Annotated in this window: 55 protein-coding genes; 22 read left to right on the forward strand and 33 right to left on the reverse strand. The window is 64.3% G+C overall.

Translation table 11 applies throughout. From position 1 onward, the window contains the following. Window positions 1-119: 119 nt before the first annotated feature. Entirely contained in the window at window positions 120-773 is a 654-nt protein-coding gene (locus ACXR2W_RS11050) for a TetR/AcrR family transcriptional regulator (RefSeq protein ID WP_458816900.1), read from the reverse strand. A 91-nt stretch (window positions 774-864) separates the two neighbouring features. Here ACXR2W_RS11050 and ACXR2W_RS11055 point away from each other — a divergent pair, with 91 nt between their 5' ends. Genes ACXR2W_RS11055 through ACXR2W_RS11070 form a run of 4 tightly spaced genes read left to right on the forward strand, consistent with a single transcriptional unit; the run spans window position 865 to window position 3,379 of the window. Further along, a complete protein-coding gene (locus ACXR2W_RS11055; protein ID WP_458816902.1) occupies window positions 865-1,506 on the forward strand; it encodes a biotin transporter BioY in 642 nt (213 codons plus the stop codon). A gap of 11 nt (window positions 1,507-1,517) precedes the next feature. Then, a complete protein-coding gene (locus ACXR2W_RS11060; protein ID WP_458816905.1) occupies window positions 1,518-2,261 on the forward strand; it encodes an energy-coupling factor ABC transporter ATP-binding protein in 744 nt (247 codons plus the stop codon). Further along, complete coding sequence (locus tag ACXR2W_RS11065) at window positions 2,258-2,893, forward strand: energy-coupling factor transporter transmembrane component T family protein (protein ID WP_458816907.1); 636 nt, start codon at window positions 2,258-2,260, stop codon at window positions 2,891-2,893. Before ACXR2W_RS11060 ends, ACXR2W_RS11065 begins: the two co-directional genes overlap by 4 nt. A 9-nt stretch (window positions 2,894-2,902) precedes the next feature. Beyond that, complete coding sequence (locus ACXR2W_RS11070) at window positions 2,903-3,379, forward strand: SseB family protein (protein ID WP_458816909.1); 477 nt, start codon at window positions 2,903-2,905, stop codon at window positions 3,377-3,379. A gap of 81 nt (window positions 3,380-3,460) precedes the next feature. Here the strand turns inward: ACXR2W_RS11070 and ACXR2W_RS11075 are convergent, their stop codons facing one another. Further along, on the reverse strand, window positions 3,461-4,030 hold the full coding sequence (locus tag ACXR2W_RS11075) for an HdeD family acid-resistance protein (RefSeq protein ID WP_458816911.1): 570 nt from the start codon (window positions 4,028-4,030) through the stop codon (window positions 3,461-3,463). 184 nt (window positions 4,031-4,214) lie between these two features. Here ACXR2W_RS11075 and ACXR2W_RS11080 point away from each other — a divergent pair, with 184 nt between their 5' ends. Next, a complete protein-coding gene (locus ACXR2W_RS11080; protein WP_458816913.1) occupies window positions 4,215-4,505 on the forward strand; it encodes a cupin domain-containing protein in 291 nt (96 codons plus the stop codon). A 10-nt stretch (window positions 4,506-4,515) separates the two neighbouring features. On the opposite strand, the gene ACXR2W_RS11085 is transcribed toward ACXR2W_RS11080, so the two are convergent. Continuing rightward, window positions 4,516-4,917 (reverse strand): acyl-CoA thioesterase, encoded by a 402-nt coding sequence (locus ACXR2W_RS11085; protein ID WP_458816915.1) that lies wholly within the window; start codon window positions 4,915-4,917, stop codon window positions 4,516-4,518. Between the two features lie 38 nt (window positions 4,918-4,955). Between ACXR2W_RS11085 and ACXR2W_RS11090 the strand changes: the two genes are divergently transcribed. Next, window positions 4,956-6,215: an MFS transporter gene (locus ACXR2W_RS11090; protein ID WP_458816917.1), complete on the forward strand. Its 1,260-nt coding sequence runs from the start codon at window positions 4,956-4,958 to the stop codon at window positions 6,213-6,215. A gap of 26 nt (window positions 6,216-6,241) precedes the next feature. On the opposite strand, the gene ACXR2W_RS11095 is transcribed toward ACXR2W_RS11090, so the two are convergent. After that, window positions 6,242-6,487 carry a hypothetical protein gene (locus ACXR2W_RS11095; RefSeq protein ID WP_458816919.1) on the reverse strand — a complete coding sequence of 82 codons (246 nt, stop codon included), beginning with the start codon at window positions 6,485-6,487 and terminating at the stop codon, window positions 6,242-6,244. Between the two features lie 148 nt (window positions 6,488-6,635). Here ACXR2W_RS11095 and tagD point away from each other — a divergent pair, with 148 nt between their 5' ends. Next, the gene (tagD, locus tag ACXR2W_RS11100; RefSeq protein ID WP_458816921.1) at window positions 6,636-7,034 is read left to right on the forward strand and encodes a glycerol-3-phosphate cytidylyltransferase; all 399 of its coding nucleotides are present in this window, start codon (window positions 6,636-6,638) and stop codon (window positions 7,032-7,034) included. A gap of 70 nt (window positions 7,035-7,104) precedes the next feature. Here tagD and ACXR2W_RS11105 read toward each other — a convergent pair whose 3' ends face one another. Next, the gene (locus ACXR2W_RS11105) at window positions 7,105-8,124 is read right to left on the reverse strand and encodes a magnesium and cobalt transport protein CorA (protein WP_458816923.1); all 1,020 of its coding nucleotides are present in this window, start codon (window positions 8,122-8,124) and stop codon (window positions 7,105-7,107) included. Between the two features lie 268 nt (window positions 8,125-8,392). Here ACXR2W_RS11105 and ACXR2W_RS11110 point away from each other — a divergent pair, with 268 nt between their 5' ends. Further along, on the forward strand, window positions 8,393-9,532 hold the full coding sequence (locus tag ACXR2W_RS11110; protein WP_458816927.1) for a Fic family protein: 1,140 nt from the start codon (window positions 8,393-8,395) through the stop codon (window positions 9,530-9,532). Between the two features lie 75 nt (window positions 9,533-9,607). Here the strand turns inward: ACXR2W_RS11110 and ACXR2W_RS11115 are convergent, their stop codons facing one another. The 3 genes from ACXR2W_RS11115 to ACXR2W_RS11125 are packed head-to-tail and all read right to left on the reverse strand — an operon-like array spanning window position 9,608 to window position 12,342. Beyond that, on the reverse strand, window positions 9,608-10,387 hold the full coding sequence (locus ACXR2W_RS11115) for an amino acid ABC transporter ATP-binding protein (RefSeq protein ID WP_458816929.1): 780 nt from the start codon (window positions 10,385-10,387) through the stop codon (window positions 9,608-9,610). Beyond that, window positions 10,384-11,430, reverse strand: a complete 1,047-nt coding sequence (locus ACXR2W_RS11120; protein ID WP_458816931.1) for an amino acid ABC transporter permease — start codon at window positions 11,428-11,430, stop codon at window positions 10,384-10,386. The genes ACXR2W_RS11115 and ACXR2W_RS11120 overlap by 4 nt, the downstream gene beginning before the upstream one ends. Before the next feature lie 12 nt (window positions 11,431-11,442). Next, window positions 11,443-12,342 (reverse strand): ABC transporter substrate-binding protein, encoded by a 900-nt coding sequence (locus ACXR2W_RS11125; RefSeq protein ID WP_458816933.1) that lies wholly within the window; start codon window positions 12,340-12,342, stop codon window positions 11,443-11,445. Between the two features lie 223 nt (window positions 12,343-12,565). On the opposite strand from ACXR2W_RS11125, the gene ACXR2W_RS11130 reads away from it, so the two are divergent. From ACXR2W_RS11130 to ACXR2W_RS11155, 6 genes are all read left to right on the forward strand, one after another. Then, the gene (locus ACXR2W_RS11130; RefSeq protein ID WP_458816935.1) at window positions 12,566-13,501 is read left to right on the forward strand and encodes a methyltransferase family protein; all 936 of its coding nucleotides are present in this window, start codon (window positions 12,566-12,568) and stop codon (window positions 13,499-13,501) included. Between the two features lie 149 nt (window positions 13,502-13,650). Further along, complete coding sequence (hisC, locus tag ACXR2W_RS11135; RefSeq protein WP_458816936.1) at window positions 13,651-14,730, forward strand: histidinol-phosphate transaminase; 1,080 nt, start codon at window positions 13,651-13,653, stop codon at window positions 14,728-14,730. 200 nt (window positions 14,731-14,930) lie between these two features. After that, a complete protein-coding gene (locus ACXR2W_RS11140; protein ID WP_458816938.1) occupies window positions 14,931-15,941 on the forward strand; it encodes an ABC transporter substrate-binding protein in 1,011 nt (336 codons plus the stop codon). 5 nt (window positions 15,942-15,946) lie between these two features. After that, window positions 15,947-16,909 (forward strand): ABC transporter permease, encoded by a 963-nt coding sequence (locus tag ACXR2W_RS11145; protein ID WP_458816941.1) that lies wholly within the window; start codon window positions 15,947-15,949, stop codon window positions 16,907-16,909. Between the two features lie 17 nt (window positions 16,910-16,926). Next, entirely contained in the window at window positions 16,927-17,718 is a 792-nt protein-coding gene (locus ACXR2W_RS11150) for an ABC transporter ATP-binding protein (protein WP_458816943.1), read from the forward strand. A 54-nt stretch (window positions 17,719-17,772) separates the two neighbouring features. Next, window positions 17,773-18,270, forward strand: coding sequence for an Lrp/AsnC family transcriptional regulator (locus tag ACXR2W_RS11155; protein WP_458816945.1), 498 nt, complete (start codon window positions 17,773-17,775; stop codon window positions 18,268-18,270). Window positions 18,271-18,671: 401 nt separating this feature from the next. Here ACXR2W_RS11155 and ACXR2W_RS11160 read toward each other — a convergent pair whose 3' ends face one another. After that, window positions 18,672-18,857, reverse strand: a complete 186-nt coding sequence (locus tag ACXR2W_RS11160; RefSeq protein WP_489948850.1) for a hypothetical protein — start codon at window positions 18,855-18,857, stop codon at window positions 18,672-18,674. A gap of 120 nt (window positions 18,858-18,977) precedes the next feature. Here ACXR2W_RS11160 and ACXR2W_RS11165 point away from each other — a divergent pair, with 120 nt between their 5' ends. Beyond that, window positions 18,978-19,106, forward strand: coding sequence for a hypothetical protein (locus tag ACXR2W_RS11165; protein WP_458816947.1), 129 nt, complete (start codon window positions 18,978-18,980; stop codon window positions 19,104-19,106). A gap of 165 nt (window positions 19,107-19,271) precedes the next feature. On the opposite strand, the gene ACXR2W_RS11170 is transcribed toward ACXR2W_RS11165, so the two are convergent. The 13 genes from ACXR2W_RS11170 to ACXR2W_RS11230 form a co-directional block, all read right to left on the reverse strand. Then, window positions 19,272-20,933, reverse strand: coding sequence for a DHA2 family efflux MFS transporter permease subunit (locus tag ACXR2W_RS11170; RefSeq protein WP_458816949.1), 1,662 nt, complete (start codon window positions 20,931-20,933; stop codon window positions 19,272-19,274). Window positions 20,934-21,036: 103 nt separating this feature from the next. Continuing rightward, on the reverse strand, window positions 21,037-21,540 hold the full coding sequence (locus tag ACXR2W_RS11175; protein ID WP_458816951.1) for an FBP domain-containing protein: 504 nt from the start codon (window positions 21,538-21,540) through the stop codon (window positions 21,037-21,039). 246 nt (window positions 21,541-21,786) lie between these two features. Then, entirely contained in the window at window positions 21,787-22,098 is a 312-nt protein-coding gene (locus ACXR2W_RS11180) for a plasmid mobilization protein (protein WP_458816953.1), read from the reverse strand. Between the two features lie 294 nt (window positions 22,099-22,392). Continuing rightward, window positions 22,393-23,055, reverse strand: a complete 663-nt coding sequence (locus ACXR2W_RS11185) for a response regulator (RefSeq protein ID WP_458816955.1) — start codon at window positions 23,053-23,055, stop codon at window positions 22,393-22,395. After that, entirely contained in the window at window positions 23,052-24,395 is a 1,344-nt protein-coding gene (locus ACXR2W_RS11190; protein ID WP_458816957.1) for a sensor histidine kinase, read from the reverse strand. Before ACXR2W_RS11190 ends, ACXR2W_RS11185 begins: the two co-directional genes overlap by 4 nt. Before the next feature lie 15 nt (window positions 24,396-24,410). Then, window positions 24,411-26,552, reverse strand: coding sequence for an MMPL family transporter (locus ACXR2W_RS11195; protein WP_458816959.1), 2,142 nt, complete (start codon window positions 26,550-26,552; stop codon window positions 24,411-24,413). Window positions 26,553-26,805: 253 nt separating this feature from the next. Beyond that, window positions 26,806-27,726, reverse strand: a complete 921-nt coding sequence (locus ACXR2W_RS11200; RefSeq protein WP_458816961.1) for a carbohydrate ABC transporter permease — start codon at window positions 27,724-27,726, stop codon at window positions 26,806-26,808. Then, window positions 27,723-28,613 carry a carbohydrate ABC transporter permease gene (locus tag ACXR2W_RS11205; protein ID WP_458816963.1) on the reverse strand — a complete coding sequence of 297 codons (891 nt, stop codon included), beginning with the start codon at window positions 28,611-28,613 and terminating at the stop codon, window positions 27,723-27,725. The genes ACXR2W_RS11200 and ACXR2W_RS11205 overlap by 4 nt, the downstream gene beginning before the upstream one ends. Before the next feature lie 72 nt (window positions 28,614-28,685). Beyond that, window positions 28,686-29,987: an ABC transporter substrate-binding protein gene (locus ACXR2W_RS11210; protein WP_458816965.1), complete on the reverse strand. Its 1,302-nt coding sequence runs from the start codon at window positions 29,985-29,987 to the stop codon at window positions 28,686-28,688. 156 nt (window positions 29,988-30,143) lie between these two features. Next, window positions 30,144-30,938, reverse strand: coding sequence for a DeoR/GlpR family DNA-binding transcription regulator (locus tag ACXR2W_RS11215; RefSeq protein ID WP_458816967.1), 795 nt, complete (start codon window positions 30,936-30,938; stop codon window positions 30,144-30,146). Window positions 30,939-31,020: 82 nt separating this feature from the next. Continuing rightward, window positions 31,021-31,434, reverse strand: a complete 414-nt coding sequence (locus ACXR2W_RS11220; protein ID WP_458816969.1) for an AAA family ATPase — start codon at window positions 31,432-31,434, stop codon at window positions 31,021-31,023. Window positions 31,435-31,443: 9 nt separating this feature from the next. Beyond that, on the reverse strand, window positions 31,444-31,815 hold the full coding sequence (locus tag ACXR2W_RS11225) for a TA system antitoxin ParD family protein (protein ID WP_458816971.1): 372 nt from the start codon (window positions 31,813-31,815) through the stop codon (window positions 31,444-31,446). Between the two features lie 43 nt (window positions 31,816-31,858). After that, on the reverse strand, window positions 31,859-33,667 hold the full coding sequence (locus ACXR2W_RS11230) for a glycoside hydrolase family 15 protein (RefSeq protein WP_458816973.1): 1,809 nt from the start codon (window positions 33,665-33,667) through the stop codon (window positions 31,859-31,861). A gap of 115 nt (window positions 33,668-33,782) precedes the next feature. Between ACXR2W_RS11230 and ACXR2W_RS11235 the strand changes: the two genes are divergently transcribed. Both ACXR2W_RS11235 and ACXR2W_RS11240 read left to right on the forward strand, forming a co-directional pair. Continuing rightward, complete coding sequence (locus ACXR2W_RS11235) at window positions 33,783-34,061, forward strand: type II toxin-antitoxin system RelE/ParE family toxin (protein WP_458816975.1); 279 nt, start codon at window positions 33,783-33,785, stop codon at window positions 34,059-34,061. Window positions 34,062-34,078: 17 nt separating this feature from the next. Continuing rightward, window positions 34,079-34,357: a HigA family addiction module antitoxin gene (locus ACXR2W_RS11240; protein WP_489948852.1), complete on the forward strand. Its 279-nt coding sequence runs from the start codon at window positions 34,079-34,081 to the stop codon at window positions 34,355-34,357. 95 nt (window positions 34,358-34,452) lie between these two features. On the opposite strand, the gene ACXR2W_RS11245 is transcribed toward ACXR2W_RS11240, so the two are convergent. Together ACXR2W_RS11245 and ACXR2W_RS11250 are read right to left on the reverse strand one after the other, a co-directional pair. Continuing rightward, window positions 34,453-37,194, reverse strand: coding sequence for an S-layer homology domain-containing protein (locus ACXR2W_RS11245; RefSeq protein WP_489948851.1), 2,742 nt, complete (start codon window positions 37,192-37,194; stop codon window positions 34,453-34,455). Between the two features lie 354 nt (window positions 37,195-37,548). Next, a complete protein-coding gene (locus ACXR2W_RS11250; RefSeq protein WP_458816132.1) occupies window positions 37,549-40,899 on the reverse strand; it encodes a choice-of-anchor G family protein in 3,351 nt (1,116 codons plus the stop codon). 369 nt (window positions 40,900-41,268) lie between these two features. Between ACXR2W_RS11250 and ACXR2W_RS11255 the strand changes: the two genes are divergently transcribed. Beyond that, the gene (locus tag ACXR2W_RS11255; RefSeq protein WP_458816134.1) at window positions 41,269-43,725 is read left to right on the forward strand and encodes a helix-turn-helix transcriptional regulator; all 2,457 of its coding nucleotides are present in this window, start codon (window positions 41,269-41,271) and stop codon (window positions 43,723-43,725) included. On the opposite strand, the gene ACXR2W_RS11260 is transcribed toward ACXR2W_RS11255, so the two are convergent. The 3 genes from ACXR2W_RS11260 to ACXR2W_RS11270 form a co-directional block, all read right to left on the reverse strand. Beyond that, a complete protein-coding gene (locus ACXR2W_RS11260) occupies window positions 43,715-45,082 on the reverse strand; it encodes a trimethylamine monooxygenase (protein WP_458816136.1) in 1,368 nt (455 codons plus the stop codon). The two genes, ACXR2W_RS11255 and ACXR2W_RS11260, sit on opposite strands and share 11 nt — an antisense overlap. Before the next feature lie 223 nt (window positions 45,083-45,305). Continuing rightward, window positions 45,306-45,776: an HD domain-containing protein gene (locus ACXR2W_RS11265; protein ID WP_458816138.1), complete on the reverse strand. Its 471-nt coding sequence runs from the start codon at window positions 45,774-45,776 to the stop codon at window positions 45,306-45,308. Between the two features lie 89 nt (window positions 45,777-45,865). After that, the gene (locus ACXR2W_RS11270; protein WP_458816140.1) at window positions 45,866-46,939 is read right to left on the reverse strand and encodes a 2,3-butanediol dehydrogenase; all 1,074 of its coding nucleotides are present in this window, start codon (window positions 46,937-46,939) and stop codon (window positions 45,866-45,868) included. Window positions 46,940-47,149: 210 nt separating this feature from the next. Here ACXR2W_RS11270 and ACXR2W_RS11275 point away from each other — a divergent pair, with 210 nt between their 5' ends. Then, window positions 47,150-47,530 carry an ankyrin repeat domain-containing protein gene (locus ACXR2W_RS11275; RefSeq protein ID WP_458816142.1) on the forward strand — a complete coding sequence of 127 codons (381 nt, stop codon included), beginning with the start codon at window positions 47,150-47,152 and terminating at the stop codon, window positions 47,528-47,530. An 8-nt stretch (window positions 47,531-47,538) separates the two neighbouring features. Here the strand turns inward: ACXR2W_RS11275 and ACXR2W_RS11280 are convergent, their stop codons facing one another. The 3 genes from ACXR2W_RS11280 to ACXR2W_RS11290 are packed head-to-tail and all read right to left on the reverse strand — an operon-like array spanning window position 47,539 to window position 50,284. Then, window positions 47,539-48,183: an SDR family oxidoreductase gene (locus ACXR2W_RS11280; RefSeq protein WP_458816144.1), complete on the reverse strand. Its 645-nt coding sequence runs from the start codon at window positions 48,181-48,183 to the stop codon at window positions 47,539-47,541. A gap of 31 nt (window positions 48,184-48,214) precedes the next feature. Then, the gene (gene mmsB, locus ACXR2W_RS11285; RefSeq protein ID WP_458816146.1) at window positions 48,215-49,120 is read right to left on the reverse strand and encodes a 3-hydroxyisobutyrate dehydrogenase; all 906 of its coding nucleotides are present in this window, start codon (window positions 49,118-49,120) and stop codon (window positions 48,215-48,217) included. 18 nt (window positions 49,121-49,138) lie between these two features. Further along, window positions 49,139-50,284 carry an acyl-CoA dehydrogenase family protein gene (locus tag ACXR2W_RS11290; RefSeq protein ID WP_458816148.1) on the reverse strand — a complete coding sequence of 382 codons (1,146 nt, stop codon included), beginning with the start codon at window positions 50,282-50,284 and terminating at the stop codon, window positions 49,139-49,141. A gap of 138 nt (window positions 50,285-50,422) precedes the next feature. Here ACXR2W_RS11290 and ACXR2W_RS11295 point away from each other — a divergent pair, with 138 nt between their 5' ends. Next, complete coding sequence (locus ACXR2W_RS11295; protein ID WP_458816150.1) at window positions 50,423-51,292, forward strand: GNAT family N-acetyltransferase; 870 nt, start codon at window positions 50,423-50,425, stop codon at window positions 51,290-51,292. A gap of 24 nt (window positions 51,293-51,316) precedes the next feature. Here ACXR2W_RS11295 and ACXR2W_RS11300 read toward each other — a convergent pair whose 3' ends face one another. Together ACXR2W_RS11300 and ACXR2W_RS11305 are read right to left on the reverse strand one after the other, a co-directional pair. Next, the gene (locus ACXR2W_RS11300; protein ID WP_458816152.1) at window positions 51,317-52,120 is read right to left on the reverse strand and encodes a hypothetical protein; all 804 of its coding nucleotides are present in this window, start codon (window positions 52,118-52,120) and stop codon (window positions 51,317-51,319) included. 12 nt (window positions 52,121-52,132) lie between these two features. Next, the gene (locus tag ACXR2W_RS11305; protein ID WP_458816154.1) at window positions 52,133-52,690 is read right to left on the reverse strand and encodes a HEAT repeat domain-containing protein; all 558 of its coding nucleotides are present in this window, start codon (window positions 52,688-52,690) and stop codon (window positions 52,133-52,135) included. Between the two features lie 56 nt (window positions 52,691-52,746). Here ACXR2W_RS11305 and ACXR2W_RS11310 point away from each other — a divergent pair, with 56 nt between their 5' ends. Then, window positions 52,747-53,403, forward strand: a complete 657-nt coding sequence (locus ACXR2W_RS11310) for a hypothetical protein (protein ID WP_458816156.1) — start codon at window positions 52,747-52,749, stop codon at window positions 53,401-53,403. A 38-nt stretch (window positions 53,404-53,441) separates the two neighbouring features. Then, on the forward strand, window positions 53,442-54,410 hold the full coding sequence (locus ACXR2W_RS11315; protein ID WP_458816158.1) for a DMT family protein: 969 nt from the start codon (window positions 53,442-53,444) through the stop codon (window positions 54,408-54,410). A 342-nt stretch (window positions 54,411-54,752) separates the two neighbouring features. Here the strand turns inward: ACXR2W_RS11315 and ACXR2W_RS11320 are convergent, their stop codons facing one another. Next, window positions 54,753-55,850: a linear amide C-N hydrolase gene (locus tag ACXR2W_RS11320; protein WP_458816160.1), complete on the reverse strand. Its 1,098-nt coding sequence runs from the start codon at window positions 55,848-55,850 to the stop codon at window positions 54,753-54,755. Window positions 55,851-55,863 lie beyond the last annotated feature (13 nt).

Here is a 55,863-nt window from a genome sequence, read left to right on the forward strand (position 1 = left end):
GTGTTTACCGCAAGCTAATTCAGCCGGCCCGCTCAGCGGCCCGGCTTCGTTGCGGCGACAAGAGATAACATTACGCACTCCCGCCCCGCAGGGCAACCCGAGCCCCAGCGCCGGGCGTGTCACACCCCTTCGCCAGCGCTGGCCCCGGTGGCCGCAAGTCCCGCCAGAATAATGTCCAGCCCTCGGGCAAACGAAGCCTCATGATCCTCTCGAGCATCGCCGGCAGCATCGCCAGCACCGCCAACTCCGAGGCAACCTCCCTGCATGTTGGACACGAGTGCCCCGTGTTCGGCTGCGTACTGGTGCATCTGGGTAGCCTGCGCCTGCCCAAACGTGTAGAGCAGGAGCGTGCGCGCCCCGTCACGGCCCACCAGGCCCGTGAGGTCCTCTTCGACTCGCGATGCACCCAGCCGAAAGGCCGCAGCCGTCGACACGACGTCGGCCCCGTCACGCACGACGAGCATCGCGCGCCGCATCTCGGCGCATATTTGCTCAGCTGCGGCAGACGCATGAGGCAATGCGGGCGCTGCAGGCTCGGCGGCATCAGCGGCATCAGCGGCACCGAAGCCAAGGCCGAGACCGTGTCCCACCCCCGCCACAATTTCGTCCGCCATGAGTGCGAGTAGCGTCTGCTTGTCTGGCACATGGTGATAGAGCGCGCTTGGCTGAACCCCGAGCTCCGCCGCCACGCGCCGCATCGAGCACCCCTCAAGACCCTGCGCCTCAAGCACCCGCAGTGCGGCGGCCACGACGTCGAGGAGAGAGTTGCGCATTTCTCAACCTTAGCGCTAACCTGAACACCGTTCTCCAGAACACTGTTCAGGTTGACCGCGAGGCGGTTCACCCACGTTGAGAGGAACCCCCATGACCAGCAGCACCGCCGCCGCACACACACCGCCGTCCGGCGAAGTAAGCCAAACCACCCGCCGCAGCACGGCCACCGACCTCGCTCTGGTCGCGACCTTTGCCGCGCTCATCGCCGTGTGCTCTGTGGTGCCGGGCTTCAGCCTCGGGCCAGCCGCCATCACCCTACAGACCTTCGCAATCTTGCTGTGCGGCGCGGTGCTCGGCTCGAACCGCGGGTTTCTCGCGGTACTGCTGTACCTCGCGGTGGGTGCCATCGGGCTGCCGGTGTTCTCGGGCGGCGCGGCAGGTCTTGCTCCCTTTGCAGGCCCAACCGTGGGCTACCTCTTCAGCTTTCCGCTCGCGGCATGGCTTACCGGGTTTATCGTCGAGCGACTACCGCGTAAAAAGCTCGCGACAAGCATTCCGCTCATCTTCACGGCGGGCCTCGCTGCAAATCTCGTGTTCATTCATACGTTCGGCCCCCTCGGGCTCGCCTGGCGCGCAGACATGCCTATTGGGGCGGCGTTCGTGTTCGACCTGGCCTTCTGGCCCGGCGATCTGATCAAAACGCTGCTCATGGCCCTCGTAGCAACTGCCGTACATCGGGCCTTCCCAGCACTGCTGCCGCGACGCCAGCGCAAGAACAACACCGCAAAGTAGGCTGTCTCAGCGTGATCGAATTGCACAACGCCGCGGTGACGGCGCCCACACCCGACGGTGACCTTGCAATCTTGCACCCCACCACGATCACGCTTTCAGAGCGCAAGATCTCGGTGATCGGCGCCAACGGTTCAGGCAAGTCGACACTCGCCCGGCTCTTCAACGGGCTCGTGCTCCCCACAGCGGGTAGCGTCACGATCACACCAGAAGTCAGCAACAACGCCAGCAACAACACCAGCACCACCGCAGCTACACCCCCCAGCTCGCTCAACACCGCGCGCAATGGCTCGGCGGTGCGCCGTAGCGTCGGGTTCGTGTTCACAGACCCCACCGCGCAGATGATCATGCCCACCGTGATCGAAGATATTGAGCTGTCACTGCGCAGACTGCACCGCAAGAAAGGCGAACGCAGGCAGGCCGCACAAGCAGCACTCGCCCGATTTGGGCTCGAGACGCTGCAGGACCGCAGCGTGCACGCCCTCTCGGGTGGCCAGCGCCAGCTGCTCGCGATCGCGTCGGTGCTCGCGACCGAGCCCGTGATCCTCGTCGCCGACGAGCCCACCACGCTGCTCGACCTCAAGAATGCCAGGCTCATCGGTGACCTGCTCATGAATATTGCGCAGCAAACCATCGTCGTCACCCACGACCTCGAGCTCGCCTCGCGCGCGCACCGCACGCTCGTCATAGCGCAGGGCCGCGTCGCGTTCGACGGCGCCCCGCGCGAGGCGATCGCCTGGTATCGAGCGAACGCGTGAGCATCGCCTCGCCGCTCGGCTCGTACATACCCGGCCGGGGCCCGCTACACCGGCTACGACCGGGCGCAAAGCTCGCCGGCCTATTCGCGCTAGCAATCGCGGTCATGACCACCTCGGGCGCCTGGTGGACGGCGAGCTGGATCGCCATCGGTCTCGCCCTCGCCGTGGCTTCGGGGGTGCGCGGCGCGGGCCTTGGGCGAGTCGCTCGCGGCTTCGCGCTCATCGGCGTACCGCTCTTCGCGTTTCAGGCCTGGCAGCACGGCTGGCAGCACGGCTTCACCGTCGTCGGCAACCTGCTCGCACTGATTCTCGCGGCGAGCGCGGTCACCGCCTCAACCGCCACCAATGACATGCTCGACACGGTCGCGTGGGCACTGCGGCCGCTCGCCCGCACGGGCATTGATCCGGATCGCATCGCCCTCGCGTTTGCACTCACCATTACCGCGATTCCAAGCATCCTTGCGATCGCGGCCGAGACGCGGCAAGCGGCACGCGCTCGCGGACTCGAGCGCAGCCCGCGAGCGCGCATCGTGCCACTCGTGCTGCGCACTGTCGCGCACGCGCAGGCGACCGGCGAGGCGCTCGCGGCCCGCGGGGCGTTCGAGCATGATCCGGATCACAAAGCGATCTAGGCTGGAAGCATGACCGACTCAGAAAGCGCCGAGAACGTACCCGACGACGTTCATGCTGATTATGTGAACGAGGGGGCGCGAGACGCGCTGGCCGCGTTTCAGGCGACGCCAGATTATGATCACCTGGCGAAGTTTTTGAACGCGCTGCGCGAGGGGTACCTCGTGGTTGACGTGACGGGTGAGCCGTCGAAGAAGAACAAAAAGGGCCCGCGCATTCGCACGATCCGGTCGACGCGGGGGCAGCTGGTGTTGCCACTGTTCACGTCGATGGACGAGCTGCGCAGTGTCGTGCCGGCCGAGCGCAGGCACCTGATGCGCGGTGCCGTGATGCCGGCGCGTGACGCGCTCGCGCTCATAGGCGCCGACCGGTTTGTGGCGGCCGAGTTCAATAAGGGGGCAGCTTCGCTCGTACTGCTGCGCAAGTTCATCACGCTCGCGGGTGGCGAGGAGCCGATCACCGCCGAGTCACTCGAGGCGATGAAGTAGGCGTAGGCGCGGCCCGCGCAGACAAAACGCGAGCGGCGCGTGACGTGGAAGAACCCGTCACGCGCCGCTCGCGTTGACAACCTACTTGCGGCCGAGCTGAAACACCCGCACCACCTGCACGAGGCCCATCACCACCATCGAGATGCCCAGCAGCAGCCAGAGCGTCACCGCTCCCATGAGTGGCGACAGCACGAGCACGAGACCAGCGATCACGCTAATCGCGCCGTAAATGATGGTCCAGCTCTTACTGTCACTGCCCTTCACGAGCGTGAACGACATGATGCCCTCGAGGATCCACAGCACGCCGATCGTCACCGATAGGAACACCGCGAGCACCGCGGCCGTCGCGCCGAGGTTCGTCATCATGATCACGCCGCCTGCGATGTAGAGCAGGCCTAGCAGAATGTGTCCTGTGCGGGCCCAGCCACCGAGGCTCTTGCTAAACAGCGACGTGCCGATGTAAACGACTCCCGCCACGAGCGCGTAGGCCGCCATGATCGCGGCGACGATCTGCATCGCGACCTCCCCAGACTTCACCGGGAAGAATAGGATCAGCAGGCCCAGCACGATGGCGATGAGACCGCCGATTCCGAGCGCTGTGCGCACCCCGTCGCTCACGCGGCCCAGCATTTTGGCTTCGGGTGTAGACATCGTTGACTCCCTTATATAGGTTCTGTGCTTGCGCTTTGAGGCGTTCGCTCTAGTTCCCATCATGGCGTATGCGAGGCGTCGTGCACTATCCCCAATTGTGCGAGAGCCGGGGCCACCCCCCTGAGCCCTAGAATGTTGCTATATCTTGTGCTGCGCAAGATCGCGCAGCCGATCAAGGAGGATCATGAGCACCGGAGCCAACGGCGTAGTACAGCTTGAGAACGAACTCTTTCGCGTCACCGAGTGGACGATTCAGCCCGGCGGCGTGATTCCCATGCACCGCCACGACTACGACTATGTCGTAGTGCCCATGGTGAGCGACAAGATGCACGTCGTGCAGGCCGATGGCGGCGAGATCGTCGCTGAGCTCGTCGCGGGCCAAAGCTACACCCGCCCGGCGGGCTCAGAGCACCAGGTCGAGAACCGCACCTCTGGCTCCCCCATCGTGTTCGTCGAGATCGAGCGGCTCGCATGAGCGAGCCCGCTTAGCGCCCGCGCAGCCGCTCGGTGCCGGGGGTAGCTGCGGTGAATCCGTGCGCCATCGGGTTACCCTCGTCGTCGACCGCGACGAACACGATCTCTTCGAGCGTGAGTACCTCGGCGCCCGTCACGGCGTTGTCCACGCGGCATGACAACGTGATCGACGTGCGCCCAAACTTCACAACGCGGTAGGTCAGTTCAAGCAGGTCACCGCGGTCAGCGCGCGAAACAAAGTCGATGGCCGACATGTGCCGGGTCACCACGTCGATGCGGCCGAGCTGGGCGACGGCGAGAATCGCGGCCTCTTCGTCGACCCACTGCAGCAGCCGGCCGCCAAACAGTGCCCCGTGCTGATTGAGGTCTTCGGGCTTAACCCACTTGCGCACGATCTGGCGGTATTCACTCATGCTGCCAGCCTACGCCCGCGGGTGAGACGATAGAGGCAATGGCAAACCCACTCGCATCTGACTCAACCCCTTCACCCGACCGCCGCGACGCAGACCGTCTCGCGGGCCGCAGTACTAGCCGCCGCCAGGGCGTCGCCGCGGGGGCGCTCATTCTCGCGCTCGGGCTGAGCGTGCGCTTTCCCATCACGTCAGTGTCGCCGCTTCTACGAGACATCGGCGCGCACTACGGGCTCACCCAGTCGGGGCTCGCGGCGCTCAGCGCGATTCCGGTCTTGCTGTTTGGTCTCGCGTCGCCCCTCGCGCCGTGGCTCGTTGCTCGCCTCGGGCTCGAGCGCGCGCTCACGGTCTTGCTGGCGGCGCTCACGGTTGCGACGGCGGTGCGCCCGATAAACGCCCCGCTGCTGTTTGGTGGCACCGTCGTCGTTGGTGCCGCGATCGCATTGATCGGCATTCTCGCGCCGCAGGTGATTCGCCGTTCCCTGCCTAGGCGCGGCGGGTTTTGGACGGGCGTTTATACGACCGCGTTTGGTGCGAGCGCGGCCGCGGGGGCCGCGTTTGCCGTGCCCGTGTTTGCGCTGGTGGGAGAGCACACCGCGGTCGCACTCGCGAGCTGGGCCGTGCCTCTCCTCATCGCGCTCGGCGTGGTTCTAGGGTTTGCGCCGACACTCAAGGGCGGAGGGCCCGAACGCCCCGACTCAGCCCCCACCGGGGCACCGTCTGTGTTCAAAGCGCCAGGGCTGTGGCCGGTCACCGGGTTCTTCGCCTGCCAGGCCCTCATCTATTTCTCGCTCACCGCATGGCTGCCCACGATCGCGGCCGATCGCGGCATGGATCCGGTGCAGGCTGGCCTGCTGCTCGCGTGGATGAGCGTCGCAGGGCTACCCGCATCGCTACTCGCGCCCACCCTCGCGGGTCGGGCTAACCTACGCACGGCGCTCATTGTCACGGTCGCGTTGCTCTCGGCGACAGGTCTCACCGGGCTTGCTGTCGGGCCCATCGCGCTCGCCCCCGTGATGGTCGCCGTGTTGGGTGTCGCGCAGAGCGCCGCGTTTGGCCTGAGTATCGCGCTGATCGTCTTCACGGCGCCGAGCGCCGCGCAGACCGCAGCGTTCTCTGCGATCAGTCAGGGCGCGGGTTACCTCGTGGCAGCGGCCGGCCCACTGCTGTTGGGCCTCCTCTCCCAGCTCGGGTGGAGCTGGGAGACGATTTTGCTGATGCTCACCGCAGCGTCGCTTGGCAAGCTCGTGTTTGGGGTCGCGGCTTCACGTGCATCACGCGCCTCGGCCCGCGGGCATTGATCTAGATCTGCCCGCGGCCCACTGATTTAACTGCGACCCAGATCGCGTTCTGGGTCATCGATGTCTTTGCCATCGTCGTCGTCAGCCATGCGCTCGGCAACCTTTTCGGCCACTTTCTCGGCGACCTCTTCAACGGACTCTTCGCTGAGGGTGTAAAAATGCGTAGCCGGGCCGAGGTGCGAGGCGCCGCCCTCGTCGACCCAACCGTCACCGGGGGTGTGCGCCGGGTCAGAGGTGTGATCATGAGTGCGAGGTTCGTCGGTGAATTGCATGGTTGCCTCCCTAATTACCGTAGGGTCGCGTCGTCGCTGACCCGCAACTTCAGCCTACGCCCGCGAATGTAAACCCGAAAGGGGCGGCGGTGGCCCGCTTCACAGCAAGTGCACTGCGTCTTTGGCGGGTGGACTCTACTATGGAGGGATGAAGCGTATCTTGACCTACGGCACCTTCGACCTCTTGCACTGGGGGCACATTCGGCTGCTCAAGCGAGCCCGCGATCTGGGCGACTATCTCGTCGTGGCGGCTTCGACCGAAGAGTTCAATGCGGGTAAGGGTAAGAAGACTTACCACGACTTTGAAACCCGCAAGAACATGCTCGAAGCCGTACGCTACGTCGACCTCGTGATCCCCGAACAAGAGTGGGACCAGAAGATTCGAGACGTGCAGAAGTATGAGATCGACGCCGTCGTGATGGGCGGTGACTGGGAGGGCGACCCGCGTTTTGAGGTGCTGCGCGACTACTGCGAGGTTATCTACCTCGACCGCACCGAGGGCGTCTCAACCAGCAAGATCAAAAAAGATCTGGGCGTCAACGCGTAGATCTACATCTCAGGCTGACGACACCTCAGGCCGGCGGTCTCTCAGACTGAGAGACCGCCGGCCTGAGGTGTCACAGCCAGTCTTTACGCTTGAAGATCACGTAGAGCCCGCCCGCAAACAGGAGCATCGCTGCGATCGAGAGCGGGTAGCCGCCCTTCCAGTCAAGCTCTGACATGTGCTGAAAGTTCATGCCGTAGATGCCACTGATGAGCGTCGGTGCGAAGATGATCGCCGCCCAGCTCGAGATCTTTTTCATCTGGTCAGACTGCACGATGCTCGTCTCGGTCATGCGCTCCATCTGCTCTTCGCGCGCCTGCGCGGCGAGGCTCAGGTGCACGCTGAGCGCGCTCTGCAGCAGCTGACGGTAATTGTCGGCACGGTCGCAGATCGGGATCAGGTGATCGGCGACGTCACGGATCGCGCGCTGCACCTCAATGTCGAGGTTGTTGGCCTCAGCAAAATGCTGCTCGTCGTGGAGCACCTCACGCAGCGGCCCGGTCGCGCGTTGAAACCCGATCACTTCGCGCGATAGTAGGTAGATGCGGCGGGCCACTTCGCCGTCGCTGCCCGCCCCGTTAAATAGGTCGTCCTCAATCGAGGCGATGACGCCCTCGATACTCGAGGCGACGGGGGCATAGTCGTCGACCACCCGGTCGACGATCGCGTGCAGCACGGCCATTGGGCCGCGCGCAAGCCGCTCGGGGCTCGCCTCAAGAGCCGCGCTCACCTCGGGCATGAAGAGTTTGTCGGCAAACTGCACCGAGACAATAAAGCGCGGGCCAACCAGTGCATGGAGCTCGCCAAACTCCACGAGGTCGGTGTCGTGGTCATAGCTCGCGGGGCGCATCACCACGAACGAAACGTCGTCGTAGCGTTCAATCTTGGGCCGCTGGTTGCCCTCGGTCACGTCTTCCACCGCGAGCGGGTGTAAATGAAACACCTCGGCGAGCTCTGTCACTTCGGTGGCGCTCGGTTGATCGAGGCGCACCCACACGAAACCGCCCTCGCGCTCAGCTTGCAGGGCCGCCTCGCGCATGGAGCCGGCGCCCGTGAGCCGCGCCCCGTCACGGTACACCGCAATGTCAACCACAGTCACAACTGTTTCCCCCTCTAACTCGGCTACGTTGCCACTTCTTCGACCATATCGAAGAACGCAGCGCAAGTGGGGCGTGATTGGATCCTGCGATTCGCAAGCTCACGCAGGATGACCACAGGAACAAGCTCACGCAGGATGACCACAGGAACAAGCTCACGCAGGATGACCACAGGAACAAGCTCACGCATAAGAGTCAATGATGTTTAATAAACATCATTGCGTGTGTAAAATAGAAGAGACAGCCCCACGGAGAGGGATCCCCATGTTCAGCGCACCAGAGTTAGACCCCGATGAACGCGCCGTTCGCGCATCAATCGAAGAACTGAACAACGAGCTACGCTTGCACGTTCGACAAGCAAACCGTTGGACCGGTGCCCTGCGTCGCACGACCCTCGCGCGCAACGTGCAAGGTTCCAACAGCATCGAAGGAATACATGCCAGCGTCGATGACGTGGGCGCAATTGCTGCGGGCGAGCATGCGTCTGCCGTCGACGAACCTACCGAACGGGCCCTTGCTGGCTACCAGCTCGCAATGACATATGTGCTGCAGCTCGCAAAGGGTGATTTCGAGATTGATGCTTCGCTCATACGTAGCCTGCACTTCATGGTCACTTCTCACGAGCTCACCAAGTGGCCGGGTCGGTTTCGCGAGGGGCCGGTGTACGTCTTACAGGAAGCGTCGGGTGACATAGTGCACGAGGGCGCACCAGCCAATGAACTCACGCGGCTTATCGCCGAGTTCGCCGCAAGTGCATCAAGCGAGAGCGACCCACTCATCGCTGCCGCCATGGCTCATCTCAACTTTGTGCTTATTCACCCGTTTAAAGACGGCAATGGTCGCATGGCTCGGGTGCTTCAGAGCCTTGTGCTTGCAAAAGATAGTGACTACTCCCCCGTCTTCATGACAATCGAAGAATACTTGGGTCGACACACACAGGGGTACTACGACGTGCTCGCCCAGGCGGGCCAGGGATCTTGGACAACAGCAGACCACAGCGCAGAGCTCGTTAAACCGTGGATCCGATTTATGCTTACCGCCCATTTCAACCAAGCGTTAGAGCGCAAGCAACGCATCGCAGCGGCTGGAGAAGCAGCCGCTGCGATGGACGAGATGGTGAGCTCAGCAGGCCTGCCATCTCGCACAACCGAAGCGCTCTACAGCCTAATGTTTGGCGGCACCATCACTCGCGCACGATACATTTCAGCGCTTGAAGAGTCGGGCGACCCCGTGTCAGAACAAACTGCGTCACGCGACCTACTCGCCCTGGTTCGAGCGCACTTGCTCGTGCCACACGGCGACAAGCGGGGTCGTCGTTACGGCCCCTCCCAATCTGTTGTCGAGGCCGCACGGGCCGCTGGACTCGGCTGGGCCTGGCGGGCCGTCGACCCCTTCGCGACTTAGGTTGCACCCACGAAAGTGCCGCCCGCAGAGAATCTGCGGGCGGCACTGATCCGGATCAAAAGGCACCGGGCGGGGCTACAGCACCTTCGAGAGGAAGGCCTTGGTGCGCTCGCGCTGTGGGTTCGTGAGCACCTCGTTGGGGTCGCCCTCTTCGACGACGACGCCGCCGTCCATGAAGACGAGTTTGTCGGCGACCTCGCGCGCGAAGCCCATCTCGTGCGTCACGACGATCATCGTCATGCCGCTCTCGGCGAGACCCTTCATGACGTCGAGCACCTCGCCCACAAGCTCGGGATCGAGCGCGCTCGTGGGCTCGTCGAACAGCATGAGCTTCGGGTCCATCGCGAGGGCGCGCGCGATCGCGACGCGCTGCTGCTGCCCACCCGACAGGTGCGCCGGGTAGTAGTCGTGCCGGTCGGCGAGCCCCACGCGCGCGAGCAGCTCCAACGCGCGCGTCTGCAGCGCAGCCTTCGACCCCTTCTTCAGCAGCGATGGCGCGAGCATCACGTTCTCGAGCGCGGTTTTGTGCGGAAACAGATTGAAGCGCTGAAATACCATGCCGATGTCGCGGCGCTGCTTGGCTGCCTCTTTGGGATGCATCTCGTAGATCTTCTCACCGTGCTGGCGGTACCCCACCAGCTCGCCGTCGACCCACAACCTGCCCGCGTTGATCGTCTCGAGGTGATTGATGCAGCGCAAAAATGTGCTTTTGCCCGAGCCCGACGGGCCCACCAGGCACAGCACCTCGCCGCGCGTCACTTCGAGTGAGATCGACTTGAGTACCTCGTTCGACCCGTACGCCTTCGAGATCGCCTCGGCCTTCACCATGGGCCTATTGCTGTTCTGTTCACTCATGGTCTGGCTCCACCTCCTCCAGGGGCGCCGTGCGGCGGCACGATGTGGCGGCCCCCGTTTTTGTCTCGATACGTCGGATACGTGCCAGCGTCCTCACCCATCACTGAGATCGATGACGTCTCTACGGTCGGCTTCATCACGTCAGGGCGCTGCAACACACCCTTCGCGAAGTGCCGCTCGAGGTAGAACTGGCCGACCATCAGAATCGAAGTGACCAGCAGGTACCAGACCGACGCCACAATGAGCATGGGCACCGGCTCGTAGGTAACCGCCGCAATGTCGCGCTGGCGGCCGTAGAGGTCGAGCGTAAACGGCACTGCTGCTACCAGCGACGTCGTCTTGAGCATCGAGATGACCTCGTTGCCCGTGGGCGGAATAATCACGCGCATCGCCTGCGGCAGCACAACACGGGTCATGGTGTGCCACCAACCCAGCCCGAGCGCGATCGCGGCCTCGTCTTGTCCCTTATCGACGGCCAAGAGGCCTGCTCGCACGATCTCGGCCATGTAGGCGGCCTCGTTAAGGGCGAGACCGATCACGGCGAGCGTGAAGTACGACAGCAGGTCTTTCATGTCGATCGACACGAGCGCGTCAGTAAACGGAATACCCAGGTCGATGGTCTTGTAGATCGTGGGCACGAGGCCCCAGAACACGAGCTGCACGTACACCGGGGTGCCACGAAACAGCCACAGGTACGCCCACGCCACCGACTTCACGACGGGGTTGGGCGACAGTCGCATCACGGCCACCGTTATGCCCAGCACGATCGCAATGATCATGGAGTAGACGGTGAGCTGCAGCGTGTACCAGGCACCCGTCAAAATGCGGGTGTCAAAGAGATACTTGCCGGCCTCGGGCCAGTTAAAGACGGGCCTGTTGAACGCGGCGTCGTAGATGAAGAGCGCAGCGATCAGCACGAGCACCACGGCGAACGTGTTTCGCCACGGGTGCCGAAGCTTAATCGCTTGAATCGCTTCGGGCACCACCTGGGCGGTGGGGGGCGAGGCGGCAGGCCCCGCCCCCGTAGAACGAGTCTCAGACACTATGCCTGCTGCTTAGTTCTCAGCCGCGTTGATGGTTGCTTCCTTCAGCGCACCCGACTCGATGCCTGCCTTGGTGAGGATCTCAAGGTAGGTTCCGTCATCCATGAGCGACTGCAGTGCGGCCTGCACAGCCTTCGTCATTTCGCTGTCCTTCTGGGTCGCGAAGCCATAGGGTGCCGCGTCGAACAGGTCGCCCACGAGCTCGAGCTTGTCGCCGAGCTTCGCGACCGCGTCGCCCGTCACGGGCGAGTCTGCCGAGAATGCGTCGGCGCGACCCTGAACGACTGACTGGGTGACCTCGGGCTGGCCGTCAAAGCGCAGCACCTCGATAGCCTTCTTGCCTTCGTCGGTGCACTTCTTCGAGCGCGCCGGCATCTCGTCGGTGTCTTGCACGGTACCCGTCTGCACCGCGACCGTGAGGCCGCACGCGTCATCGGGGTTCACGTCTGAGCCGACGGGCGCAGCCCACTGGCTACCGGCGTTCAAGAAGTTGACGAAGTCGACCGACTTCTGCCGCTCCTTCGTGTCGGTGAACGACGACGAGCCCATGTCGAGGCCGTCCTCTTGGATGCGGGGAATAATGCTGTCGAAGCCCAGAATCTCCCACTTGGGTGTGAGCCCCAGCTTCTCTGAGACCGCCGTAGCAAGGTCGACGCCCCAGCCCACGGGGTTACCGTTGCTGTCCTTGTACTCGTTGGGCGGGTACTCGGCGTCGGTGCCCACGCGCAGCTCACCCGACTTCTTCACGGCCTCGGGCAGCAACGCCACCGCAGCCTCATCGACCGCGACGGTCGACGTGCTGCCGCCCTCGGCGGGCTTCTCAGTGTCGGTGGCACCCTCGGTGTTGGTGCAGCCGGTCAGGGCGAGCAGTGCGGCGGCGGCGAACGCCGGCAGTGCGTAGCGAATCTTCATTGATCCCTCCAGATGGGAAGACCAGGTGGCCCTGGTGTTGGTGTCGTTTTTGAGTGTACTGCTCTGCGCATGTCACCCGCTTATAGAGTATCTACCCCGCTCAATACGGTGACTGTAGCGCGAGACGTTTCTGGCGGAATCACGCGGAATCTCACGGTGTGGCGCTGCCCCACCGCCCACCCTCGCTGCATAACGTTATGGTGACGGCCCATAAACTGGCGTGGTGTCACGTTGCCCGCAGCTGCTTGCCCGCAGCTATTTCGCCGTTCAAGCCGCGAGCGCGGCCCTCTGGTGGGCGCTCGTGTTCACGCTGCCCACGGTGCGCGAGGCGACACTGGGCAGGCTGGATCCGGCGCTCGTGGGGGCTTTCGACGTGCCCCTTTTTGCGGTCGCGTCGCTGCTCGCTGCGTGCGGGGCGCGCTGGGCGACCTGGGTCGCGTGGCCCTGGACCCTGTTCGTGACCGTGGCGCTCACCGCCTACGCTGCGACCACCGGGTCTGCAGGCTGGGGCGTGCTCGCGATGCTCGCGGCTTCTTGTGGCACGACGGTCGCGGCAATGCTGCTGCTGTGGGGGCGCGTGCCAACCGAGCTGCTGCTGACCGGGCCGCTGCGCATTCGCGTGGCTAGCGAGGCGAGCGCGGCCCGGCACAGCCTCGCGACCGGCGCACAAATCGTCGTGTTCTGGGGCTTGTTTCTCGCGGTCATTCCCCTCGCCATCACCGCGCTCGAGACGCGCGTGGGGCTGCAGCTCACGATGCCTCTGGGGCTCCGGATCGCGGGTGTATCGCTGCTCGCGGCGGCGAGCGCGCTGGGCTTGTGGGCAGCAGCGGCGATGTCGACGCGTGGCGCGGGTACGCCGCTCCCCTCAGCGACCGCGCGCAAGCTCGTGGTGGCGGGCCCGTACCTATTGGTGCGCAATCCGATGGCGGTTGCTGGGATCACGCAGGGCGTCGCGGTGGGGCTGCTGCTGGGGTCGTGGCTGGTCGTCGTGTATGCGCTCGCCGGCTCGCTCGTATGGAATTGGGGGGTGCGCCCGCACGAGGAGGCCGACCTCGAGGCGCGGTTTGGCGATGAGTATCGCGCGTACCGGTCGGCGGTGCGGTGTTGGGTGCCGGGGTGGCCTGTGGCCCGACGCTCTCGCATCGCCCGCACGGACTGAACAAGCTGTATAGGGCGTCTGCGATTTGACGGTGCCGAGCGTACACGCTGCTAGTTGATCTCGTCACCGATTGCACCGTCTCGCCCGTTCTTCATACAGTGCTGCACATCGCGCATCTCGCGCGTCATGCGCACATTCATTGGAGAATCATGCAGGTACACCTTCGCCAGAGCCTCACGCACGTTCCGCCCTATCGTCAGGGTAAGCAGCCCCTCCCCGACGCCAGCAAGCTTTCGTCAAACGAGTCCCCGCACCCGCCGCTCCCCGCCGTGGTGCAGGCGGTGGCCGCTCAGCTCGACGGGTTTCACCGCTACCCCGACATCGCGGCGCTGCCCGTGCGCACGCTGCTGGCCGACCGTCTCGGGGTAGATGTCGAGCGCGTCACGCTCGGGGCGGGTTCAGTTGAGGTGGCCGCGCAACTGATTCACGCTGTCACCGACCCCGGCGACGAGGTGATGTTTGCGTGGCGCTCGTTCGAGGCGTACCCATCGCTCGTGCGCATCGCGGGCGCCGTACCTGTAGAGGTGCCGCTCGACGAACAAGCGACGCACAACCTTGACGCGATGCTCGCAGCGATCACCCCGCGCACCCGCCTCATCTTTGTCTGTAACCCCAATAACCCGACGGGCACGGTGGTGAGCGCTGCCGAACTCGAAGCGTTCGTCGCGGCGGTGCCGCACGACGTGCTCGTCGTCATCGATGAAGCGTATGTGCATTTTGATCGCACGCCGAATCGCGCAGACGGCATCGACCTGTTCAAGCGTCACCCACACGTCGCGGTGCTGCACACCTTCTCGAAGGCCTACGGCCTTGCCGGGCTGCGCATCGGGTACGCCGTTGCGCAGCCGCACGTTGCTGAGGCGCTGCGCAAGGTGGCCGTCCCGTTTGGGGTGACGAGCCTCGCACAGGCTGCGGCTATCGCCTCGCTCGAGGCCGAAACCGAGCTCGCGGCACGCATCGACGAGGTGGTCGCGCAGCGCGGTCGCATGTTCGATGCGCTGCAGGCGGCACGGCTTGATCCGGTGCCTTCGCAGGCAAATTTTGTGTGGGTGCCCGATCAAAACGCGGCGGGCGTGAGCGCGGTAGCGCTCGGGGCGCTACTTGAAACGCATGGCGCCGTGGCGCGCGTGTTTGCGGGCGAGGGCGTCAGAATCTCAAGCGGCGGTGCGTCAGACATCGAACGCGTGGTGCGCGCGCTCGAGACAGTCACACCCGCACTTGCCCGCTGAGCTATACAGCTTGTCTAGCTGACTACGCGTTCCACTTGCCCAACTGCACCATCTGTCTACACCGCTCGCGAGATGTGGCGGGCGGCGCGATTCTCTGAGTACGATCGGGGCCGAACAGAGCTGTTCGCCCACAGTGCTCTCGCATCCCCGGCCAATTCTGGCTCGCAGACCGCACGCATTATTTGAATGAGGACATGACAATGACCGTCACCCGCCTTCCCCGTAAATTTCTCACGCTCGCGGCCATCGCCGCGACCGCTGCCCTCGGTCTGAGCGCTTGCTCGTCGGGCGCGGGCGATGCCGCCGCCGGCGACTCGAAGATGATCACCGTCGGTATCGGCCAGTTCGTGCAGGCACCACCGCTCGACGCTGCCACCAATGGCTTCAAGCAGGCGTTCATCGACGCGGGCTACGTCGAGGGTGAGACCGTCAAGTTCGACGTGAAAAACGCGAACGCCGAGGTCGCCACCAGCACCACGATCGCACAGACCTTCGCAACTCAGGGCGTCGACCTGGTGCTGGGCGTCGCCACCCCTGTCGCGCAGGCGGCGATGCAGAACATTACCGACATTCCCGTGCTGTTCACGGCCGTCACCGACCCGGTCGCCGCCGACCTCGTCGAGTCGAACGATGCGCCCGGTTCAAACGTCACCGGCACGAGTGACCTCACCCCGGTCGCCGATCAGATCGATCTCATCACCGAGATCAAGCCCGAGACGAAGAAGATCGGCGTCGTCTACTCGTCGGGCGAAGTGAACTCGCAGGTGCTCGTTGAGCTGGCGCGCGAGGCCGCGAAATCACACGGCATCGAGATCGTCGAAGCAACCGTCACCAACGCGGGCGAGCTGAAGCAGGCGACCGAGTCGCTCGGCGACGTCGACGCGATCTACACCCCCAGCGACAACCTCGTGATCTCGGGCATCGGCGCGGTCGTGGGCGTGGCCGAGGAGCGCGGCATTCTCGTAGTGGGCGCCGACGCGGCTCACGTCGAGGGCGGCGCGGTCGCCACGATTGGCATCGACTACGAGAAGCTCGGCTACCAGACCGGCGAGATGGCTGTGCGCATTCTGAAGGACGGCGCAGACCCGGCCACGATGGCCGTCGAAACCTCGAACAGCCTACAGCTCGTGATCAACCCCGAGTCGGCGAAGCGCGTGGGCATTGAGCTGCCCGCCTCGGTCGTCGACCGCGCCGACAGCACGGTCGAGTAAGCGCCATGATCGGAGCTCTCGAACTCGGCCTCATCTATGGCGTGATGGCCCTGGGCGTCTACCTGACGTTTCGCATTCTCAACTTCCCAGACCTCACCGTCGATGGCAGTTTCACTACGGGCGCCGCGGTCTCGGCCGCGATGATCGTGAACGGCCAGAACCCGCTTCTCGCCACCCTCGCTGGCGCGGCCGCTGGCCTCGTCGCGGGCGCCATCACCGGCGTGCTGCACACCAAGGGCCGGATCGACGGGTTGCTCGCCGGGATTCTCACGATGATCGCGCTGTGGTCCGTGAACCTGCGCATCATGGGGATGGCAAACGTGCCGCTCTTACGTGAAGACACACTCTTCACCCCGCTGCGCGAGGCCGGCTGGATCGGCAAGACGTGGTTCGCGGTGCTCGTCATCACGGCACTACTGTTTGCGCTGAAACTCATTGTCGACTGGTTCTTGTCGACCGACCTGGGACTCGCGATCCAGGCGACGGGCAACAACGAACAGATGATTCGTAGCTTCGGTGTGAACACCGACGGCATGAAGATTCTCACGCTGGCGCTCTCGAACGGGCTCGTCGCGCTCGCCGGTGCGCTGGTCGCGCAGTACCAGGGCTTCGCCGATATCAGTATGGGTGTCGGCCTGATTCTGGTGGGCCTCGCATCGGTGATCCTTGGCCAGGCCGTGTTCGGTCAGCGCAACATTTTCATGGCCAGCCTCGCCGTGCTCGTGGGCTCGGTGCTCTACCGACTCATCATCTTCTTCGCGCTCATCGCAGGCCTCAATCCCAACGATATGCGCGCGGTCACCGCGCTGCTCGTCGTTGCCGCGCTGCTGTTGCCGCGCTGGGGGTTCTTGAAGAAGATCCCATCACTTGCGGGTCGCGGCAATCGCAGGCCTTCACCCCAGGATCCACCGCCAGAGCCAGACGTCTCGGCCACCACCGGCGTCAAGATTCCCGTCTCAGCGAAGTAGACCTTAAGGAGGCACTCATGCTCAACATTGATCACATTTCGAAGACCTTCTTTGCAGGCACCATCAACGAGCGGCGTGCGCTCGTCGACGTGAATCTCGAGCTCGCCGAGGGTGACTTCGTCACCGTCATTGGTTCAAACGGCGCGGGCAAGTCGACGCTGCTCAACGCGGTCGCGGGCCGCTACATTGTCGACACGGGCAGCATCTCGATCGACAATAAGCCTGTCACCAAACTGCAGGAGTACCAGCGCGCCAAGTATGTGGGGCGCGTCTTTCAGGACCCAATGGCGGGCACAGCACCCGACCTGACGATCGAGAAGAATCTGTCGCTCGCGCTGCTGCGCGGTAAGAACCGCGGGCTGAACCGTGGCACGACCCGCTCGAGGCGCGAACGCTTCATCGAAGAGCTGAAATCGCTCGAGTTGGGTCTCGAGAACCGCCTCACCGCAAAGGTGGGGCTGCTCTCGGGCGGCCAGCGCCAAGCGCTGTCGCTGCTCATGTCGGGGTTCACACAGCCGCGCATTCTGCTGCTCGACGAGCACACCGCCGCGCTCGACCCGCAACGCGCCGCGCTCGTCACCGACCTCACCGAGCGCATCGTTTCCCAGGGCGGGCTCACCACGCTCATGGTGACCCACAACATGGAGCAAGCGCTCAGGCTCGGCAATCGCCTCATCATGATGCACGAGGGGCGCATCGTGTTTCAGGCGAACGCTGCCGAGAAGCGGGAACTCACCGTGCCGCTGCTGCTCGAGGAGTTCGCCAAGATCAAGGGAGCCCAGCTCGACGACCGGGCGCTGCTCGCGTAGCCTCGCACAACCCGACCGGACTGAATACTATTGAGGTTGCATACGAGGACGGCTGTGGCAAACAACGAGGTGGAATTGCAGATCGATTCATTGGACGCTCGGCTGATTCAGCTTCTGAGCGCCGAGGCCGGGATCTCGATTGTGGAGTGTGCCAGGCGCTTAGGCGTCGCCCGCGCGACCGCACAAAGCAGGCTCGACAAGTTGCGTAGTCGCGGCGTCATCACGTCTGAAGCGCCAACGATTGATCCGGCGGCGCTCGGCTACCCGCTGCGCACCTACTGCATCATTCAGGTACGGCAGACTGTCAACCACGATGTAATCGCCGAGCGTCTGTCGCACATTCCCGAAATGCTCGAGCTCGACACGATCACGGGCGACTTCGACATGATGGCCACCGTCGTGTCGAGGTCGACCGTTGACCTGCAGCGCGTGCTCGATCTGATCTCAAACACCGACGGCATTTTGCGGGTGTCGACGAGGCTCACACTGGCGAGCCACTTCAGAAACCGCATCTTGCCACTCGTGGCACAGGCCTCAGAGCAGATTCCCTAGCCGCACGCGGCCACGACACCCGTCATTCTGCGGGAGCGACCACAAGCCGTCATTCTGCGGGAGCGAAGCGACTCGCAGAATCCACAAACCCCTGGGTCCTGCGACTCCTACGTCGCGCAGGACGACCGGAAGGGCGCATAAGGTCCCGACGCAACACCAGGGGCGCTACCTTGACGCGCGGCGCAGCCGCACCGCCCCCACGAACACATCAGCAAAAATCTGCCCATGTAAGCGTTGCATGTACGCTCGATCGTAGTTACCTTCAACCGGACGTAAGTACAGCGCCTCAGCCATCCTCAGTCGTGTCGCTTGCTCTTCAAATGTGCGAAGCCGGAGGGTGTCACGAATTCCTGGCAAGTTCTTCAGTACGTCTGTTCCCGGATAAACGTATGAATCCCAGGTCAACTCAGGGCACGAACCTTTGCCCGTTCGACGGCCTCATCGAACGTTATCGCTCCCGATAAAGCATCCAGTAGGTCCCGATCCGCCTGCTCACTGGATATGACATGTCCCGCAGCAGCGAGAGCACCATTGCCGAAGCGAAACGACTCGGCAATCTCAACTGCGGTGAGTACCTTTTTCGTCATCAGCAGACCTCCAATATAAGGATACTGCCCATAGGAGAAATCCGCACTACGAACGCACCCACCATGCCCGCAATGCGAGCGGGGCTACCTTGACGCGCGGCGCAGCCGCACATTCCCGAGATGCGCGTGCTCGATCTGATCTCAAACACCGACGGCATTTTGCGGGTGTCGACGAGGCTCACACTGGCGAGCCACTTCAGAAACCGCATCTTGCCACTCGTGGCACAGGCCTCAGAGCAGATCCCCTAGCTGCACGCGGCCACGACACCCGTCATTCTGCGGGAACGACCACAAGCCGTCATTCTGCGGGAGCGAAGCGACTCGCAGAATCCACAAACCCCTGGGTCCTGCGACTCCTACGTCGCGCAGGACGACCGGAAGGGCGCATAAGGTCCGGACGCAACACCAGGGGCGCTACCTTGACGCGCGGCGCAGCCGCACCGCCCCCACAAAGCCGAGCGCCAAGAACACCAGACCGATGAGCAGTGAGGCACGCGTCGCATCGGTGAAACCCGAGGTGAGCGCGTGCACGACCGCGTCGGTATGCTCGCCGAGCTTGCTCGCACTGCCCTCGGAGCGCAGCTGCGAAATCGTGGTGCCCGCCGACTGCCGCGTGGCCGACGCCAGCTGGTCGGCCTGAGAGGCGGGCAAACCCGCCCCCGAGAGCGCAGCCGGCAACGTAATCGCGAGTGACACCGACAGCGCGGCTCCCGCGACGGCGGTGCCGAGCGCCGAACCGATCTGCCGCACGGTGCTCTGGGTCGCAGACCCCTGCCCCGACACCTCGACGGGCACGTCGCGCAGCACCGTGCCCGTCAACTGCGCCGACGCGAGCCCCAGGCCGAGCCCGTACAGCACGAGCGGCAGCGCGACGGCCCATCCCTCGCTGTCGGGGCGCAAAAGAAACGCGAGCACGGCGACGCCCAACACCTCGAGGGCGAGCCCAATGAGCACCGTGCCCGGCGCACCAAACTTGGCGGCGACGTGGCGGGCGGCAGCCCCCGACATGAACGCGCCCACCGCCATGCCGGCCAGCACAAGCCCGGCCCCCATCACGTCGAGACCCAGCGCGTTCACGAGATACAGCGGCAACACGAACACGATCGTGAACTCGCCAATGGCGACCATCGCGGCCGTCAGGTTGCCCCACGAAAAGGTGCCAAAGCGAAACAGGCCCAGGTCGAGCAGCGCCGAACGTTGCACCCGCTCGCGATGTCGCTCCCACAACACGAACAGGGTGAGCGCGACCGCAGCGATCGCGAACGTAAACGGCACGATCGACACGAGCGCGCCCTTAGGCCACTGCCACCCCATCATGCTGAACTCTGCGGCGGGTTTCCACCAGCCCAGATCCGGCCCCTCAATGACCGCGAACACGAGCGCGCCGAAGCCGATCGCGCTCAGGAGCGCGCCGTCGACGTCCATACCGGGCCGGTCGGTGCCGCTCTTCGTCTCGCGCACGGTGAAGAGCGCGGCGAGAAACACGAGCGCGCCGATGGGAATGTTGACGAGAAAGATCCAGTGCCACGAACCCCACTGCGTGAGCGCGCCGCCCGCGAGCGGCCCGACGGCGGCGGCCCCGGAGATGACTGCGCCCCACACACCGAACGCTGCGGCGCGGTACTTGCCGCGAAAGGTCGCGTTGACGGTCGACAGCGTCGACGGCATGATGAGCGCCGCGCCCACCGCCTGCACCGCGCGCGCCCCGATCAGCGGGGCGGCCGCGACTGCCATAGCCGCGAGTACGCTGCCACCCACGAACACGACAATGCCGATGAGAAACAGCAGCTTGCGCCCCAGCCGGTCAGACAGTTTGCCGGTCGACAGCAGGAGCGCCGCGAGCAGCACCGCGTACAGGCTGTTCACCCACTGCGCGTCGGTGAGGTCGAGGTGAATGTCTGCGATGATCGCGGGCAGCGCGACCCCCACGATCGTGCCGTCGAGCACGATCATGCCCAGCCCCGTGGCGAGCACCGCGAGCGCGAGCCAGTCACGCCGGCTGGGCGCGGGCACAGGCGGAGACGTAGGACTAGACGCCTGGGGCGCCCCGTGCCTGGGCTGATCTTGCGGTGTCATCGTGACCTCGTCTCGTCAGTGAGTGGCCGCGCTCGCATGAGCGACGCAAGACGGGAACCGCGTGAACGGTGAGTCGACGCGGTCCCCGGCTACAGCACGAAGTTTAACGCCCCGTGATGAGCATGTCAGCGAATCCCGCCACCTTCACCTGCAACGTGTCAATGCGGCGCAGGCGAGCAGCTGCGGTGTCGTAGCCCTCGTATGCTGGCGGTGGATCATTGCGCACATTTCGTGAGCATTGAAAATCACGGCAGGCGAGCGTGCCGACGGTGTTACCCCGCCGGCCGGCATCGCCAACGCGCCGCGCGCTCCAGAACACCACCTCATTGGGCAGCCGCACGTCTTGACACCAATTGCACATCGCGCGCAAACGCGGAGCCCCCTCGGTCTGCGTAAGACAAACGCCAACCTCGACGCCGTCGAGCTGCGGCAACAGCACGTAGGCCCTGCGCGTGAACTTGGGGTCGCGCCAGCCGAAGAAGTCGAGCTCAGCCCACGCTTGTGCGGTGAGCTTCGTGAACCCGCTTGGGAGCGTGAGTTCTTTCACCTCACGGCGCGAAGCATTGATGAACGATGAACGGATGAACTGCTCTGTCAAAGGTTGCATGAGTGTACCTTTCAGAAGCACGAGCCCGCGCGTGACCAGGCTTCGTGCTCCCTAAAAATTTGAGAATGAGTATGCCAAATCAGCCGCACCCGGGTCTCCCCGAAGCGCGGCCGGTGCAGGTGCGTCAATCGCTGTCGGCCAGTGCTTCGCCGACAACCTCCTGACGCTGCGCATACAGCTCTCGATAGTTCACGAGGTCGAGTGTACTCCGCCCTATTCGACTGCCACTCAGCTCGGCCGGTACTCTCAGGAAGCGCGTGCGAGCATCTCGGGGGCGAGAGTGTGACGCAGTACCGCTTCGAGCTTTGCCGCGAGCGCGTCGTTCTCGCCTGCTCCGAGCGCGTTGAGCAAAATACTGCGAGCGTAGGCCGATGTCGGCTGCCCTGCGGCCTCGGCGCGCGCAGTCAGTTCTGCGAGCTGCTCAGCGGTGAGCCGCACCGAGAGCACGGCGGGGGTCGCAGCTCCCGCTCGTCGCTGGCCACGAATCTTGCCCGGGCCGCCTTGATGCCTCTCGGCGTCTGACGCGGCTCGGTCGATCATTTCGGTGATGTCACTCATGATTCCTCCTCGTAGCTGGTCGGACAGCCCCTCCATGTTTACAAGTTTACTACGAGAGAGGACGGCGTGCTCACTCGCGGGGCACACGAACCCCCACCGTCGCTGGCGACCGGCAATCACACGGCTCGTGCGCGGTCGAGCTTTGGTACAAAAGTTGCGGGCAACCAGGCCAAAACACCGCAACATTTGCACCAAAGCTTTCACGAAACACTTTTCACCGAAACACAGGCCCTGGATTCTGCGACTCCTTCGTCGCGCAGAATGACAAGTTAGTTAATCCTTCGGCGCGCAGCGCTAAATGAGCCCGGTGTCTGTGGCGACGCGTATGGCGCGCGACCTGCTGTCGACCTCGAGCTTGCTAAAAATGTGTGACATGTGGCTTTTGACGGTCGCCTCAGACACGAACAGGGCGCGCGCAATCTCGCGGTTTGTCGCGCCCGTCGCGGCCTTGCGCAGCACCTCGAGCTCGCGCTCGGTCAGCTTGGGGCGGGCCTGCCGCATACCCTTGAGCACGCGCGCCGCGAGATCACCCGGCAGAAACAGCTCGCCGTCGGCTGCGCGCTCAATACCCTCGATGATCAGCTCGGGCGGCGAATCTTTGAGCAGGTACCCCGCCGCCCCCGCCTCAATCGCTCCGAGCAGCTCGGCGTCGCGGTCGAACGTGGTCAGAATCAGCACGGCGGGCGGCGTGCCTAGCGCGTGCAACCGACTCGTGGTCTCGATACCGTCGATGCCGTCTCCCAGCCGCATGTCGCACAGCACCACGTCTGGCCAGCGTCGCTCGGCCATCTCGATGCCCATCTCGCCGGTGGGTGCCTCGGCGATCACCACGATGCGGCCGGTGGCCTCGAGTACGGCCCGCAGCCCGCTGCGCACCACCGGGTGATCGTCGATGATGATCACCGTGATCGTGCCCTCATCGACGTTGCCGCAGAGGTCGTCATCACTGTAACTCACTGAGTGTTCTCCTTTGTCGCCTCTCGTGTTGCGCCCAGCGGCAGGTAGGCACTGATCGCGCACCCCTCACCCGGCGCGCTCTCGATGTCGAGCCCGCCGCCCAGGTCGCGCAGCCGCTCACGCATTAACCGCAGCCCAAAGCTCGAGGCTGCCCCGGCGCGCGGGGCTGGCTCAAGCTCCGGATCAAAACCCACCCCGTCGTCGCGCACGTCGAGGCGTACCTCACCGCCTGCGGCCGACAGGGTGACGTCAACGCGGGCCGCCCGGGCGTGCTGGCGCACGTTCGCCAGCGCCGATTGCGCGACGCGCAAGAGCGCCACCTCGATGTCGACGGGCAGCTGCGGCAGCGCCTCGTCGACGTGTAGCCGGGCCTGAGGTTCGGCCGCCGCCGGGCTCCCGGCGCCACCTACAGTGCCGGCCGCAGCACCACCCGTGTCGTCTGCTTCCGTACCGTGCTCGTGTGCAAACCGGTCGATCATGCGCTCGAGCGCGCCCGCGAGCGCACCCGTTTCGAGCTCGGCCGGGGTGAGCGCCGCAATGATCCGGCGCACGTCACGAAGGCTCTCGCCCGCGAGCTGTTCGATCTGCTCGAGCGGGCCGGGTGGCGTCTCCCCGCGCGGCACCGACACAGAACTGGCGGCGTGCGCAATGAGCCGAATGGATGAGAGGCCCTGAGCGACGGTATCGTGCACGTCACGGGCGATGCGGGCGCGCTCACCCATCGCACCCGACTGGCGCTGGGCAAGCGCGAGCTCGTCTTGCAGCAGCTCGGTTTCGTGCCGGGCCTGGGTGAGTGATTCGACGAGCGCCTCGCGTTCGGCGGCGTCGCGCAAGAGCTGCAGGTATCCGCGCGAGATGCCGAGCGCAAAGACGCCGCCGATGAGCGGGCCGAAGATGTTGGCGTAGCTGGTGTGACCGTGATGCAGCACCGGGGCGACGGCGACGATCGTGTACACGAGCGCCGAGAAGGCGAGTGCCCACCAGCCGGGCAGCAGGTGCCCCGCGAGCAGCCACAGCAAGAACGCGAGCCACACGAACTCGGCCGACACCGCGACCGCCGCACCCCACACGGCAGCGAAACCGACCAACCACCAGATCGTGACCGCGCGCGGGGCACGAGCGGGCAGCAGCGCGCCCGCCGTGTGCCAGGCGAGCACCGCGATGCCGGCGGCGAGCGCTGCAGCGATGTCGGTGCCGTCGCCGATGGCGCGCACCACACCTATCGCGGTGAGCCCCACGGCGATGGCGTGCTGCCCCACGCGCATCGCTCGGGCTGTCGCGGCGGCGGGGCCCAGGCGGCTGGCGCCAGGGGCTCCGGGCAGCTGCGTCACCATGGTCATGGCTCCTATTCTGCGCTACTTGCGCGCTGTGCGCTGAGGTTTCTCGGTGTGGTGCGCGGCCGGCTTGCTCGGCCACCAGATCTTGTCACCGAGCAGCCCAAAGATGGCGGGCACGATGACGGTGCGCACGACGAGCGTGTCAACGATCACGCCGACGCCCACGATGAGGCCGAGCTGACCGAGTGTGACGAGCGGCAGCACGCCGAGCGCCGCGAAGACCGCTGCCAGCACGATACCGGCGCTCGTGATGACTGCGCCCGTGTGGGTGACGGCCCGCACCATCCCTTCGCGGGTTCCGTGTTCGCTCGCCTCGGCGCGGGCCCGATGCACGAGAAAGATCGTGTAGTCGATGCCGAGCGCCACGAGAAACAGGAACGCGAGAAGCGGCACCTGTAGGTCGAGCGCGTGCTGGTCGAACAGGACCCGGCTGAGCCAGGCCCCCGCGCCGATCGCGGCGGCGGCGCTCGCCACGTTCGTAATGAGCAGCAGCACGGGCGCCACGAGCGAGCGCAAGAGCGCTAGCAGCACGATGAAACTCACACCCAGCACGAGCGGTGCGATGACGATCAGGTCGCGAGCGTTGCCCGCACGGGCATCAACATCGGTGGCTACACCGCCGCCTACAAGGGCGTCTGCCCCCGGTACGGCGTGCACCGCCTCGCGCAACTGTTCGACCTGCGCGAGCGACTCGGGGGTGCCCGGTGCGTACTCGCCCGTGACCATCACCTTGGTGAGACTGGCTGTGCCCGCACCAGCTTCGGCAGCAACCACGGTTTCGCCCGCGGGGTGCGCCCGCACCACCCCATCGACGGTGTTCACGGCGTCAATCACGGCGCCCGCCTGCGCCGAGTTCGTCACGATCAGTGTGGGTTGTGCTTCGCCGGCCGGAAAGTGCTCCGCGAGCGTTTCAAGCCCGGTCGCCGACTCGGCCTGCACACGAAACTTGTCGACCTGGTTCAGCCCCACGCTCGTACCAAAGAGCCCCGTCGCCATGACCGCGAGCAGCAGCCCGCCTGCAACGAGCGAACGCACGGGGCGGCGCACGACGGCGTCAGCGATCCGGCGCCAGATGCTCCCCCGCCCCGCAGCTTCACCGGGACGCGGCACGAACGGCCAGAACACGCGGCGGCCACACACCGCGAGCAGCGGGGGCAGGGCGAAGAGCACCGCGACGAGCGCGATCACGAGGCCGAGGGCAGCCGAGAGGCCGAGGCCGCGCGTGCCTGGAATCACCGCGAACACGAGCGTCGCGAGCGACAGCACGACGGTCACGTTCGACGCGAGAATGGCGGGGGCGGTGCCGCGCCACGCGGCCGCGAGCGCCACGCGGTGATCATCACTGCGGGTGAGCTCTTCGCGGTAGCGCGAGATGAGCAGCAGGGCGTAGTTCGTGCCCGCACCGAACACGAGCACGCTGATGATGCCGGCGTCGAACTGCAGCTCGAGCGCGTTACCCGCGGCGGCGGTCGCGAGGCTCGCGAGCCGATCTGCGAGCGCGACGACAACGAGCGGAATCAGCCACAGCACGGGCGAGCGGTAGGTCGCGATGAGCAAGATCGCGACGATCAAGATCGTCACCGCGAGCAGCGTGAAGTCGGCGCCCTCGAATGACGCGGCCACGTCGGCCCCAAACGCGGGGCCGCCCGTCACCTCGAGGTCGAGCCCCGCAGGTCCGCTCTCGGCGAGCGCGTCGCGCAGCTCGCCGATCGTGGCCGCCGTCTCGGTGTTACTCTCGCCTGTCTCGAGCGGCACGACGAGAATGCCTGCGGCCCCGTCTTCGCTCATGATCGGCCCGGTCGCTTTGAGCGCGTCTTTTCGTGCCGGATCGGTGCCGTGCCGCGCCACGGTTTCTTCGAGGCGCGGTGTGAGCGCTTCGAGCGCCGACTGATCGTGAGCGGTGAGCTCGCCACCGTCGGTGCGCGTCGCGACGACGAGCACCGGTTGCACGTCTGCGTTAGGAAACGTGTCGAGCAGCTGGGCGGCGCGCGCCGATTCAGAGTCTGCGGGGGCTTGCGCGTTGCCGCCTGGGGCTTCGACTCCCGAGAGCAGCCCGAAGAGTGCGATGATCACGGCGAGCACCGCCACGAGTGAAACGCGTGCGCCGCGCTTCGAGGTGAGCGCGTGTGCGACCGCGCCAAATTGTTGAGTTTGAGCCATGCTTCTAGCTCACCAGCGCGGGCCGCGCACGGCATCGGGCACTCGGGTGGTCTTCTCGTCATCCTTTTGGGTGAGGTGCGGGGTAGATTTGGCGACGACTTCTCACCAGGCCGCCCCCAACCTGGTCGACCCCGCCGACCCCGTATCCGAAAATATGCGCGACTACTTCCGCTTATGACTCGCGGTTAGACGGAAATAGTCGCGCATATTTTTTTGGATGCCCGGGGTACAACAGATGCCGGGCACCGTTATGTCAGCCCTTGACCGAGCCCGACATGAGGCCCGCGATGAAGTACTTCGACAGGATCACGTAGACGATCACGGTGGGCAGCGATGCGAGCAGAGCACCGGCCATCGAGATGCCGTAGTTCGTGAGAATCGCGCCGTTCGCCAGGTTGTTCAACGCGAGAGTCACGGGGCCGTTGACCGGTGCCGAGAAGAACACGGCGAACAGAAAATCGTTCCACGCGGCCGTGAACTGCCAGATGATCACCACGACAAAGCCGGGGGTCGCGATCGGCAGTGCCACCGACCAGAACGTGCGCAGCATGCCCGCGCCGTCGACCTTGGCGGCTTCCATGAGCTCGTGCGGCACGCTCTCGAAGTAGTTTCTGAAGATGAGCGTCGTGATCGGAATGCCGTAGACGATGTGCAACACGATCAGGGCGGGAATGCCACTGGGCACGCTCAGCCCGATCATCATGTTGACGAGCGGAATAATAACCGCCTGGTACGGCAAAAACATGCCGAACAAGATGAGCGTGAACACGAGGTCGGCGCCGGGAAACCGCCAGCGTGAGAGCACGAAGCCGTTGAGACAGCCGAGCACCGCAGAGATGAGCGTCGACGGGATCACCATCGAGAGCGTGCGGCCCATCGAGGGGCCGAGCTCGTTGAACGCCTGCTGCCAGTTTTCGAGGGTCCAGTTTGTGGGCAAGAACCAGGCGTTGTCTGCCGTCGCGTCACCGATGCCCTTAAAGCTCGTGATGACGAGCACGTAGACGGGAATGAAGACGAAGATCATGCCCACGAGAAGCAGCCCGTAACGCACGGTGCGGGCGGTACCCGACTCATCACGCTTACTCGGTTTGCCCGGGTTGCCTGTCGCGCCGTTCGCGTTCTTGGCGCGCTTCGCGCCGGCCCCGCCTGTGGCGATCGCTTCGGTGGCGGTCATGACTTGCGCTCCCTGTGCTGGTGAATGAGGTAGGGCACGATGAGAATCGCGACGATAACGAGCAGAATCATGCCGACCGCTGCCGCGTTGGCGTAGTCGAAGCTCGACTTGAAGACGAACATGTCGACCGCAGGAATCTTGGTCTGGTAGTTCGACGGGTTCGAGATCGACATGATCAGGTCGAACGACTTGAGTGACATGTGGCCGATGATCACGAGCGCGCTCATCACGACGGGAGTGAGCTCGGGGAAGATAACGTGGCGGTAGACCTGCCACTCGCTCGCGCCGTCGACACGCGCAGCTTCGCGCAGTTCGACGGGCACCCCGCGAAAGCCCGCAAGAAAGAGGGCCATGACATAGCCCGATAGCTGCCACACCGCGGGCAACGCGATCGCCATGATGCCGAACGTAACGTTGTTCCACCACGGGTTCTGCAGAAAGTCGAGTCCGACCATCTGAAACAGTCGGTTGAGGCCGCTCGCGTCTTCTCCCTCATTGGAGTTCAGCAGCCACCGCCACACCACACCCGATGCGACAAACGACACGGCCATGGGAAAGAGGTACACGGTCTGAAAGAACCCGCCGCCCTTGATGGGGCGCTCGAGGATCCATGCCCACACGAATCCCACGATCATCGCGCCCGCAAGAAACACGACAGTGAAGAGCGCAAGGTTGATCAGCGAGTGCTGAAACGCCTTATCGGTGAGGAGGTTGGTGTAGTTTTCAAACCCGACAAAGTTCGAGGGTTGCACACCGTTGGCCTGCGCGGCCGTGTGATTGTCGGTCAGTGACGTCCAAAAGTTCTGGCCGATGAGAATGTAGACAAACACACCCACCAGAATCAGCGACGGCGCGACCATCAGCAGCGGGGCTGCATATTTTCGCATGAGAGTTCCTTCTGGGGCCGGTGATGAAACGGTTCGGCCCCACCCGAGTAGGTGGGGCCGAACCTGTCACGGTTACTTCGTGTACTTCGCCGCTGCCTCGGCGAGCGCCGTCTGGTAGCCGGCGATGTCAGTAGCACCCGAGGTGTACTGGCTCGTTGCGTCAGAGATCGCGTTCAACCAGGCGACCGGCACGGCAGCGCCGTGCGCGATCGAGGGGGCAATCTTGTCGTCAGCGAACGACTTCAGCGCCGTCTGCTGGTAGGCGGGGAACTTCGAGTTATCGGCGTCGGTGCGAGCCGGGATCGAACCCTTTGCGAGGTTAAACGCTTCCTGGCCCTCGACCGAGCTGATCGTCTCGAGCCACGCCTTCGCGCCGTCGGGGTTCTTCGCGCCCACGGGCAGCGTGAACGAGTCGGCCAAGAAGCCGAAGATCTTGTCGCTGTTGCCCTTGTCTGCGGGGATCTCGAAGTAGGTGAAGTCTTCGCCGTCCTTCTTATCTGCCTGCTGGAACGCTGCAACCGCCCAGTCGCCCATGACGTTGTAGGCGGCCTTGCCGTCAATGACCAGCTGGGTCGCCTCGGGCCAGTCGAGCCCGTCACGGTCGGTGTTGGTGAAGTCCATGAGCGTCTCGAAGTGCTCGAGCGCGCCCTTCACCTCGGCACCCGACCAGTCGGTCGAGCCGTCGAAGAGACCGTTGTACGTGTCTGCGCCCAGGCTCGACATGAGCACGGCCTCGAGCAGGTTCACCTGGGTCCAGGTCTGCGCGACCGAGAGCGGGGTCTGGCCTGCAGCCTTAATCTTCTCGAGGTCCTCCACCCACGCGTCGAAGTCTGCGGGCGGGGTGCTTGCGTCGACGCCTGCGGCTTCGAGCACCTCGGTGTTTGCCCATACGACGTTCGAACGGTGAATGTTTGACGGCACCGAGTAAATCTTGCCGTCTACGGTGAGCAGGTCGACGAGGTCGGCGGGGAACGCGTCCTTCAGCCCATACTCGTCGTACAGGTCTGACACGTCTTCGAGCTGACCGGCCGAGATGTAGTCAGTGAGCTCGGCGCCAGCGTGTGCCTGGAACGAGTCCGGCGGGTTCTTCGTCTGCAGGCGGCTCTGCAGCAGATCCTTTGCGGCTGAGCCAGCGCCGCCAGCGACCGAGCCGTTGACGAACGTGTAGTCGGGGTGCTGCTCAGCAAAAACGCCCTCGAGTGCTTCGAGGCCGGCCTTCTCTGAGCCCTGCGCCCACCAGGTGAACACCTCAACGTCCTTGGTCGACGCTGCGTCGCCGCCTGCATCGCCTGAGCCGCCGCCCGAGCAGCCGACGAGGGCCGTGACCGCGAGCATCGCGAGGCCTACGCCCCAACGCTTCTTTCGATTAAGCATCTCTTCTCCTTTGAATAGCCAAGCTGTGCAAAACGAGAACCCGTGGGCTCATGCATCGCATTGTGTCACAAAACTGTTGTTTGCATGTTGCTTTTGTTCGCAATTGTTACATTAGCGCGATCTATCAATCATTGCTTTGCGCACGACCGTCATTTTTCAAGCGCCGGATCCGGCCGCCTCAGCAATGAGCAGCTCAACACCGGCCTCCACGAGCGCTTCGCGCGCCTGCCGCGGCAGGCCGTCATCGGTGACGAGCACATCGAGGTCAGCGAGCCGCACAAAAGTCGTCAGCCCCACGACGCCCCATTTTTCGGCGTCGGCGAGCACGACGCTGCGCCTGGCGCGCGACAGCAGTTCCTCGTTCATCTGCGCTTCAAGCAGGTTCGGGGTGGTGCAGCCCGCTTCGAGGTCGATGCCGTGCGTACCGAGCACAACGGTGTCGAGGTGCAGCGGCTGCAGTGATTGCAGCGCGATGGGTCCCACAAGCGCCTGCGACGGCGTCGCTTCACCGCCGGTGAGAATAACGCGGGTGCTGCCGTGGGCCCACAGTATTTGCGCGACCGGCACGGAGTTCGTGGCGACGGTGAGGTCTGGAATGCGCGCGGCATACTCAGCGAACGCCAGCGATGTTGTGCCAGCTCCGATGCCGATCACTTCACCGGGCTGAATCTGCCTCGCAGCAAGCGCGGCGATCGCCTGCTTCGCGGCCGGGCTCATGAGCCCCTTCACGCTCGGTAGCGGCTCCTCGGCAACATGGCCGCCGCGCAGCCTGGCACCGCCATGAATGCGCTCAAGCCGCCCCTCGTCTGCGAGGATCGTGATGTCTCGCCGTACGGTCATGAGCGACACGTCGAGCTCGGAGGCCAGGGAACTCACGCGCACGGTGCCGCGATCGGTCACTCGTTGCAGGATGCGTTCGCGCCGCTCGGGGCCAAGATCTGGGGCTGCCATGTGCCACATCGTATGAGGCCCACGCCGTTCGCACAAGATCGAACATTACCGCGCAGGGGTTGCGTGGCGCTCGAGCGCGTCTTTAGCCGGGCCAGCGTGAGGCAATGTCGACGTGTGTCCAAACGGGCCACGCGGGTTCGTAGAGCAAATGGCCCTGGCTCAGTTCAGCGACCGCTCTAAACGGATGCGCCGCTGAACTGTTGTCGAGAAAGGTGGTGGAGTGGGCGACAGCCTCAGCCACTAAATCACGCTTGCTGACATGGCTAAACACCGTCTCTGTGATGAATGACCGGCGCTCTTGAAAGTAGTGGTGACGAACCGCGGCTGCGATCTGCGCAGCCTCATACGAGAATGCCTCTGGAGATTCTGGTCGCTGCTCTCGCGCGATGTTGTCTGCGTTAACAAATGGGAGACCCATTGTCGGGCCCAGCACACGCTCCACGTATGTACTTTTGCCAGCCCCATTGGGGCCAGCGAGTATGTGCATGTCTGACATGTTGTGGCGCTACTTTGGCTGCTCCGAGTGATGCGTAACCACGTTGCCTTGCTCGTCTGCTTCGCTGAATGAGAGTCCCCGCTGGGAAAACTCTTCTGCGAAGTTAAGTTTGCCGCGTGCCCCCTCTGCACGCGTCTCCCACTCGGCCCTCACGACGGCCTGGTCAAGTGGGTTCAGGGCGTCGTAGCTGAGCCCGCCATCTCCAGCAAGGACTCGTCGAATGTCTGCGGCACGGGTAGTAGGAGCATTCTCAAGTTCGCGACCAATACGAATCCAGTGCATTACCTGCTGGGCGGCGCTGCGACTGTTAGTCAAGCCCGCAGATTTCGCAGCTTCATACAGTGCAGAATCAATTCTGACGGGATGAGAGATTGCAGCCATGCCCCGAGCGTAGCAAAACGATACATGGGTGTCACCAGGAATTTTACCGCGCAGGGGTTGCGTGGCGCTCGAGCGCGTCTGCCGCGCGCACGAGTGACAGGTGCGAGAACGCCTGCGGCATGTTTCCCACGGCGCGCGCATTCACGGGGTCGTACTCTTCTGACAGCAAGCCCACGTCGTTGGCAAACGAACACAACCGATCCATCAACGCACGCGCTTCAACTTCGCGGCCGCTGCCCGCGTATTGCTCCACAAGCCAGAACGAACACGCCAAAAACGGGTGTTCGTCGCCGCTCAGTCCGTCGACCCCTGCGGCGGTGCGGTAGCGCAGCACGAGACCGTCACGCATGAGGGTCTGCTCAATGCGCTCCACCGTTGCCAGCATGCGCGGGTCATCGGCCGTACAATAGCCCACTTGCGGCAGCAGCAACAGTGAAGCGTCGACTTCATCGTTCCCGTAGTACTGCGTAAAGTATCCGCCTGCAGCGACCCCGTGCGCATCGATCTCGGCGCAAACGCGGTTACGCAGACGGCGCCAGTGGTCGACTTCGCCGTGCGGATCCGGCATTCCATGCTCTTCGACCGCCCGCACCGCGCGATCGAACGTAGCCCACATCATGACCCGCGAGTGCGTAAAGTGCTGCGGGGCGCCGCGAATCTCCCAGATACCGTTGTCGGGCCGGTCGATCTGAGCGGCCGCGTACTGCACAAGGTGCCGCTCAAGCGCCCACGAGAACTCAGATTCCTTGAGCCCAGCCTGCCGAGCGGCTGACAGGGCGACAAGCACTTCTCCCACTACATCGGCCTGGTACTGCAGCGCAGCTCCGTTGCCGATGCGCACGGGCCGCGACCCCGCGTAGCCCGCAAGGTGGTGCAGCTCGTGCTCGAACACGTTGCGCTCCCCCGCGATGCCGTACATAATCTGCAGGTCGGCGGGGTCACCCGCGACCGCGCGCAGCAACCAGGTGCGCCAGTGCTCAGCAACATCAACGAAACCGTGGGCGAGCAGCGCCTCGAGCGTGAGGGCCGCATCGCGCAGCCACACAAACCGGTAGTCCCAGTTGCGCTCGCCCCCAAAATCCTCGGGCAGCGACGTGGTCGCAGCCGCGGCGATGCCACCCGTGTTGTGATTTGTGAGCGCACGCAGCACGAGCAGTGAGCGGGTCACCTCGCGCTCGTACCCGCTGAAGCACTCGATGCGATCTGCCCAGTCCTGCCACCAGCGCGCGGTGTGCGCGAGCGTCTGGGCAACATCGAGCGGCTCGGGCAGCTCGCGAAATGACGGAAACCAGGTGAGCGTGAGGTCGCGCACCTCGCCCGCCTCAATCGTGAAGCTGCCCGCGTGCCGATGGTCTGCCGCTTCGAGCGGCATGCCGCGCAAGAGCACCGCGTCGGGGCCCGCCATCGCGAGTACCGCGGGCGCATCACGGCTGCCAACCTGCCGCACCCACGGCATCGCCCGCGCGTAGTCAAACCGCAGCCGCACATCGACGTCGAACGCGACACTGCCAGTCACGCCCACGACCCGGCGCACCACATCGACGCGGTCTTGCCCGGTGTGCGCGTGCTGCGCCACGGGCATCACGTCGTGCACCTCGGCCACCCCGCCCGCAGTCTCCCACCGAGTCACGAGGGCGAAGGTGCCGCCCGCGTACGCGCGTGTTGCATTCGCTTCCGGATCCCTCGGTGCGACGCACCATCGTCCGTCATCGGGCCCGCCCACGAGGCTGCCCAGAACCGACGGCGAATCGAGTCGGGGTAGACACAACCAGTCAATACTGCCGGTTTTCGAAACGAGCGCAGCCGTGCGGCAGTTACTCAGTAGCGCGTAGTCCTCGATTGGAGTGCTCACGCCCTCATCATGGCACTGCAGTGGAACCTGCACCAGAGCTGCGTCAGGAGGACACCAAAGAATGTTATTCACACCGCCCCCTAGACCCGTGTATCGTTACGCGATACAATGAGGCATGATCGTCAGCTTTCGACACAAAGGGCTAGAACAGCTTTACCTCACTGGCTCAAAGAAGGGGGTACAGGGCGATCATGTACCAAAACTTACGCGCATTCTGTCAGTGCTCGATGTCGCACACGCCCCTGCCGATGTCGACATTCCAGGCTTTCGATTACATGAGCTCAAAGGGGACCAAACTGGGCACTGGTCCACGCGGGTCAATGGGAACTGGCGCGTAACATTCAGATTTATTGGCCAAGACGTAGAACTCGTCGACTATCGCGACTACCACTGAGGTGAAAAGACATGGTGATGCAAAATCCGGTGCACCCCGGCGCAGTCCTTCGAGAGGACGTACTATCGGAGCTCAATCTCACAGTCAGTGAAGCATCCGCCCGGCTGGGAGTCTCGCGCGTGACCCTCAGCCGTGTGCTCCACGAGCATGCTCGAGTCTCTTCAAATCTCGCGGTGCGGCTTGAAGCGGCTGGCGCAGGTAGCGCTCGAGTCTGGCTGGCCATGCAGACCGCGCACGATCTTGCAATGGAACGTACCGCGGGTCTGCCCCATGTGCGCCGCCTCGATGCAGCCTGAGAAACTTTGTCGACAATAAATTCGGCACATTACTAACTGCGGCCGGTCACACCCCAAAGGGTGTAACCGGCCGCAGTGGTTTTACTTGCTAGTGGTTACTTTTTGACGCCCGGGATCACGCCCACCCAGTACTCGTCAACCAGACGCTGGAGGAACGCCGCCATCGCCTCACGGCTCAGACCATTCTTCGGACGGTACTCAGGACCAGCAGCAGTCCAGTACCCCTTCGACAGACCCTCAGTACCCATCCACTCGATCTCCTTGTAGAACTTCGTGTTCTTATCGACGTCAGAGAAGCTCTGCGTCTTCGGAGCGTAGTTACGCGGCGCATTGATACGGAAAATGAACGCCGCCATCGCATCACGATCAAGCTTCGAACCGGGGCGGTACGTGCCGTCAGCGTAACCCGTCGAGATACCCGACTCCTTCATCCACATGATCTCGCGGTAGAACTTGTGGTTCGTCTTCACGTCCTTGAACAGCGACTTCTTCGGAGCCTTGTAGTTCTTCGGCGCCTGCATACGGAAGATGAACGCCGCCATCGCCTCACGCGTCATATCCGCGCTCGCGCGGTACTCATGACCACCCGAAACCTTCCAACCCGTCGACAGCTTGGTGCAGTGCATCCAATCAATCTCGGGGTAGAACTTGTAACCCGTCGCCACATCCAGGAACGGTGACTTCGCACGCGGCTTCGTCACATCACACTTCGCGGCCGTCGGCGGAACCGGCGTACCCGAAGCATCACTCGACGCGCTCGCATTCGCGGCAACAGCTGCCGCAGCCTGAGCAGTCGCCGACTGCTGAGCCGTACCCGACGCAGCCGAATCAGAATCAGCCTTCGAGTGCGCTGCCGCCTGCGCCGCCGCCTGAGCCGAAGCCTGAGCCTTGGTCGAAGCGTTCGTCGAAGCCTGCGCCTTCGCCGCAGCCTTCGCCGCCGCCTGAGCCGCCGCCTGCGCAGTCGCCGTCGCCTTCGCCGTCGCCTTCGCCGAAGCGTCCGACGAGTTATCAGCCATCGCTGCAGCCTTCGCCGCCGCGTTCGCCTTCGAGTCAGCCGCCGCCGAAGCCGACGCGTTCGCGTTCGCATCAGCCTTCGAGCTCGCCGAGGCATTCGAGTTCGCCGAAGCCTTCGACGAAGCATTCGTCGACGCGTTCTGGTTCGCCGCCGCCTTCGCTGCCGCGCCCGCATTCGAATTCGCCGCAGCCGTACCCTCAGCAGCCGAATCCGAATCGTTCTTCGAGTTCGCCGCCGCCTGAGCCGACGCCTTCGCCGCAGCCTCAGCCTTCGACGAAGCATTCGTCGACGCGTTCTGGTTCGCCGCCGCCTTCGCCGCAGCCTGAGCGTTCGCCGACGCCTTCGCAGACGCCTTCGACGACGCATCAGCCTGAGCCGCCGCCTGAGCCGCCGCCGTCGCCTGCCCATCAGCAGCAGCCGAAGCCGACGCCGACGCATTCGCGTTACTGTTCGCCCCCGCGTTCGCATCAGCGCCCGTGTTGCCGCCATCAACGCGAGCCGCGAATGAATCCGCGCTCACCGGAATGTCTCCGGCCCACAGCGTCGCGGTGTACATTTCGTCCTTTTCAAGATCCTTCGGCACCGTGAGCGTGCACGCCGCTACGTCCTGCGCCGACGTGATGGGCGCACAGGTCTCAAGGGTGCTGCCCGCAGCATCACGCCAGGTCACGACGGTCTCGAGGGGCGTGAGGTTGCCCGACAGTGCAAGCGTGGCCGTGTCGCCCGGGCTCGCAGGTGAAGCAACCGCATCAAAGTTTGTGACGTCGATGTTAGCGTTCTCGAATGGCACAACAGCGTGGTTACGGTTGTATACGTTAAGCAGCGCCGGGTTGAGCGCCGGCACCGTCTGCGGCGTCCACAGCGGGGTCGAGTTGTACTTGCCAAAAGCGGGGAAAGTCGATGAGCTGTAGCTCGAGACAATGTTCCCCGCGGGGTCAGCCACCCACGTGTACATGTTGTCGTAGTCCCAGAAGCCTTCGCCGACGCGTGCTGTGTAGTTACCCTCGGCATCGGTCACAGCGGCCACTGTCTTCGCCACGTAACCGGGATTCGCGACAAGCATCTCCTTGGTCGCCGCGGCACGTGCGTTGCGATCAAGATCCTTGATCGCCTTGTTCGCCGCAGCTCCCTCACGGTTCAGCATTGACACATACACCGTGTAGCCAGCGGCCGGCACGTCACCGAGCGACAGGTTCTGGTTAGGGCCGGTAGCCACATTGCTGCGATCACCAGCACCGGTCTCGAGCCAGACCGTACCCGAAACGGTATATTTTTCATCAGTCTGCACTGAGGGATGCGCTACGGGGCCAGCGTCATCAACCACCGTGTTCGCACTCTGCATGTGAGCCTGAGGCTTCTCGTAGAGGAACACACCAGTGTTGCGCACATTCGTGCCAGCGATCGTAACCGCGCCAAGTGCGCCGTCACCACTTGAGACCTTCACGAACCGGTATGGCGTCATGCCATCAGCCACGCGCATAGCGGTGAGTTCTCCACCCGTTGCAGGGTTTGTGATCGGTTCAACCCACAAGCGGTACTGCTGCTTGGCATCTGCAGTGAAGTAGTGGTTCTTACCAAACGCGTCGGTCCAGCTCGGCAGCTTGAATGCGAAAGCGCCCGGGCCTCCCATTGCACCAGACAACTGGTCAGATGTCTTTGCCGTGTAGATGGGCGAAACTGACCCGTCTTTATCCTGCCACTGAACGAAGACGCTCGTGCCTTCTGGCACTGCGGTCTTGTCGTTCGTAACGGTCGAAGGCGTCGAGACTCCCGCGTTCCAAACGTGACCGGCAATAACGTACTTGCCCTTAGATACGCTCACGATGTCATTACTCGAAGCGATCTGCCCCGATGCGATACCGTCCGCCACAATCGGCGAGGCTGCGTCCGGTGCTACAGCCGAAACCGGCATGCCCGGCGAAACCACGGCTTGTGCTCCAGCTACGCCCATGCCGAGCGTCAGCGCGACCACCGCGCAGGCAGAAAGTGCTTGGGTCGCTCCCCGGCGAAATGCCGTACCTCGTGCGTGTGCTGATCCATCTGGCCTATTTAGGCGCATACCTTGATCTTCCTAACTTTCACCTGTTGAAAAACTATGTCGGTTCTTAACCGTGGAAAAGCGGACCCTGAGGAACACCCTCAGAGTCCGCTTTCATTGCGCTTGCGCGCTTAGTGGTTACTTCTTGACGCCCGGGATCACGCCCACCCAGTACTCGTCAACCAGACGCTGGAGGAACGCCGCCATCGCCTCACGGCTCAGACCATTCTTCGGACGGTACTCAGGACCAGCAGCAGTCCAGTACCCCTTCGACAGACCCTCAGTACCCATCCACTCGATCTCCTTGTAGAACTTCGTGTTCTTATCGACGTCAGAGAAGCTCTGCGTCTTCGGAGCGTAGTTACGCGGCGCATTGATACGGAAAATGAACGCCGCCATCGCATCACGATCAAGCTTCGAACCGGGGCGGTACGTGCCGTCAGCGTAACCCGTCGAGATACCCGACTCCTTCATCCACATGATCTCGCGGTAGAACTTGTGGTTCGTCTTCACGTCCTTGAACAGCGACTTCTTCGGAGCCTTGTAGTTCTTCGGCGCCTGCATACGGAAGATGAACGCCGCCATCGCCTCACGCGTCATATCCGCGCTCGCGCGGTACTCATGACCACCCGAAACCTTCCAACCCGTCGACAGCTTGGTGCAGTGCATCCAATCAATCTCGGGGTAGAACTTGTAACCCGTCGCCACATCCAGGAACGGTGACTTCGCACGCGGCTTCGTCACATCACACTTCGCGGCCGTCGGCGGAACCGGCGTACCCGAAGCATCACTCGACGCGCTCGCATTCGCGGCAACAGCTGCCGCAGCCTGAGCAGTCGCCGACTGCTGAGCCGTACCCGACGCAGCCGAATCAGAATCAGCCTTCGAGTGCGCTGCCGCCTGCGCCGCCGCCTGAGCCGAAGCCTGAGCCTTGGTCGAAGCGTTCGTCGAAGCCTGCGCCTTCGCCGCAGCCTTCGCCGCCGCCTGAGCCGCCGCCTGCGCAGTCGCCGTCGCCTTCGCCGTCGCCTTCGCCGAAGCGTCCGACGAGTTATCAGCCATCGCTGCAGCCTTCGCCGCCGCGTTCGCCTTCGAGTCAGCCGCCGCCGAAGCCGACGCGTTCGCGTTCGCATCAGCCTTCGAGCTCGCCGAGGCATTCGAGTTCGCCGAAGCCTTCGACGAAGCATTCGTCGACGCGTTCTGGTTCGCCGCCGCCTTCGCTGCCGCGCCCGCATTCGAATTCGCCGCAGCCGTACCCTCAGCAGCCGAATCCGAATCGTTCTTCGAGTTCGCCGCCGCCTGAGCCGACGCCTTCGCCGCAGCCTCAGCCTTCGACGAAGCATTCGTCGACGCGTTCTGGTTCGCCGCCGCCTTCGCCGCAGCCTGAGCGTTCGCCGACGCCTTCGCAGACGCCTTCGACGACGCATCAGCCTGAGCCGCCGCCTGAGCCGCCGCCGTCGCCTGCCCATCAGCAGCAGCCGAAGCCGACGCCGACGCATTCGCGTTCGCATCAGCCTTCGCACTCGCCCCCGCGTTGCTGTTCGCACCGGCGTTTGCGCCGGTGCCCGCTGCCTCAACCTTGACGGTTGCAGTAGCGGTGCGCTTGCTGGTCACGCCGGTAGCCGTGAACTTCACGGAGCCAACAGCCTGCTTCGCGGGCACAGCCCACTCAGCGGTGAATGCGCCGCTCGCGTTGGTCTTAATGGTCTTGTCTGCGCCAAGCGCCGACTTGAGTGTTACGTTTTCAGTCGCACCGTAGCCGTCACCCTTAACAGTGACCTTGCCACCCTGCTTTACAGGGTTGGGGCTCACCGTCAGCGAGGTCACAATGTCGGCTGCCTTCACGCTCGCGTTGCCGAGCTCGAGGGTGACCGCGTTCTTACCGAGAGCGGGAAGAACCTTCACAGCGAGTGCGTTCGTCGTGTGACTGCCAGCACCCAGATCGCCCTGTGCGGGCTGATCGTTAATCGTCACCGTGGCCACCTGGGTGAGCACGGGTTCGAGGGTCTGCAGCAGCGGCGTAGTGAGGCCTGACACGAGGCCTGACACGAGGGGCTGTACCTGACCGATGACGTCCTTGGTCACGGTGGTGAGCAGCGGGCCTGCAAGGTTGTTCACGAGAGCTTCGAGCAGCCCACCTACGATCGGATCGACAAGCGCGCCGAGCTTAATGCCGAGCAGATCAGCACCAATCTCAATGTTCTCGTCCTTCAACTTCTGGCCATCGTAGCCAGCGAACTCAGCCAGCGAACCGTTGATTCCAACGTCAGCCTTCACGACATTCAGCAAGCCAAACAGCAGCGATGCCTGAACATTGATGTTGATGTTGAGCGTCACCGAGTTCCACAGGTGATCAGTGAGGATCGCGGTGAGCTTGTTCACGAGCGAGTTTGCATTGCCGTCGCCCAGGAGCGCCTCGGTAACACCGTTGGTGATCGCCGTGACGGTCTTATCGTTGAGCAGGCTCGTGTTCGCGGGCAGGTCATTGAGGTTTTCGTAACCGTTGCCCGACATGGCAAGAGCCGCGAGGTCGAGCGAGACCGTGCCGGCCTGCAGGTCGACGTTTACCGACCCATCCTTGTTGCTCAGCGGTGTGCGAATCAGCTCGTCGAGCACGTTGTCCACCAGCGTGTCGAGACCATGGACCTGTGCCTCAATACCAGTCGACTTGAGCTTTGCAATGCCCAGAATGTTGATGCTGTTGATGACCTTCGTCAGCGAGCCAAGCACACCGTCAACGACGCCACCCTTGCCCACGAGACCGTTCAGCGTGCCACCGAGCGCGCTCACGACACCGTCGAGCCCGTCGGTCACGCCGCCCACGAGCGGTGCGCCCACGTTGGCTTCAAGCCCCGCCACCGTGTACTGCGAGGAGAGCTTCTCGTCGGTCTTCTCGACGCGCGCACTCGCGGCACCAAGCTCAAGGCTCAGCTCATCAATGATCCCGTCGGTAATACCCGAAAGACCCAGCTGGTCGAGCAGCGCCGTCAGGTCAACGCGTGCAGCGTTCAGCTCGTCATTGGGGGCACCCGCAAGGTTCAGCGCACCCTCATCGGTGATCAAACCAGACGAAGCCACTGCGCTCGTCTTCTTGCTCGCAGCCGAATAGCCGCGCAACAGGCTCGCATCACCAAGCTCAAGGAGGCCATTGCTGTTGGGGTTGTTCGGGTCCTTCAGCAGCGGCAGCGTAATCGTGCCGAGCTCAATCTCTTGCCCGAGCACTGACAGGTCAAGACCAGAAAGGCCTCCCTGCTGGCCGCCAAACTCGCTTGTTGAGCCGGCTGCGCCCAGGAGCGGCAAGCCCAGCCCGTCAAGCGCGAGCGCCTGGCCGTGTGCCGCCGAGGGTGCCTTCGAGTTATCGAGCGTCACGTCTGCGGCGTTTGCCGCGGGCGCGAGCATGAGCGATGCAATTGCTGTCGCTGCGGCCGTGCCGAGGGTGAGCCCCTTCGTCACGCCGCGGCGTAGCCGCTTCGCCTGTGTTTCGGTATGCAATCTGATTCCCCCAGATTTCTAGGACGGGTGCACGGCCGCACTCATTGAAAATGAGTTGCCGCGAGGAACGGTCTGCGTAGCGCACCGCACGGGTGCGCGCTCGCCGTGTCGAAGAGTAGGGGAATATTTACACCCACTCCACCAATCTGCGTACCAACTGACATCTGTAGCTTCTCTACGTACAGGCGAAAGGACTACCACCCCACTACGCACACGTGAACCCAAAAGTGCGCGGGTGACTACGCACAACTACCGATCAAATACGCACACATCCCAAGCCGTCTTCGAGCAAAGCCCCAGATTCAACGCACGCACTCAGCTAAGCTGACCTCCGTACAAGACACGCGTACCTAGTCAACAGGGGGCAGCATGCCAAACAAGAGCATCAAGACGCGCGCCGCGCTCGTCGCGTATCTCGGTATTCAGCTTGAGCAGCCCGGCGGGATCCTCGCCGCGGGCCCCAGCGCTTCGGGCCGCACACACGCGCTCGAAGAAGTGGCATCGACTCTCAGCGAGGCAGGCCGCGCACACGTCACAATCTTCTGCCGCGACGACGAGCCCCTACCAACAGGCATTCCAGCTGACACTGTTTTGCTTGTCGATGATTTCGAGGCTGCGAGCGACGAGGTACTACACCTTCTTGCACAGCACTGGGAGCACGGTGGCAGCTCGCTGTGCATGATCGCCGAGCAAACCACAGGCGACACCTACGACGCTGTACTTATGCGCGCGCTGCAGGCTGCCCCCGCGCTACGCCACTCGCTCGACACGGTACGACACGTGCAGCTGCCCGCACTCAGTGACAAAGAAATCGCACGTCTGCTGCACGACTCAAGCCCGCGCAGCCTCGACACAGCGACGATCACCGCGATTCAGTCGCTTGCGTGGGGTCGCCCAGGCTGGGCGCTCGACCTCCTGCAGATCTCGCTTTCTGAACGCATCACGCTCACTCCGTCACCCTCGATCTCGAGTGTGCGCCTCAGCGACTTCGCCCTCCCCCACCTGCGGGCCGCTGAATCGCTCACGAGCCCGCTCACACTGGAGGTCGCCGCCGCCGGGTGGATCCTCTCAGAGGTTGACCCACTCACTCTCACTGGCGCACGTGACCTCGTGGGTTCCGCCGCCGTCGACACCCTGCTGCAGCACGCCGTACTGATCCAAACGAAGTGCCGCACCGGACTCTACAGCGTACCCCGCATCTACTCGGCGGCGCTGCCCCGGGTATCAGCCGACATCATTGATCCGGTGCGTGAGCGTGCGGCCCGGCACTTACTTGCGCAGGAGGAACTGGGCCTGCCGCTGTCTCCGCACGACGCGTACTTTTGCGCGCGGGCGCTCAATCACACAGAAGACATGGAGCGCGACGATACGCGCGTCGCGCACGCCGAGGTGCTGCACCGCATCGCTGGTGACCTGATCGCTTTTGGGGAGGGCGGCGAGGCCCGCGCGCTGCTGCTGCGCGCGGGCACCGGCCCCGGATCGCTCAACCCCCTGTTGAAGGCGCGCACCGCCGCTGTCTTGAGCTCGCCCCTCGCAGGCCTGAACGTGCTCGCGAAGCACCGCAAGCCCGAGGCCGTCACGAGCGCAGAACGCAACCAACTGCTCGGCGAGCTGTATCTGCAGGCGCGTCTCGCCGCCGAGGTGGGTTTGAGCACCGACAACCCGCTGTATCCGTGCGCGAGCACGCTGAGCGACCCCGCCGCGCGCGCGGCCCTCGAGGTGTTCACGATGTGGAACGATACGCAGGCTACCGAGATTGATACCGAGCGCCTGCACGAAATTTCGGTCACTCATGAGGTGCCCGAGATCGCCCTGGCGGCCGAGCTGCTGCTCGAATTCGAGCTGGTGCGCCGCGGGTTTCTGCCGCGGCGCGACCTGACACTCGCCGAGCTCACGTCACGCATCGCGAACTCGACTATGCACTCGACGGTCGAGTTGCGTGACATCGTCGCGACCGTCGTACTCGCCGAGGGACTGATCGTGTTCTTCCTGGCGCAACACGCCCGCCTCGCCGATCAGCTGCGCGAGATTATCTCCCGAATGCCGGCTCCGCACCGCCACATCATCTGGGCCAACCACATGCTCGCGGCAGCCGAAGCGCTGGCTTGCGGTGACATCGATCGCGCGCTTACAGAGTGGGCGCGGTTCGAGCGTCGCGTGCCTCGATTCATTCCCACAAGACTGCAGAAGACCATCGCCCAGGTCGGCGCGCGCCTTCGCGCACCTCACACCCCCGTCGCGGGCTCACTGTCTGTGCACGAGCAGGTCCTTGCATATTTCGCGGGGCGCCACGACCTCGTTGCGCCAGCACCGCAGCAGATCGCGCCGCTCGGACGCCAAAGCCCAGGTGTCGCCACTAATCTCGACGCTGACTGGATCCCCATGCTCACACTCGTGCAGCGGCATCTGAAGGCCGATGCCGACGAGAACCCCGCCGAGCTATTGCGCGTCGCTGAGTCACTCGAAAAGCGCGAGCTCTGGGGGCCCGCGCTCGCTGCCACGGCAAGCGCGCACGACATTTACGCGCGTAGACGCGCGAGCGCCAACATCACGCGCTGCGAAGAGCTGCAGCGCCGAATTACCTCTGCTGCGAAAAAGCGTCTGGCCTGGTTTACGCCGCCAAACACCGCAACGAGCCAGCGCGCAGAGCTTACGCCACGCGAGCTCGACGCCGCTCAGCTTGCGGCCGACGGACTCAGCAATAAAGACATCGCAGATCAGATGCAGTGCAGCGTGCGCACTGCCGAGTCGCACGTTGCGCGCGCACGAGCAAAGCTCGGCGCGCGCAACCGGCATGACCTCGCGAGCCTTCTCGCTACTTCGTAACCCTCGTACGCGGGCCCTGAAGGTAGCGCTCGCGTGAGTCATCGAACTCTTCGAGCCACGGGGTGTGGTGGAGCGCGGCCATTGTGCCCGTCATAACTGACGGGTAGGCGCGGTCGCGGTAGGTGAGAATGTTGACCTGTTTGTCACCCTGCCACGACAGGAAGGTACGCACCACCTCGTCGAGATCGAACATCGGGTAGTCGGTCGCTTCGATCAGGTCGCGAATATAGTCGGCCTGAAACTTCACCGCCGCAGCGTCGGTCTTGATTGCTGTGAAGCGGTCGTGCCACGCCTTCTCATGCTGCTTACGCTCTGCCTCACTGGGCAACTGTGCGCGCCCAAGAATCAGGTCACGCACGTACCAGGCCTGCGCATCAAACATGTTGAACGTGAACCACTGATCCTGCGCGCCCAGGTAGAAGAGCTTGGGGTTCTTCTGCCAGACCACACCGCGGTAGAGGTCTTCTGGGTAGAGGTTGTTGGGCGAGTCGATGTGCATCTCGCGCGGCAGGAACGGGTAGTGGTGTAGGTAGCCGGTGCAGAGAATGACCGTGTCGAACTCGCGCGTCTGACCGTCTACGAAGGTTGCGATCTGACCGTCGAAGCCGACGATCTCGGGCACCTCTTCCATGCCCTGTGGCCATGCGAAACCCTGCGGCTGTGAGCGGTAGCTCATCGTGACCGACTTTGCGCCCATCTTGTGTGATTGCACGCCGATGTCTTCTGCCGAGTATGAGCCTCCGATGAGCAGTACCCGCTTGCCTTCGAGACGCTCAGCCCCACGAAACTCGTGCGCGTGGATCACTTCGCCGGGGAACGACTCCATGCCCTTAAAGTGGGGCACGTTAGGGAAGGCGAAGTGACCTGTCGCGACGATGACCTCGTCGAAGACCTCGCGCTTTGACTGCTTCGCGCGCAGGTTGTCGACGACGACGGTGAACTTCTCGGTCTCTTCGTTGTAGTCAACCCATCGCACGGCGTGGGCAAAACGTACGCGATCTTTCACGCCCGACTGCATGGCTCGGCCGTTGATGTAGTCCCACAGCACCTCGCGCGGAGGGTAGGACGAGATTGGCCTGCCGAAGTGGTCGTCGAAGGTGTACTCTGCGAACTCGAGCGCTTCCTTGGGCCCGTTCGACCAGAGATTGCGGTACATGCTTGAGTGGACCGGCTCACCGTAGTGGTCGGTGCCTGTGCGCCACGAGAAGTTCCACTGGCCACCCCAGTCGTCTTGCTTCTCATAGCAAATGATTTCAGGGTTCGTGTCTCCCTGGGCCTCCGCTGCCGCGAACGCACGCAGTGCCGCCATCCCACTGGGGCCCGCTCCGATAATCGCAATTCTTTTTCGCTGCTGCACATCATCCTTTCTGGCCGGTGGGATCTCCCCCGGGCACTTTGCACTCGAAAAACCCCTCTGTCGGGCGCTCACACACGCCACGCTTCATTGCGCTGGCAGAAAAGTTCACCTATTTACTCTCTCATACTCGCGAGAAATAGCAACCCTTGCGGGTTTTTTGGGAATTCTCGCGATTTTTCGCGCGAGGTACTAGGTCGCGCGCGGCGACATGGTCGACGCGAACTTAGGCGCCTCGGAGCACGGCGCGTGCGTGTGCATACTTCTTGGCGAGGCGCACGCGGGTGTGCTCGTCGAGCTGGGCTGTGCGCGCGGGGTCTGTGTTGTCGTCAATGTCGGCAAGTTTCACGTGCAACGCGACCGGGTCACGGCGAATCACGCGGTAATAGTCGTCTGCCGCCACGCCCTGGCGACGCGTCAGGAGTATCACCACGTCGACCACCACGTCGGGTATGCCAGCATCACGCAGGTCGTCGGGCAAAACGTCGCAGTCCTCAACGGTGTCGTGCAGCCACGCGGCCGCGTGCGCGAACGGTTCGGTGTACGGGTCGAAGCGCGCCGCCACCCTGCGCGGATGTTCGATGTAGTCGTCGCCGTTTTTGTCGGCCTGACCGCGGTGCAAGATCGTCGCGATCGCCTCTGCCCTGGCGGCGAGCGCCACCGCGTCATCGTGTGTGAGTTGTGCTTTGTCGGTCATGCCTTGATCATGTCACGGTGTGGCCCGGGCGGCACGGCCCCTTTCGGTACGCGACACCCGCACCGCCCTAACTAGCACCGCGCATTCGCCTACGCCCGCGGGTTCACAATAATTTTCACGTGCCTGTCGTTGTGGTTGATGAGCTGATCGAAGCCCTCACCGATGAGCCCGCCCAGCCCGATCCGGCCCGTAATAAAGGGAGCGAGCGAGAGAGCACCGCTGCGCACCAGCTCGATGGTGGCGGGGTGATCGTTCGCGTAGCCGATCGTGCCGCGCAGGTCGAGCTCCTTGAGTACGAGCCGCGGCATATCGACCTCGGGCTTGTGGCCCCAGATTGAGACGTTCACGAGCATGCCAGCGGGGCGTACCGCGTCGATGAGCATGTCGAGCACGACGGGCACCGACGAGCACTCGAAGCCGACATCGGCGCCGCGGCCGCCGGTGAGGGCACGTACCCGTTCGGCGACGTCGCCGTCACGCGGGTCAAATACATCGTCTGCGACGCCGGTGGACCGCGCCTTTTCTTTGCGCGCTTCAGACAGTTCAGAAATATAGACGGTGAGACCTTTGGCTTTGAGCACCGCCGCCGTGAGCAATCCGATGGGGCCCGCGCCGCCAACAATCGCGACCTGGCCTGCCTGCGCGCCCGAGCGCACGAATGCGTGGTGGGCCACCGAGAGCGGTTCGATCAGCGCGGCCTCGTCGAGCGGCATGTCACCGATGGGGTGCACCCAGCGCCTATCGACGACGATCTTCTCGGCGAGCCCGCCGCCGCGCCCGCCCAGGCCAATGAAGTTCATGTCTTTCGAGAGCTGGTACTCCTGCCCCGGCCCCGTGTCGACGCCGTCGGCGATGATGTAGGGCTCGACGACCACGCGGTCACCCACGGCGAGGCCGTCAGGGCCTTCGTTGAGCCCGTCACCGAGCGCGGTGACGGTGCCCGAGAACTCGTGGCCGAGGGTGATGGGTGCACTCTCCCCCGAAATGGGGTGCGGGTGGCCAGCGGGCGGCACAAAAATGGGGCCCTCGAGGTACTCGTGTAGGTCCGTGCCGCAGATTCCGCACCAGGCCACGTCAATGGCGACTGCCCCCGGCCGTAGCTCGGGCTCGGGCACATCCTCGATACGAATATCTTTTCTGTCGTAGTAGCGTGCTGCGCGCATGGTCCACTCCTCACCTCGTGACAGGCGCACGGTGGCCCCGCGGCCCTCACCTCCACTCCACTCTCATTGAGCGGATTGCGCAACCCCTTGGTATGGGCTGGATGCTTCAGGTGAGGGCCGGTGAGGGCCCGCGGGCCGATCGGGCGCGGTCGCGGGCCGATCGCGGCTCGGCTTCGCGCACGCGAGCTCCGGATCAGCAAGAATGGTGGCATGACTGAACCGACCACAGGGCTGCAGGGCGACGCCCTAGAGTTTGCACACCGCCTCTTCGACGGAGCACGCGGCGGCGATACCGTTTTTGTAGCGACCGCAATCGACCAGGGCGTGCCCGCAGACCTCACTGACGAAAAGGGCAGCACGCTGCTCATGCTCGCCGCGTACCACGGCCACGTTGGCCTCGTGACCGAGCTGGTGCAGCGCGGCGCCGATGTTGACAGGCTTAACGATCGCGGCCAAACCCCTATCGCGGGGGCGATCTTTAAGCGCCACACCGAGGTCATCACGGCACTCATCGCGGCGGGGGCCAACCTCGACGCGGGCACGCCGTCGGCCCGCGCCACCGCCGAGATGTTTGGCGTCGCGCTGGGCTAAGCACTGGGCTAGGCGTGCAGCGCCTCGGCGATTGCAGTGTCGCCGTCGTTGAACCTGATTGTGCGACCGATCGTCGTCGCATCACTCAGGGTGGCCGCGATCACGCGGGCCACTGTTTCACGGGAAACATGCCCAGCGCGCTCGGCCTGCACGTCGATTCCGGCACTCGCCGGCGCCTGCGTGAGCGTGCTTGGCCCCAGCACCGTCCAGTCCAGGTCAGTGGCCCGCAAATGCTCGTCTGCCGCTGCCTTCGCCTCGGCATAGGTCCAAAACGAGTGAGCCGCATCGATTCCGTGGTTCTTTGACGCACCGAAGTACGAGACCATAACGTAGCGCTTTGCGCCCGCCAGTGCCGCCGCGTCCATGCTGCGTATCGCCGCGTCACGGTCGACCGCAAGTGTTCGCGCGGGGTTACCCCCGCCCGCCCCGGCCGACCACACGACCGCGTCATGACCCGCCATCAGCTCAGCCAGCGCGGCCGTGTCGAGCGTCTCAACGTCTGCCACGAGCGGCACGGCACCCGCCGCCCGAACGGCTGCGGCGTGATCCGGATTGCGAATGATCGCGGTCACCTCGTCGCCGCGGCCCGCGAGCAGCGGCTCAGTAAGTAGCGCGATCTTGCCGTGTCCACCAAAGAGAATCACTCGAGTCATACCGGCAGCGTAGCCTCACGGCAGCAAAAAGTCAGCCACTCGCGGCACCACCCGCGCTGCGTGCGCGCACATCGTGAATGATCGCCGAGAAGTCGAGCCCCTCGCCCGCCCCGTCTGCAAAGGCCCGGTAGAGCGTGCTCGCGAGCCGCCCGAGCTGCGCGTCGACACCCACGTGGTCGAGCGCGGCCTCGGCTAAGCCCAGATCCTTTGCCATCAGCGTGGCCGCAAATCCCGGCTCATAGTGGTGGTTCGCCGGGCTCGACGGCACCGGCCCGGGCACCGGGCAGTTCGTGGTGAGCGCCCAGCACTGGCCTGAAGCGTTCGACGCCACCTCGTACAGCGCCTCGTGAGTGAGCCCCAGCTTTTCGCCCAGCACAAACGCCTCACTCACGGCGATCATCGACGCGCCCAGAATGAGGTTGTTGCACACCTTCGCGGCCTGCCCGAGACCCGGGCCGCCGCAGTGCACGATGCGCTGCCCCATCGCCTCAAGCACCGGCAGCGCCGCTGCATAGTCCTCAGCAGAACCGCCCACCATAAAAGCGAGGGTTGCAGCCTCGGCCCCCACGACGCCGCCAGACACCGGCGCGTCAATGCTGCGGTGCCCGCCGGCGAGCGCGAGCGCGTGGGCTGCACGGGCGTCTTCAACCGAGATGGTCGATGCCTCGATAAACAGCGTGTTGGGCGGCGCCGCGTCAAGCAGACCGCCCTCAAACAGTGCGATCACGCTGCGCCCCGTCTGCAGCATCGTGAGCACAACGTCGGCGCCGATCACCGCCTCGCGCGCCGACTGCGCCGCACGCACCCCGCGGGCGTGCGCGGCGGCGAGCGCGGCGGGCGCCAGGTCGAAGCCCGTCACCTCGTACCCCGCGGTCACGAGGTTTGCGGCCATCGGCGCCCCCATGTGCCCAAGCCCAATCACAGCAATATTCGTCATGGCGCTACTCCTCTTTGTCTATTCGTCAAGCAGGGAGCGGCCGATGATCACATTCATGATCTCGTTGGTTCCCTCGAGGATCTGGTGCACGCGCAGGTCGCGCACCACCCGTTCGATGCCGTACTCGGCGAGGTACCCGTACCCGCCGTGCAGCTGCAGCGCCGAGTTAGCCGCGGTGAACGCGGCGTCGGTGACAAAGCGTTTCGCCATGGCACACACGGCGGCCACCTGCGGGTGCCCGGCATCGAGCGCTTCGGCCGCGCGGGCGAGCATCAAACGTGCAGCCTGTAACTCGGTCTCCATGTCTGCGAGCCTAAAAATGAGCGCCTGCTTCGTGGCGAGCGGCGCACCAAACGCTTCGCGTGCACTCAAGTACCGGATCGACTGTTCAAGCGCCCACTGTGCACCGCCGAGTGCGCAGGCGGCGATGTTGAGCCGCCCACCGTTGAGTCCCTGCATCGCCATCGAGAACCCCTGGCCCTCTTCGCCGAGGCGGTTGGTGACGGGCACGCGCACACCGTCGAAGTTGACGGCGCGGGTGGGCTGCGCGTTCCATCCCATCTTCTTTTCTAGCGCACCAAAACTCAGCCCCGGGGTGCCCTCTGGCACGAGAATCGCGCTCACGCCCTGCGCTCCCGGGCCTCCGGTGCGCGCCATCACCACGTAGAGCTGGGCGGCGCCCGCGCCCGAGATGAACTGTTTTGCCCCGTTCAGAACGTAGTCGTCGCCGTCGCGGTGCGCGGTCGTGGTGAGTGCCGCCGCGTCAGAGCCGGCGCCCGGTTCGGTGAGGCAGTAGCTCGAAAGTTCGCGCATCGGTGCGAGCCGGGGAAGCCACTGGGCGCGCTGTGCGTCGTCACCAAACGTGTCGATCATCCACACGACCATGTTGTGAATGGAGATGTAGGCGGCCACTGAGGGGTCCCCTCGCCCCAACTCTTCGAAGATGATCGCCGTGTCTGCGCGGGTGAGACCTGATCCGCCGTACTCTTCACGCGTGTAGATGCCGCCGAGCCCAATCTCACCGGCCGCGGCAAACACGTCGAGCGGAAAAATCTTCTGCTGGTCGCGCTCGTTCGCATACGGCGCGAGCGCTGTGTCAGAGAAGTGGCGCACCGTATCACGCAGCGCCTGCTGCTCTTCGGTGAGACGGCGAAGGTCGATCATCACGCACCCCCATCTTTGGGTGAGCGCCGCCGCATCGGCGAGAGTGCTGAGCTTCGTCGCTCTGAGTGCCTCCATCGTATCGAGGTGGTGGGAGCTTGACCAGGGCCGCGATCAGCGCGCGCCGGTACACTCGCTGTCATGCGTGATGCCCAGCACTCCAGCTCCCGTTCCTCTTCTGCTCCCATTCGCGTTGACCTGGGCGGCCCCGAGCTGCTGCCCGATGTGCAGCCCGTGTGGGACGCCGTGCTCGACACGTTGCCCACCGCAGGCGCTGCGGGGCTCTCACTGCAACCGGTGCGAGAGAGCTGGCCACTGCGGCTCGCACGCTACGAGCGCGTGTTCGAACGTCAGCCGGCGTTTGTGCTGGTGGCGCGCCAGGGCGAGCAGGTCATCGGCTACGCTCTCGCCTACGCCGACGATCCCATTGACGAGGTGAGCGATGGCCCCGTCGTCACCCTCGAGAGCCTGGCCGTTCTACCCGAGATGCGCGGGCAGGGCCTCGGCGGCTGGTTGCTCGAAGAAGCCGAGTCCGAGGGCATCGAGCAGTGGGGCGCCCAGGCGAGCGCACTCGAGGTGCTCGCTGGCACCGAGTCAGCCGACGATTTCTATGCGCGTGCCGGATTCGTGGAGATGGGCGAAACGTGGCTGCGCCCTGATCCGGCATCGAATGCAGCGACCGGGGCGGCATCGAACGCTCGCGAGATCGATGATGATCGCCTCGGTGATCTGCTCGACGAGGGGTCAGAGCTCTTCGCGATTGGGCTTGAAGAGGGGCCCGATGACATTTGGGTGACCTCTGAGGTGCTCGTAGGCCTGCAGCCCGAGCCCGACTATGCGGCCGACGGTGCCGCGCTTGAGGCAGCGCTCGCGCCGTTCGCGGCGGCGGGCGCGTCTTCGGTGCTCGTGGCGCTCGATGCGTCGTGTGATCCGGCGTGGCGCGAGACCCTCGCGGGCCTCGGTTTCAGGCGGGTGCTGCGGCTGCTGACGCGCTCGCTCGTGATCGAGTAGGCGCAGTCGCCCTCGCCCTGCGTCTCAGTCTGAACTGAGCTTGAGCACCAGTGCGAGGGCCTGCGCCGGGTCGTACAGCGCGGCTCGCGCGCCCGGTGTGCCCAGAAAGTAGCTGACGATCTCGGCTGCGAGGTAGGCGTCCGAGCCAAAATGCTGCGGCAGCACCCGCACCTCATGGCCGCGCCTCAGATGCACCTCGAGGGAGGCAATATTGCCGTCGAGATGGGTCGTAACCCGTTCGATGTCGTGCCACGCGAGCAGGTGCGCAGTGAAGTGCCTCTGCAGCCAGAGGCCGTGCTCGTCGAGCCTCAGACCCGGGGGCTCCACGGCCTGAAACGCGGCGATGCCCGCAACCAGCAGCGCAAGCAGGGTGAGCACGATCGCGCTCGCGGGCGACCCAAACACCCCCATCACCTCGGGCACACCCGGCACCAGCAGTGGCCTCGCGACCAGCGCCGCGGCGCCCCCAAAACATGCGGCCGCGGCGAGCTGCAGGCGCCCGCCATAGCCTCGGCTCACGAGCCGAAGCGGCCCGCTGCGTGCAGCGCGTACCGTGCCTCGGCGTACGCTCCGGATCGGGGCCAACCCCCCGATTAGCGTCAGCAGCACGCCCGTCAGCGCCACAGCGAACACGACCAGCACCGGCCGCCGCGTTTCGTCGGCGGCGGCGTAGCCTGCCGCGACAGCGATCACGGCCACCAGCGGTGTGAGGGCCAACACCAGACCGCCCCAGCGTATGTTCGCTTCGTCATAGCCGCGCGGTACCCGCACCCGCGGGTCTCGCACCTTGGTGACGGTAAAGCGCGTGCTGCGCGAGAAACGAGGCACGAGCAATCTTGATTAACTGCGGGGTGAGCGTGCGCGCAACGCGTCAATGCCCTGCTGAGCGGCGCGACGCACCTCGACCTGTGAGTCCTTCAGCAGCGGCCGAACGTCTTCGACGTTGTCGAGCTTGCCCACGGCGCCGAGCGCGCGCGCCGCGGCGATGCGCACGCGCGGGGTGTCGTCACCCAGCAGCTCGGTGAGTTCGGTCGCGGCGGGAAGCTCGCGGGCGGCGATCACTCGGGCAGCCATCTCGCGCACGCGCCAGGCAGTGTTGTGCAGGGCGTTGACCACGGCGGGCGTCGCCTTGTCGTGCCACACGTAGAGCAGCGCACGCAGCCCCCACAGTTCGGGCCAGTACAGCACAGGTGCGCCATCGAGAATGCCCTGCGCGTGCTCACCACCCACAAACAGCAGAAAGTCTTCGCCCTCGTTGTTGCCGTCCATCAGTGACAGTGCACGGTCGATCACTTCGGCTTCGCCGTAGTACTTCACGGCCACTTCCATACGAAGTTTGGGTGAGATGCTTACGGGAACGGCGGGATGCGATGAGTCTGCAGCTGATTGATGAGGCACCCCCTCAGCCTACGTGCTCCGACTGAATGGCGGCCACCGCTGCCTATACTGAGCCCATGGATTCCTCTGGTGTTGCACCGTATTCGCTGCCCCGCACCGCGCTGAGCGTCACGGCCACCGACGATGCGTCACCGCTCGCGCGCGCCGTACGCAGCGTTTGCTCGGCGCTCACGCTGGGCCGTAGCGGCCGCCGAAGCCGCGCGCTGCGCATCGATATCGGTTACGAGCCGTTTTTCATCGACTTTGCCGAGCGCACCGGCCTCGCCCTCATTGGCGGCGACGCGCCACGGGTTGACCCCGACCATATGCCCGCGGTGTGCCCGCCGATTGGCGCGCGCGCCGTGAGCATGCTGGGAGTGGCTGGCCTGCTGCACGACACCCCCACTGGCCTCGAACTGTGGCAGACCCACACGCCCCGCGCGGTTAGCCCCACTGGGCTGCGCACCGACTTAGTGTTTCGCATTCATGCGCCCGCTTCGCTGCAGCCGCTGGTGCGCACGGTGAGCTGCCCAGCAGCCGACAGCGCGCCGCTTTACGCTACGCCTGGCGCCGATCCCAGTAGGACCACCCGCACCCTCACGGTCGAGACGATCGGCCAAGACCTCTACGTTTCGACACTCGCCCCCGCTAACATCACCGCCGCCGAACTCAACGCGTTTCTCGACGTGTGTGAGTCAGCGAGCCGCGAAGTGCTCGGCGCTGCCACCCCATAGGCTAGCGGTACACCTGTCACTGTCGAGGGGATCCAACTGTGCACGTCAACGGCCTTCACCTGCTGGGTATCGCCCTCGCCATCCTCTCAGCTGGCGTGCTCTCGTACGGAAACATTTGGCAGAGCCGCGGCGTAGCCCTCGCATCTGAACAGCCCAAGGGCCGCGGATTCTTCCTGCGGCTTGTGCGCACCCCCGTGTGGTTACTCGGCACCGCTGCGTTTGGCGTGGCGATTCTGCTGCAAATGGGCAGCCTCGCATTCGCCCCCATCATGCTGGTACAGCCGATCGGCGTGCTCGCGCTCGTGTTTGCGGTGTTCTTGAACGCGCGCATCTCGGGCAAGAAGCCGTCGCGCGCGGTGATAAATGCGATCATCGTCACGCTCATCGGCGTGATCGGCTATGTCGCGGTTGCCGCAAAGATTAGCGGCCAGAGCACTATCACCGACGGCCAGCTGGTCGCGGTGCTGTCGACGCTCGGTGGCGTGCTGCTCATCTCGGCGCTGATCCGCATCTTCGCGCACAGCGCCACCTCGCGATTTCCGGTGCTGTACGTGGTCATTGGCGGCGTGTTCTCGGCGTTCGTCGCGACCCTTGGCAAGACCGTGCTGCTGCGCATTCAGGCGCTACTGGGCGGCCACCATTTCAAGCTCGACTACGAGGGATACCTCACGCTCGCCTGCCTGGTGGGCATCGCGGTCGCCTCGGTGCTCTCAACGTACTTCGTGCAGACCGCGTACACCTGCAACTCGTCTGACGTCGTGGTCGCGGGCCTCACGGTCATCGACCCCGCCATCGCGGTGCTGCTGGGCATCGTGATTCTGCACGAGGCCGCGAACGCGCCGCTGTGGTCGCTCGGCGCGATCGCTGTGACCGGCGCAATCGCGATGTACGGTGTGCTGAGACTCTCGCGCGCCGAAGACGCACCGCCCGCTCAGCCGGCCACGACTGGTGCAGCACCAGGTCAGGGCACCGCCCAGGTCGCTCCGGATCAAAACCCCGCTCAGTAAGACGTCTCGGGGCCCGCATCTGTGCGGGCTGATTGTCTGCTGGATCCTGCGACTCCTACGTCGCGCAGGATCACGAGAAGGAACGCGCGGGGCAGGGAGGCTGGGGCCGCCGATTGGTTGGGTCTGGCAGGAGCGGCGGCGAAGCCGACGCGACCGGAGAGCGGCGGCCCCAGCCTCCCTGCCCCGCGCACGCCGATTGCTTGGGTCTGGCAGGAGCGGCGGCGAAGCCGACGCGACCGGAGAGCGGCGGCCGCAGTCTCCCTCCCCCGCGCACGCCGATGCGTTGAGACGACAAAAGCGGCGGGGGCGCCTTCACGCTCCCCCGCCGCCTCGTCAACTCAGTTAGGCGTCTGCCTTAGCCTTGGCCTTGCCGATGCCGAGTGCGCCGAGCATCTTGCCGAGCTCCTTGAACTCGTCTTGCTTCTTCGCCACGAATTCGAGCGCCTCGACGCCCGCCGAGATGACGCCCATGCCCAGGTCGTCGACCTCGTGGAACTTGTGGCTCACGTTGCCCGCAAGACCACCCTCGAGCGACAGCTTGCTCACCAGGTCGAGCTTGAGAATCTTCGACCCCTCAGCAAAGCTCATCTCGTTGAAGTCGACCCACACAATGTTGGGGCGTGTGGTCGACTCGAACGCGTAGCGCTTGTTCGTCATGTCGGCGACGACCTGCCAGATCGTCTGCGAGGCGTCGGGCTTACCGGCCTCGGGCGTACGGAACGGCTGCGCAGCGTTACGAATAATGCTGAACATCGCCGCCATCGCCTGCAGCTGAGTCTTCGGCTGCACCTGGTGCTCGACGTAGTACGAGGCACGCGCGAAACGGTCGCTCGCGAGCGTTGAGCCCGGCAGCGGCTTGTCGCCCCCCAGACCCTCAATCTCCTTGACGAGCTCGAGCTGCTTGTCGAAAGTGGGTGAGTTCGTCATCACCTTGTACTCGCGGCTGTGGTAGACGGTGGGCTTGCCGCTCGTGTACTCGATGATCGCCGAGTCGCCCGTCGCGTCGTTGAGTGCGAGGTGCAGCGTGGGCACCAGGTGACCGGTCGGGTCGAACAGCTGGGTCACCTGCACCTCAGAGCTGTTCGTCCATTCGACGGCCTCAGCAACGGTTGCAAAGTTATCGAGGTAATACTGCAGCCATACTGCCTGGCTCAGCTGCGCATCTGAGGCGCCGGGCTTGCCATAGTCGGACTCAGCGAGCCACAGAATGTGACCTGCGAGCCCCTCTTCGTTCATGCCGTCGGTGGCGATGAGGTCGAACGCGGTCGCGATGACGCTGCCGTACTTGGCCTTCCAGTTCAGGTTGCCGTTCGCGCCGTCCTTGCGTTCGATGCCGCGCGGCATCTTCCACAGGTTCGACAGTAGGTCCATGTGAAAGTCCATGTTGCGGCCAACAATGACGGCGCCGTTAGCGTCGGGCCAGAGAACTCGTGTGCACATGTGTGTGGGTCCT

This window comes from Leucobacter faecis, from assembly GCF_054456695.2.

What these genes read in the sequence shown, in the direction of transcription:
- ACXR2W_RS11205 (WP_458816963.1), bottom strand. Translation starts at nt 28,613, where the DNA reads ATGCGAAAATATGCAGCCCCGCTGCTGATGGTCGCGCCGTCGCTGATT.
- ACXR2W_RS11075 (WP_458816911.1), bottom strand. Translation starts at nt 4,030, where the DNA reads ATGTCTACACCCGAAGCCAAAATGCTGGGCCGCGTGAGCGACGGGGTG.
- tagD (WP_458816921.1), top strand. Translation starts at nt 6,636, where the DNA reads ATGAAGCGTATCTTGACCTACGGCACCTTCGACCTCTTGCACTGGGGG.
- ACXR2W_RS11200 (WP_458816961.1), bottom strand. Translation starts at nt 27,726, where the DNA reads ATGACCGCCACCGAAGCGATCGCCACAGGCGGGGCCGGCGCGAAGCGC.
- ACXR2W_RS11255 (WP_458816134.1), top strand. Translation starts at nt 41,269, where the DNA reads ATGCCAAACAAGAGCATCAAGACGCGCGCCGCGCTCGTCGCGTATCTC.
- ACXR2W_RS11190 (WP_458816957.1), bottom strand. Translation starts at nt 24,395, where the DNA reads ATGACCATGGTGACGCAGCTGCCCGGAGCCCCTGGCGCCAGCCGCCTG.
- ACXR2W_RS11280 (WP_458816144.1), bottom strand. Translation starts at nt 48,183, where the DNA reads ATGACTCGAGTGATTCTCTTTGGTGGACACGGCAAGATCGCGCTACTT.
- ACXR2W_RS11150 (WP_458816943.1), top strand. Translation starts at nt 16,927, where the DNA reads ATGCTCAACATTGATCACATTTCGAAGACCTTCTTTGCAGGCACCATC.
- ACXR2W_RS11265 (WP_458816138.1), bottom strand. Translation starts at nt 45,776, where the DNA reads ATGACCGACAAAGCACAACTCACACACGATGACGCGGTGGCGCTCGCC.
- ACXR2W_RS11095 (WP_458816919.1), bottom strand. Translation starts at nt 6,487, where the DNA reads ATGCAATTCACCGACGAACCTCGCACTCATGATCACACCTCTGACCCG.
- ACXR2W_RS11235 (WP_458816975.1), top strand. Translation starts at nt 33,783, where the DNA reads ATGATCGTCAGCTTTCGACACAAAGGGCTAGAACAGCTTTACCTCACT.
- ACXR2W_RS11110 (WP_458816927.1), top strand. Translation starts at nt 8,393, where the DNA reads ATGTTCAGCGCACCAGAGTTAGACCCCGATGAACGCGCCGTTCGCGCA.
- ACXR2W_RS11270 (WP_458816140.1), bottom strand. Translation starts at nt 46,939, where the DNA reads ATGCGCGCAGCACGCTACTACGACAGAAAAGATATTCGTATCGAGGAT.
- ACXR2W_RS11090 (WP_458816917.1), top strand. Translation starts at nt 4,956, where the DNA reads ATGGCAAACCCACTCGCATCTGACTCAACCCCTTCACCCGACCGCCGC.
- ACXR2W_RS11170 (WP_458816949.1), bottom strand. Translation starts at nt 20,933, where the DNA reads ATGACACCGCAAGATCAGCCCAGGCACGGGGCGCCCCAGGCGTCTAGT.
- ACXR2W_RS11085 (WP_458816915.1), bottom strand. Translation starts at nt 4,917, where the DNA reads ATGAGTGAATACCGCCAGATCGTGCGCAAGTGGGTTAAGCCCGAAGAC.
- ACXR2W_RS11160 (WP_489948850.1), bottom strand. Translation starts at nt 18,857, where the DNA reads ATGACGAAAAAGGTACTCACCGCAGTTGAGATTGCCGAGTCGTTTCGC.
- mmsB (WP_458816146.1), bottom strand. Translation starts at nt 49,120, where the DNA reads ATGACGAATATTGCTGTGATTGGGCTTGGGCACATGGGGGCGCCGATG.
- ACXR2W_RS11180 (WP_458816953.1), bottom strand. Translation starts at nt 22,098, where the DNA reads ATGAGTGACATCACCGAAATGATCGACCGAGCCGCGTCAGACGCCGAG.
- ACXR2W_RS11275 (WP_458816142.1), top strand. Translation starts at nt 47,150, where the DNA reads ATGACTGAACCGACCACAGGGCTGCAGGGCGACGCCCTAGAGTTTGCA.
- ACXR2W_RS11140 (WP_458816938.1), top strand. Translation starts at nt 14,931, where the DNA reads ATGACCGTCACCCGCCTTCCCCGTAAATTTCTCACGCTCGCGGCCATC.
- ACXR2W_RS11220 (WP_458816969.1), bottom strand. Translation starts at nt 31,434, where the DNA reads ATGTCAGACATGCACATACTCGCTGGCCCCAATGGGGCTGGCAAAAGT.
- ACXR2W_RS11080 (WP_458816913.1), top strand. Translation starts at nt 4,215, where the DNA reads ATGAGCACCGGAGCCAACGGCGTAGTACAGCTTGAGAACGAACTCTTT.
- ACXR2W_RS11165 (WP_458816947.1), top strand. Translation starts at nt 18,978, where the DNA reads ATGCGCGTGCTCGATCTGATCTCAAACACCGACGGCATTTTGCGGGTG.
- ACXR2W_RS11240 (WP_489948852.1), top strand. Translation starts at nt 34,079, where the DNA reads ATGCAAAATCCGGTGCACCCCGGCGCAGTCCTTCGAGAGGACGTACTA.
- ACXR2W_RS11215 (WP_458816967.1), bottom strand. Translation starts at nt 30,938, where the DNA reads ATGGCAGCCCCAGATCTTGGCCCCGAGCGGCGCGAACGCATCCTGCAA.
- ACXR2W_RS11070 (WP_458816909.1), top strand. Translation starts at nt 2,903, where the DNA reads ATGACCGACTCAGAAAGCGCCGAGAACGTACCCGACGACGTTCATGCT.
- ACXR2W_RS11195 (WP_458816959.1), bottom strand. Translation starts at nt 26,552, where the DNA reads ATGGCTCAAACTCAACAATTTGGCGCGGTCGCACACGCGCTCACCTCG.
- ACXR2W_RS11055 (WP_458816902.1), top strand. Translation starts at nt 865, where the DNA reads ATGACCAGCAGCACCGCCGCCGCACACACACCGCCGTCCGGCGAAGTA.
- hisC (WP_458816936.1), top strand. Translation starts at nt 13,651, where the DNA reads ATGCAGGTACACCTTCGCCAGAGCCTCACGCACGTTCCGCCCTATCGT.
- ACXR2W_RS11210 (WP_458816965.1), bottom strand. Translation starts at nt 29,987, where the DNA reads ATGCTTAATCGAAAGAAGCGTTGGGGCGTAGGCCTCGCGATGCTCGCG.
- ACXR2W_RS11125 (WP_458816933.1), bottom strand. Translation starts at nt 12,342, where the DNA reads ATGAAGATTCGCTACGCACTGCCGGCGTTCGCCGCCGCCGCACTGCTC.
- ACXR2W_RS11295 (WP_458816150.1), top strand. Translation starts at nt 50,423, where the DNA reads ATGCGTGATGCCCAGCACTCCAGCTCCCGTTCCTCTTCTGCTCCCATT.
- ACXR2W_RS11175 (WP_458816951.1), bottom strand. Translation starts at nt 21,540, where the DNA reads ATGCAACCTTTGACAGAGCAGTTCATCCGTTCATCGTTCATCAATGCT.
- ACXR2W_RS11145 (WP_458816941.1), top strand. Translation starts at nt 15,947, where the DNA reads ATGATCGGAGCTCTCGAACTCGGCCTCATCTATGGCGTGATGGCCCTG.
- ACXR2W_RS11225 (WP_458816971.1), bottom strand. Translation starts at nt 31,815, where the DNA reads ATGGCTGCAATCTCTCATCCCGTCAGAATTGATTCTGCACTGTATGAA.
- ACXR2W_RS11320 (WP_458816160.1), bottom strand. Translation starts at nt 55,850, where the DNA reads ATGTGCACACGAGTTCTCTGGCCCGACGCTAACGGCGCCGTCATTGTT.
- ACXR2W_RS11115 (WP_458816929.1), bottom strand. Translation starts at nt 10,387, where the DNA reads ATGAGTGAACAGAACAGCAATAGGCCCATGGTGAAGGCCGAGGCGATC.
- ACXR2W_RS11290 (WP_458816148.1), bottom strand. Translation starts at nt 50,284, where the DNA reads ATGATCGACCTTCGCCGTCTCACCGAAGAGCAGCAGGCGCTGCGTGAT.
- ACXR2W_RS11310 (WP_458816156.1), top strand. Translation starts at nt 52,747, where the DNA reads ATGGATTCCTCTGGTGTTGCACCGTATTCGCTGCCCCGCACCGCGCTG.
- ACXR2W_RS11050 (WP_458816900.1), bottom strand. Translation starts at nt 773, where the DNA reads ATGCGCAACTCTCTCCTCGACGTCGTGGCCGCCGCACTGCGGGTGCTT.